Below are 41,702 nucleotides of genomic sequence, written 5' to 3'. Positions count from 1 at the left end.
CGAAGTCACCATGCGATAACTACCCTCAGTAAATGGGTTTTGAAAGTTAGTGTAGGTCTTTCGGAGGTAGGCGAAGCCCTTTCCTGTGCCGTTTTTCCAACTTTCTTTTCCGTTGTATTCGCTATATTTTGACTTTGGTTGAAAGCTGTTGCCGTCATTATCCACGATGGCTTCAAAGCTGTTCCAATCCCTTTCGCGCGGTATCAGCACGTTGGCTCCTGCTTGTTCGAGCATCGGAACCAAGAAAGGTAGCACATAACTCTGCGTATATAGGTCTTCAACGGTTTGTAAGAGGCGGCATCTTTGCCACTCCCAACGGTCTAATTTGGCTTCGTAATATCGTCCATGACTTTGCCACATCGCAATATGGCGGTTTGACAGCCCATATTTTGGATGGTTGGGCGATGTTAATTCTTGCACTAACGGCGTTTGGCAAGTAGGTGCAAAGACCGCAGAATTACTTTGAGCATGTATGCCAATGGTAAATAGCATACAACTTACATGAGCAGTAAGCGTCGCAATTGCTTTCATATAGATGTACGATTGTTTGGGTTTATTTTGTCGTTATTTTCGTCGAATCAACAAGCATAGTCCTAAGAAGGTAAACAATGCGTTGAAGATAAGTATCTCGTAGCTAAACTGATAGCCATTGAACCATTGCATGGAATGTTTGTCTAATATCAAACACAGCACAGGCGCAGCGATAGCCACCCATGGCACATAGCGGTCGTGTACTTGTTGTTTCATGATGATGCCAAAGGCGAACATTCCTAAGAGGGGGCCGTAGGTGTAGCTGGCCAGGGTGTAGACGGCATCTACCACACTGGTGCTGTTCAAGATGTTGATGGCGATGATGACCACACCCATCAGGATAGCCATTCCAAGGTGTACACGCTGCCGTAGGCTTTTCACACGCTTCTCACTCAGCGAGTGCCCACCTAAGATGTCGATTGTGAATGAGGTGGTGAGTGCTGTCAAGGCTGCTCCGGCAGCATTGTAGGCCGATGACGCCAGACCAACGATGAATAAGATGCCGACAATCATGGGGAGGTAAGGTCCTGTGGCGATAGCTGGGAACAATTTGTCACCTGTTTCTGACATCCCATGCTGTGCAGCAAAGAGGTACAGCAGCACACCAAGCATCAAAAAAGCGGAAACCACGACAAACTGAAGAATGATGCTGAAAATCATGTTCTTTTGTGATTCCCTGCTGTTGCGGCAACTCAAGTTGCGTTGCATCATATCTTGGTCAAGTCCGTTGGTGGCGATCATCGTAAAGATGCCCGCCAAAAATTGTTTGAAGAAAAACTGCTTATCGTTGGGATCATCAAAAAACAACATCTTGCTCATGCTGCTTTGTCCAATCGCGTGGAAGGTTCCGGTAAGCGAAAGCCCCATGTCTCGGGCGATGAAGTAAATACAGAGCGCCACCGAAATGATTAAACAACAGGTTTTGATGACATCTGCCCAGATCACCGATTTCACCCCTCCACGATGCGTGTACAGCCATACGAAGCCCACAGAGATAAAAACATTGACAATGAACGGAATACCCAGCGGGTCGAAAGCCAGCATTTGTAAAATAAAACACACCAGGAACAGACGCACCGCCGCTCCCAACATCTTACTGATGAAGAAGAACCAAGCTCCCGTATGGTAAGCCTTCAAGCCGAATCGATTGCTCAGATATTCGTACACCGAGGTAAGCTTCATGCGATAAAACAGTGGGGTTAAGACAAAGGCGATGATGAGTTGGCCGACAATGAATCCCATGACTAATTGCAAATAGCCAAACCCACTTTTGTTCACCATGCCAGGAACCGACACGTAGGTCACACCCGAAATGCTGGCACCAATCATGGCAAAGGCAACAACATACCATTTAGATTGTCGACTGCCCGAGAAGAAATCGGAGTTGGCTGTCGTTGATTTTCTAAACGACACGGCGAGTTGTAGGATGAAATAGATACCTACGGTGATGAGAATGATGATAGCGTTCATGTGGAAAGGATGGTTTTAGTTCATTCGCTTATTCTTGGTAAAGTAGATAGGGCCGCCGTTGTTGCTTGAATTGTTCAACGTCTTTCTGCCACTTAGCTTTGATTGTATCAGCGTCACAGCCACTCATAATCATCTCTCTGATGTAGCCTACGCCTGCCAGTTTTTCAAAGAAGGGCGTGAAGAACTTGCTGCTTATGTTTAGATTGCGGTATGCGTTGATAACATACGACAGGTCTATTCCTCGCCGCTGTATGAGTGCGGTGTCTGCCTTGCTCAAGTCAACGCCATGACACGTCTTCCCTAATTGCGGCGGATTCTTGGCGCCAGCCACGCTTTGCGGTGTGAAACTGTAGCCGTACCCTGTCATGTCAGGATGCCCGTACTGCTGAAAAGGCTTTGATGTGCCTCGTCCCAGACTCACATTCGTTCCCTCGAAGAAACATGTACTTGGGTAGAGATACACCGACTGCATGTTGGGAAGGTTGGGCGAAGGTGGGATGGGTAGCTCATATCGTGTCTGGTGCGTGTAGTTCTTGCAAGGGATGACGGTGAGCTTGCATTGGCGGTGATTGCTCAGCCACCCTTCTCCGTTGATCATTCGCGCCAATTCGCCCAAGGTCATTCCGTGAACGATGGGGATGGGTAGGGCACCCACGCCCGATTTGTACTTCATGTCCAGGATGGGGCCGTCTACATAAAAGCCATTCGGATTGGGACGATCTAAAACCAGTACCGGTGTCTTTACTTCCGCACAGGCATCCATGAGTTTGAGCATGGATATATAATAGGTGTAGAACCGCAGTCCTACGTCTTGTATGTCCACCACCAAGATGTCGGCATTTTTGAGAACTTGCAGGCTCGCTTTCCCCTTCTTTCCGTTGTACAACGAGTAGATTGGTACGCCTGTTTGCGCGTCCACGGAGTTGGTGACATGCTCACCGGCATCGGCTGTTCCCCTGAATCCGTGCTCGGGCGATATCACGCCAATGACCTTCATTCGGTAGTTGACCATGATATCCAGCAAGTGTTGATTGCCCACCATGCCGGTGTGGTTAGAGAACAAAACGATTTTCTTACCCTTTAGTAGCGGAAAGTAAAGATGTGTTTGCTCGGCTCCGGTAACGACGTGTGATGTTGAGCACCAACAGGTGGTGCTGAAAGAGCCTAAAAGCAGCAGTAGGGCAATCAGTTTTTTCATGTACTATGTTGATTTTTAGTTATGAGCAAAGATAGGTTATTTTTTTAGAATTAGAAATATAAAATCAGGAATATTCACTATAATTTGTATGATTTAACGCTTGGTATTGTTTGGGAATCGTTCCGAAACGGTTTGAGTGATTTTTCTAACAACAAATGGAAAGATTGAAAAACTCATGAAGTGAACATTTCACAGCATTACTCTTACTCCCTGGTAGTCTTTTATTTGTGACTGAATAACTGCATCACAATGGGTATTGTTCGGCGAAGAACGAAAAGTCTTGGCATCGTTTTCATGAAGGAGAGCGATGGTGAGGGCAAATTGAAAAAATCTTTGTAACTTTGCGGTTTCATGTAGCAAAACTAAGTAAAAGCACAATGAATTTGATAGCAGTGAGCGGTTCTGATCAAACAGAATGGGCTTTTGTTGAGCAAGACGAATTGGTTGACTTGCAAAAAACCGAAGGCCTGAATCCGTATTTTCAAACCCGCAGAGAGATGAGCAGGAGCATTCGGTTGGGTTTGGGTGAAGCCTACTTCAAGCGAAAGTTAGGTCACGTCTATTTTTATGGGGCCGGCTGTAATGGCGAGGATAGGAAGAGAATGGTGGGTCAGTCCTTGGTTGCACAGTTTAAGACACCGGTCACCGTGGAGAGCGACTTGCTGGGTGCCACCCGTTCCATGTGCATGGACACGGCGGGCATTGTGTGTATTCTGGGTACAGGCTCCAACTCGTGTTTCTATGATGGTGCTCACATCGTTAAAAATGTGCGTGCCGGCGGTTATATCTTGGGAGATGAAGGCAGCGCGTCGTCTATTGGACGCGCTTTTCTTTCGGATGTATTGAAAGAGTTGGCGCCTTCTGAACTGATCGCATCTTTTTATTTTCAGCATCAAACGACAGCCCATGAAGTGATGCGCACTGTTTATGATAAGCCGCTTCCACATTATTATTTATCCTCGATAGCAACTTTTTTGACCGATTATCAGCACACGGAATATGTGCGAGATTTGGTGACTGATAATTTTAAACTTTTCTTAACGCGCAATTTGTTCCAGTATGCGTATCATCAATATCCCGTGTATTTTACGGGAAAAACAGCTGTTACCTTTGCGCCCTTATTGCGAGCAGTTTGTCGTGAGGCGGGTTTCGAACCTGAAATGATTAACGATCATGTGGTTGAGGGACTGATGAAATATCACGCCACGCATCTGTTGACTGACCAGGGAACTTGATGCATCATGTGGCTTGGGCTATCCATTTGGTTACGAAGAAAAATCACACCTAACGTTCTCGTGTCGACATTTTTCTTGACAAACACCTCTTTATATTTCGCATATTTGTCAGCAGCGCTCCGTATCTTTCAAATAATGAAAATATAGAGCAAAAACGTTCTCTTCTGATAGACAGGTGATTACGGGATTTATGCGTTTCTACTGTACCTCATGTTCGCTTGATTTCACGTTTACAGCATGCCTTTTGCCGCCTTACCAGCTTGCTATAAGACTCTAAACCCATTTGCTTTGCCAGGCAAAAGCATGTTGATAGCCACCTTTACTCCATGCTATTGCTCAAATGGCCCTTTTACATTGCATTCGTAAGATATGATTGTCGCATGTTTACCTATTGTTTTTTTCTATTTCATCGATTTGCGAGTAGACTTTTTTTGTCATTTATTTGGACAAAATGCAACCTGTTCACGAAGAATTAGGTGCATAAACTTGTCCTCTAAACACCGTTTTAAACATTATTTATGAATTGAAAACATAAATTAATCTAAATAAAGTTTGTATTTTTGATGAGATATCACTACATTTGCCGCAGAAGTAATTATGGTGATGGAATGAATCAGACGCACCCCAAAAATTCTTCTAAGCGTTAACCTCTTACTGTGAATAATATTCAAAGTAGAATATATATATTTATTAACTTAAATTTTGGGTCTATGAAAACAAAAAATTATCTATGTGCGATACTTACGGTCGCCGGTAGTGCTTTTGCGTCCCAACCGATGTTGGCATCAGCAAGTGATTTGAACTTGCCTGGTGTGATGATGCAACAGCAAGCCGTTCGTGGTATTGTAACCGATGCCCATGGTGAACCGATTGTAGGTGCCACGATTGTTGTGGTTGGTAAAACCACAGGTGCCATTACGGACACAGACGGTCGTTTTACACTTTCTGTAGATGCTGGTACTCAACTTAAAATTTCTTACGTTGGGTACAAAACGGTAACTCTTCGCGCAAAAGACAACATGCGGGTAGCGCTTGAGGAAGATGCCGGACAGCTTTCCGAAGTAGTTGTTGTCGGTTATGGTACGCAGAAGAAAGCCAACCTGACAGGTGCGGTGGCTAATGTTGATGTAAAAGAAGCCATTGCCAGCAGGCCAATTACAGATGTAGGCAAAGCTTTACAGGGAGCTACGCCGGGATTGACCATTACCAATCGAATAGGAGGCGTAGGAACGGAATCTACCATTAAACTACGTGGTTCGATAGGTTCTTTAAATGCATCAAGCGGTACATCTCCTTTAATTTTGGTTGACAACGTTGAAGTACCCAGCTTGAATCTGGTCAATCCAGATGACATCGAAACCATATCTGTACTTAAGGATGCCTCATCGGCTTCTATTTATGGAACACGAGCAGCGTGGGGTGTTATCTTGATTACGACAAAACAAGGTGCTGCCAATGACAAAGTAAGAGTGTCTTATTCTAATAATTTTGCATGGAACACACCGACCGTCATGCCCAAATTGGCTTCCGCCTCTGATAATGCTGACTATATCTGGAGAATCATGCAGTCGGAAAAATTGACGCAGAAGTCCAATATTGGCTATACCATAGACCAATATGCTATCAAGAAAATCAAAGAATGGGAGCAGAAATACGGCGGTATGTCGCAAGATGCATTGGGAGAGATGCAGGAAGGCCGCGACTTTGAGATTGTTAATGGCAAAACGTATTTTTACCGTTCTTTCGACCCTGTGAAGGAATTCACCCACAAGTGGACACCACAACAAAATCACAGCTTGTCAATAACTGGAGGGAACAAGAACACGCAATATAATATCAGTTTGAGCCGTTTAGGTCAAAAAGGCGTTATGAAGTTCAACACTGACGAGTACGACAGATACACATTGCACAGTAATATTACTACGGCAATCACTAAATGGTGGAAAGTACGCTCTAACATATTGCTGACGCGTTCTAAAAAAGAGGAGCCTTACCGCTTTACATCCGGACAGTATGATGCTTGGTTCTATTTGTTGCGTTGGCCTCGTTGGTATCCTTACGCTGACTACAAAGGAAAGCCTTTCCGCTCGGCGGTAACAGATATCAAAAATGGTAATCGGGAAAGCGTCACCTCAACATACGTCCGTGCCAACCTGGGGACGGAGTTGAATCCAATGAAAAACCTGTCCGTCAATTTTGATTATACATTTTCGTATGCTAATGATGCGCAGAAGCGTAATGGAGGAAAAGTTTTTGCTTACGACATGTTTGCGACCTCTCCTTTCAACAGCTTTAAACAAATTTACCCCAGCTCTCATGATGCCGTAACACAAAACAGCATGTATACCACACAACATATTTTCAAAGGATATGTAACTTACCAGTTCGACTTGTTAGATAAGCATAATTTTAAGTTGATGGGTGGTTTTGATGCGGAAAAGCGTGAAAGTATAGGACATCACTCTAAACGGCAGGGATTGATAAGTCAAGACCTTCCTGAAATAGCACTTGCGTCGGGTGATCAGTATTCATTTGCAAAAGGATCAAGCTACCATGGTCATTTCGCAGCAGCAGGTTTCTTTGGGCGTATTAATTATGATTACATGCAAAGATATCTGTTCGAGCTGAATGCTCGTTATGATGGTTCGTCTCGTTTCCCCGTTGGAAAGAAGTTCGCTTTCTTCCCCTCTGCATCTGCAGGATGGCGTATGTCAGAAGAAAAATTCATGCATTGGGCATCGCCTGTGTTGTCTAATCTGAAATTGCGTGGATCGTGGGGTACCATAGGAAATCAAGATGTGGCACCTTATTCGTTTATGTCTGTAATGGAGATGAACTATTCGGGTTGGGTAGTCGGAGGTAAAAATATGGCTTCGCTGAGTACTCCTTCCGTTATATCTCCTACGTTAACATGGGAACGAGTTACAACGTTAGATTTCGGTGTTGATGCTGCATTTTTCGACAATGATTTGAAATTTACGTTTGATTGGTATCGTCGTGTAACATCTGACATGCACACCGCGGGAGAAGCCTTACCTGCTACGTTTGGAGCGAAAGTTCCAAAGGTTAATTACGGAGAACTTACGGGCACAGGTTTTGAATTGGGCGCTAATTATCAGCATTTATTCAAAAATGGCTTAGGTATTTCTTTGGGGGCAGCATTGTCTCATGTAACGGAAGAGATTACTAAATTTAACGCTCAAGACCGCAACATCTATGGCAATTACCAAGGTAAGAGGTTAGGCGAAATATGGGGCTATACATCCGATAGGTTGTTCCAAAAAGATGACTTTGACGAGAACGGTAAACTCAAAAAAGGTATCGCGTCGCAAGCCCTGTTTGAAAGTGGAAACTTCAAATTTGAACCTGGAGATGTAAAATACAAAGATTTAAATGATGACGGTAAAATAACATACGGCAAAAACACCGTTGAAGACCATGGAGATTTATCAGTTATTGGCAATGAGCTTCCAAATTTTGAATACAGTTTCAACTTAGGAGCATCATATAAAGGATTTGATGTCAGTCTTTTCTTCCAAGGTGTAGGAAAACGCGACTATTGGCCAACCGGTGCTGTGGGTATTGCAGCAGGTGGCTCTGGATATATGGATGCTGCCTTTGACCATCAAATGGATTATTGGACGCCCGAACATACTGATGCGTTCTATCCACGCCCCGTTAACATGGCATGGACATCAAATGGTAAAAGCTATTTGCGGCAGACTCGATTCTTAGAAGATATGTCTTATCTACGCTGTAAAAACATTACGGTGGGATATACGTTACCGGCAAAATGGGTACAAAAGGCCTATTTCCAAAGCTTTAGAATATATTTCAGTGGCGAAAACTTGTTTGAGTTTGATAACATGAAATTGCCGTTAGACCCTGAGTCAACAAATTATAAAGCTGGCTATGGTAACAGTAGCTGGTCGTTTGGTAGAAGCTATCCGTATACAAGGACATTGTCTTTTGGTGTACAAGCTGTATTCTAACTCTTAAAAAGCAAATAATATGAAAAAACAAATATTTGGATTGGGACTATTCCTGATATCCATTACATTCACATCATGTAATGATTTTCTGACCTTGGATCCACTGGATACCGTGAGCTATTCTCCAGATTTTTGGGATAAAGAGTCGAACATTCGGTTGTCGACATTAGATTTTTATACCACTTACTTCCCTGGGTATAGGTCGGGATGGTCGCGTGCTGATTGGTTTGCCGATACCAATGTAGCCGACTGGACAGACGACATAGCACAATTGAAAGCAACATTCTTTACAAAGGTCGCACCGGTATCAACAAGAGGTTCTGGTTGGGACTTTGATAACGTTCGTGCGTTAAACCTGCAAATACATAGCATTGAAAAGTCGGCCTTGAACGATGAAGCTAAGAAGCACTGGTTGGGCGTAAGTAGATTGTTGCGAGGTATGGAGTATGCGTCGTTAGTTGAAAAATTTGGAGACGTTCCTTATTATGCAGATACGATAGCGCAAAAAAATTATAATACACTTTACAAAGCACGGGATCCGCGAACGGTGGTAATGGATAAAGTGTTAGATGATTTCAATTTTGCTGTTGAAAATATTCGCGTATCCGATGGCAAGCCCGGATTGTCTATCAACAAAGATGTAGCAAGAGCTTTTGCGTCGCGCTTTATGTTGTTTGAGGGCACATGGCAAAAATATCGGGAAAAGAATAATGAAGCTGCAAAAAAATACTTGATGGCAGCGAAGAATTTTGCAGAGTCCATCATGAACGAGGGCAAATATAAATTGTGTAATAATTATAAAGATTTGACCACGTCTATCGATCTAGCCGGTAATCCGGAAGTCATTATGTACCGTGCTTATGTTGAGTCGATTGTAACACACAGTTTGATGGCATTCCAAAACACAGAACACGAGGAAAAGGCACCTTCAAAATCCTTGATCGACTCCTATCTAACCAAAAACGGTCTTCCTATAAGTCAAAGTGGTAACAATATGTTTAAGGGCGATAAATGGTTCTATGACGAAATCGCTGATCGTGACCCTCGCCTGTATGCCAATATTGATACGACGGGAATTTTTTTGACGGGTGTTGTAGATGTTTGGGCTGTTTCTGGATATTTTGGCAACCGCTTTGTAAACGAATCGCTAAAATACTTGCCTGGAGGTACAAGCAGCACTTGCATTACGGATGCTCCTGTTATGAAATACAATGAGGTGTTAATGAATTATATTGAGGCGGCTGCCGAGTTGTCTACTTTGGGCGCATACAATTTGACGCAAAAAGATTTTGATAAAACGATAAATGTTTTAAGAGATCGGCCGAGCACCTCTATGCCTCATGTAACTTTAGATGGTGGGCAATTGAAGGTAAACGGTGTTGTCATCAACGATCCTAAACGCGACGAAGATGTTTCGCAATTGTTGTGGGAGATACGTCGTGAGCGGAGAGTTGAGCTGGTTTTCGAAGGAATCAGGTTCAATGACTTGCGCCGTTGGAGTAAACTTAATTATGCTGACATGAGTCTGAATCCCGATTTGAATAGAGGGGCATGGGTAGATAAAGATAGATATGTACAATGGTATAATGCCAAATATCCGAATAAGAAACCGTTGACTGTTGAGAATTTGAAAGGCGTACATCTTGACGGAGGCGGAAACAGCGGGTACATTTTGCCAATCAAAGATAAGGGCAAAATGCGTACTTATTCAGAGAAAGACTACTTGTATCCTTTGCCCAAGGATCAAATCACATTGTATGAGTCTCGCGGATTTAAGCTTCCACAGAATCCTGGTTGGTAGACATGAATCCTGACTGAGAGATTTTAATCTTATTGCATAAGTCTTTAGTATAGCCACTTACCATTCTGTTCAAGTAAATATGAACCATCGGAATGGTGAGTGGTTTTTAATTTTATATCATCTATAAGGGAACCTGACAACTTACAATTGTTTGTAATTAGTTTTCATCAACTCAATGACAAACAATGGTATATATGCTACTCTCTCAGTAGTGCTTAACTCGAACTGGGATATTATTATCCAATTTCACCAAAGCTTTCGAATGTAAAACGGAAAAGAAAAAAGAGCTGTAATCAATGATTAACAGCTCTTTATCTAAATGTCGGGATTACTGGACTCGAACCAGCGACCTCGCGCCCCCCAGACGTGTGCGCTACCAACTGCGCCAAATCCCGATCATTTTCTAAAAGTGCTGCAAAGATAGTGACTTCATGGCATATCTGCAAATTTATGTTTCCTTTTTTTTGTTTTAAAATGTTTAATTTACATGGATTCATGTAGATATCGTATAAAAGCGTTTGCCTTTACTCATTTTTTTTAGTAACTTTGCATGAATCAATAGAGATTATTTTCATGCAACGATATACATATATTTTTCTGTTATTTTGCTTTACGTTTTTTTCTTGTAGTCAGGATGATGGGCTGGAGCGGAAAACGCAGAATGTGGTAGTGGATGAGGATGATGACGATACGCAGACGACAATTGATGATGAATATGTCTATCGACTGCCTATCATCTTCCACGTTTTGTACCAGAATGCTGAAGATGCCACACAATATGTCCCGGCTTCACGTTTGCAAGCCATTGTGAGGAATGTCAATGAGTTGTTTCAGGGTGGTGTCTATGGGAAGAGTGAGCGCATACGCGTGCATTTCTTTCTGGCACAATATGATGAATCAGGCAAGAAACTGGTAACCCCTGGAGTGGAATATGTGAAATATACCGGCGCTTATCCCATCAATCCCAAAGAGTTTATGAATGACAATTCGGGAAAGAATGTCAAATATATCTGGGATCCCAATGAATACATCAATGTGATGCTGTATCATTTCACGAAAGACAAAGATGGACAGACTTTGGGCGTTAGTCACTTACCGTATGTTTCAAAGAGCGATTCTACCATCTCTGGTCTTGAATCTGTTCGTCAAAAACATTTGACCAAGCGCAACTTGAACTATGCTTATTGCTCTTCCATCAACAGCACCTACATCAATTCAGAGTCTACTCGTTATACGCTGAGTGACAAAGGACGAAGGAGATATCAATATGTTTCCACCGATGTCAATGTGACCTTGGCGCACGAATTGGGTCATTACTTGGGACTATATCACACGTTTTCAGAGAACAAGGCTCATGGAGGTTATGAAGCCGTTGATGATTGTCACGACTCTGACCATTGCAAGGATACGCCTTCCTATAATAAGGTAGCGTATGATAGCTGGTTGAATGACTATTTGAAGAATGCTCCCAGCAAGAACATCGACATTAAAGAACTGGTGAAAAGGGAAAATTGTGAAGGACAACAGTTTGAATCAACTAACATCATGGACTATGCCATAGGATATGGTTTTTGCTTGTCACCTGACCAAAAACATCGTATTCGTCAGGTATTGTATTATAGTCCGTTGATTCCAGGCCCAAAGAAAAACAGGTCAACCAGCCGAGCTGCCAAGGAGGAGAGTGACGAGGTGTTAGACCTGCCCATACAAACAATTAACTAAAGGTAAAGATGACACAATATGAAATCACGGCACCCAGCCGTTTTAACCATACCATCAAGTTGCCTGCATCTAAAAGTGTGAGCAACAGAGCATTGATCATCAATGCTCTTTCGGGTGGAAAGATTAGTCCAGGGAATCTCTCTGATTGCGATGACACGCAAGTTGTCATTGACGCACTCAAGGACATGCCGCGGGTGATAGATGCCAAGGCGGCAGGTACAGCCATGCGATTCCTGACGGCTTACTTAGCTGTCCGTGGAGGAGAACATGTCATCACGGGAACTGAACGGATGAAACATCGTCCCATCGGGCCGTTGGTAAATGCTTTACGCTATTTTGGTGCGGATATTGAATATACCGAACAAGAAGGCTTTCCGCCACTTCGCATTCAAGGAAAACCTTTAAAAGGCGGTTATCTGGAGATGCCAGGCGATGTCAGTTCGCAATACATTTCGGCCTTGTTGATGATTGGACCCGTGTTGAAGGATGGACTCGAACTGAAACTGACGGGAACTTTGGCGTCGCGTTCCTATATCGACCTGACGCTATGGGTTATGCAACAGTTCGGCGCAGAGGCTGAATGGAGCGACATTGACACGCTTGCTGTCAAGCCAACTCCCTATCAACCGCACGAATATTACATAGAAAGTGATTGGAGTGCTGCTTCGTATTGGTATGAAATTTTGGCCTTATCCAGTCATCGCGACAACACGTTCATGTTGAAAGGACTTACCGATGGATCGAAACAAGGCGATTCTGTGGCGCGATATCTTTTCTCCCTGCTCAGTGTCAAGACTGCTGTAGAAGATGGTGAAGACCCGTGTACGGGGGGCATTCGTATCACGCGACATGTCAGGACGCTGCCGAAATTGGAATACGATTTTATTAATTCGCCTGACTTGGCACAGACATTCGCAGTATGCTGTGCGGTACTCGATATTCCATTTCTGTTTACGGGCTTGTCTTCTTTGCTGATCAAGGAAACAAATCGCATCGAAGCTTTGAAGACTGAGCTGCGCAAGTTGGGATATGTCATTAAGGATCAGAATGGGAGTGAGCTCTTCTGGGATGGTGAAAAATGCGAACCTACTTTTGAACCCATCGATACATACGAAGACCATCGCATGGCCATGGCCTTCACGCCAGCAGCGATTAAGTTCCCTGGTCTGCGTATCAATCATCCGGAAGTTGTATCAAAGTCTTACCCGCATTTTTGGGATGACATGCGTCATGCAGGTTTTCAGATAAAGGAAATCAATACGGTTCATCATATTTAGCCATTATGACAGTTATACTTATCCTATTGGGTTTAATCCTGTTGGCCGCTCTTTTTGGTATCTTTGCTACTAAACGTGGTGAGGACAAAGAACCAGTTCACATGCCAACCAGTTCATGTGCCACCTGCAATGGCGTTGACGAGATGTGTGAGCAAGTGTGTATGATGGAGGCTGCAACGAAGGATATCGAATACTTTGATGACGAAGAACTGGACCGCTTTAAAGGAAAACCGTCCGATCAGTTCACGGATGAGGAGGCCAATGAATTCGCCGAAGTGCTGTACTCCATGAAGCAAGAGGAAGTGAAGGATTGGAACAGAAGTCTTATATTGCGGGGCATCCATCTTCCTAACCAACTGAAAGACGAGGTCATCATGCTTATTTCCAATCATTAGCCATGAACATTCTGCATTATACTTTTTTTCAAAACGCCCTGTTAGGCTCACTTTTGGCCAGTATCGTGTGTGGTTTCATCGGTACTTACATTGTGACGCGCCGACTGGTGTTCATCAGTGGCGGCATTACGCATGCTTCGTTCGGCGGAATTGGCTTGGGGGTGTTCTTAGGTTTCAATCCCATCCTGTCGGCCATGCTGTTCGCCATCTTCAGTGCATGCGGCATTCAGTGGATGTCACATCGTAGTGATGCGCGTGAAGATTCTGCCATTGCTCTGTTCTGGACCTTCGGTATGAGCGTGGGTATCATCTGTTGTTTTTTAACACCGGGATTCATGCCCGACCTTCCCTCATTTCTTTTTGGTAACATTTTAACCATTTCCTATGGCGACCTGTTGTTGCTCGCCGTGCTTTCTTTGTTGTTGCTCGCTATATTCACACTGCTCTTTCGTCCTATCTTGAGCGTGGCTTTCGATGCATGTTTTGCCCGTTCACAAAAGCTCCCCGTATCAGCCATCGAATACATGATGATGATATTGATTGCCATGACCATCGTATCCACCCTCCGTATGGTTGGAGTTGTCTTGGCCATCAGTCTGTTGACCATTCCACAGATGACAGCCAATCTGTTTACATACAGCTATAAACGCATCATCGCATACAGCATTTTGGTGGGGTGGGTGGATTGTTTGTTGGGTTTGACATTCGGTTATTTGCTGAACATCCCGTCTGGAGCAGCCATCATTTTCGTCAGTATCCTTATTTATGCCTTGTTAAAGGCAATAAAAGTACTTATATTCAAGTTTAACCAACGTGAGGTCTCACCATCTTAAAAATATCACTTTGGCTGTGCCGTTGATAGCTTTATTGTTGTCATTGGCAGGTTGCTCTACGCAGAAAAACACTGCCAAGAGTAGATGGTGGCATTCGTTTACCGCTCGGTATAACATCTATTACAATGGTTCGGTAGCCTATATTGATGGCTCATTGGAGAAAGAGAATGGACATCGAGACAACTTTACCGAAATGCTTCCTCTCTATCCTGTTGGAAATAAAAAGAGCGGCGAGCTTGGTAAGGCTAACTTTGACCGCGCCATCGAGAAATCTCAGAAGGCAATCAAGTTGCATAGCATCAAGCGTAGGCCTGAGTGGAATCCAGGAAAGCGAAAGACAGCGAAAGATCGTGAGTGGCTGAGCCGGAAAGAATACAATCCTTTTTTATGGAAAGCGTGGATGCTCATGGGGCGTTCGCAATTTCATTCGGGTGCTTTTGATGAGGCTGCGTCAACCTTTTCATACATGAGTCGCCTGTATCAGTCGCAGCCTTCCATCTATGGTCGTGTACGAGCCTGGCTTGCTAAAAGCTATATTGAGCAAGATTGGTTGTACGATGCCGAAGACGTCATTCGCAACATGCAGCGCGATTCCATTCACTGGCAGGCACAAAAAGAATGGGATTATACCTATGCCGACTATTATCTACACACGAAGGAGTACGATAAAGCCATTCCTTACCTCCGCAAAGTCATCAAACACGAGATGCGTCGCAAGCAGAAAGCCCGCCAGTGGTTTCTGTTAGGGCAGCTCTATGAGGCTGTTGGAAACAAGGAACAGGCTTACAAGTCATACCAGCGAGTACTTAGACAGCATCCCCCTTACGAGGTTGAGTTCAACGCTCGTGTTGCCATGACCGAGGTGATGGCGGGTACACAAGCCAAGAAAATGATTGCCAAACTGCGTCGAATGGCAGTCAATGAAAATAATAAGGACTATCTGGATCAGGTTTATTATGCCATTGGTAATATTTATTTGGCCAAGAAAGATACCCTCCAAGCTATCGATGCGTATGAGAAGGGGAACAAAGGTGCTACCCGCAGCGGTATTGAAAAAGGTGTGTTACTGCTGAAACTCGGTGACCTTTATTGGGAACGTGAGAAATATAACGATGCCCAACGGTGTTATGGCGAAGCGATAGGATTGTTGGATAAAGAGCGTGAAGATTATGAAGAGCTGTCTTATCGCTCAAAAGTTCTTGATGAACTGGTGCCTTACACCGATGCTGTTGCGTTGCAAGATTCCCTGCAAGCACTGGCCAAACTGCCTAAACCAAAACTTTATGCAGCCATTGACCGTGTCATTGATGCGTTGAAAAAGAAAGAAAAAGAAGAGGCTGATCGCCTGGCTGAGCAGAATGGTCAAAACATGATGGCTGGAGGGGATGATAGTTATTTTGATAATCAAAGAACCACTCCTTACCGACCACCCACGCCAACCCCTCAAAAACAAGGTGACGGCCAATGGTATTTTTATAATCAAATGGCTGTTAACCAAGGCAAGACTGCTTTTGAAAGATTGTGGGGAAAGCGGGAAAACGTTGACAATTGGCAACGAACTAATAAAACGGTGGTGTCGTTTGGCGATACAAACCAGATGACAGAAGCGCAACTCGATTCCTTACAACAAGCGGAAGCGGTGACAGATTCACTCAGTCAGGTTTCCGATAGTGCCCAGAACGACCCTCACAAGCGTGCGTATTATTTGGCGCAGATACCGTTTACTGCCGAGCAAGTGGCGGCCAGCAATCTACAAATCATGGATGGATTATTTCATTCGGGTGTCATCTTTAAGGATAAACTGGACAATTTGAAGTTGAGTGAGAAGGCTCTGCGGCGGCTGGTTGACAGCTATCCTTCCTACGAACATATCGATGAAGCCTATTATCACCTGTTCCTGTTGTACTCAAGACTGGGGCAGTCGGGTGTTGCCGCTCGCTACATACAGCTGCTCAAGGCACAACATCCGAAAAGTGAGTGGACCGTTCTTCTCACCGACCCTCATTTCCGTGAGAACGCGCAGTTTGGTGTTCAGCTTGAGGATTCCCTCTATGCGGCCACCTACAATGCATTTAAGGCCGATCGCTACGATGAAGTGCGCAGCAATACGCATCTTTCATCAACCCGCTTTCCATTGGGTGCCAACCGTGACAAATTCCTTTTCATCGGCGGTTTAAGTAAGTTGAACAATGGTGATGCTGACGGCTGTTTGGCCGATATGCGGAAGCTGGTGGAACAATTCCCCGAGAGTAGTCTCAGCAACATGGCTGGCATGATTATCAATGGTGTACAGGCTGGCAGACGATTGCACGGTGGTAAGTTTGACATGGGCGAGGTGTGGTCGCGCCGTTCGGCTGTGTTGAGTGATAGTGACTCTATTGCAGCCCGTCAGTTCAGTAACGAGCGAAACACGGAGTTCACGTTCATGCTCGTCTATCATCCTGATTCTGTTCAAGAGAATCAATTGCTCTACCAAGTGGCCAAGTACAATTTTACCCGTTATGTGGTACGCAATTTTGATGTTACCATTGATGAAGATTCCGGTTTGCACTTGATGAAGATAGCCGGCTTCCGTAATTTTGACGAGGCTTTGCAGTATGCTCGTGCGTTCCATCGCCAAACCAACCTCACTTCTCTCGTGGGTAAGGCGCGTTCGTTTGTCATCAGCGATGCCAATCTTCAATTGTTGGGCACCACATTCAGCTATGATGATTATGACCGATATTATAGCAAGCACTTTGCACCATTGAAGATTAGTACGTTCCAATTGCTCACAGAACCACTTGAAGTACCTACCGAACCGCAGCGCAAGCCATCGGTAGAAGAGATAGACCACCTGCTGGATGATGGCACCTTTATAGATAATGGTCTCGAAATCGAGCCGATAGATCGTGGAACCATCGTTGTTCCGCAAGAGGATGAAACGAAGCAAAACGAACAGGGTGGCACGGTGATTCCTACTGAAACACCCTTGCCAAAGGCGCAAGACAAGACTGTTCCTCAGCGCGAAACCATTCTTCAGCTGCCTGCCGACCAGTCTAAAAAGCAGCAAACCACTCCTCGTGAGCAACCCTTAAAGGTGCCTAACGCCAAGACACCAGCCGTGAAGCCGAAAACGCAAGTGCAACCAAAGACGGTTCCCAATAAGCCACAGCCGCAACGTCCAGGTGAAACGATTATTTATTTTGAGAACAATTCTAAGGAAAAGTTTCAAAAGAACAATCAGAAAACACCCGCCAAACCGGCTTCTAAGGATGAAAAGGCAAAGAAAAAAGCTGAACCAAAGGTCATCGACTTAGGTGATGAATATTATGATTTAGAAGGATTTTAATGATGAACAATGGACTATTGTTATGGGTAGATGATGAGATAGAACTGCTACGCGCACACATCATCTTCCTCGAAAAAAAAGGATATCAGGTGGTGACGGTGAGCAATGGGTCGGACGCCATCGACCAATGTCGCCAGCACACCTTTGACTTGGTGCTTTTGGATGAAATGATGCCGGGTCTCACCGGATTGGAAACCTTGCAGCGCATCAAGGAGATTAGTCCGGCAACACCTGTCGTGATGGTAACCAAGAGTGAGGAAGAAAACATTATGGATCAGGCCATTGGTTCAAAAATAGCCGACTATCTCATCAAACCCGTGAACCCCAACCAGATTTTGCTGACGCTTAAAAAGAACATCCACCGCAAAGAAATTGTAACGGAGGTGACACAGTCGGGCTATCAACAGAGTTTTCAAGACATCTCCATGCAGATTATGAATTGCCAATCACTGGGCGATTGGATGGATATCTACAAGCGATTGGTTCATTGGGAACTGGAACTGAGTTCGACAGACAGCAGCATGACAGAGATGTTGCAAATGCAGAAAGAAGAGGCCGACCTCGGATTTGCCAAATACATCAAGCAACATTATCTCGAATGGGTAGCTCCTTCTCAGACCAATAGGCCCATGATGAGTCCCGATTTGTTTAAGAACAAGATTTTTCCACTGCTCGATGCTGGCGAGAAAGTGTTTCTCATTGTCATCGACAACTTTCGTTATGACCAGTGGCGGGTCATCTCCAAGGAGATTGGCGACCTGTTCGACATGCAGGAAGACATATATGTGAGCATTTTGCCTACGGCCACACAGTATGCCCGAAACGCCATCTTCAGTGGACTGATGCCCAACAAAATAGCCGAAATGTTTCCTCATCTGTGGGTTGATGAAGACGAGGAGGAGGGCAAAAACCTCAATGAAGAGCCGCTCATACAGACACAAATCGAGCGCTACCGTCGTCATCACAGCTTCTCATATAATAAGGTGAACGATTCGAGTGGGGCAGAAAAGTTTTTCGACAAGCTGCATGAACTTAAGAAGAACGACTTAAATGTGTTGGTGGTCAACTTTATAGACATGCTTTCACATGCCCGAACCGAGTCCAAGATGGTGCGCGAGTTAGCCAACAACGAGTCGGCTTATCGCAGTATCACCAAGAGCTGGTTCCGACATTCCATGATGACAGAGTTGATGAAATTGCTCGCACAGAGCGACTATAAAGTGGTGTTGACCACCGACCACGGCAGTATTCGTGCCTCAAAGCCCATCAAGATTATCGGCGACCGCAACACCAACACCAACCTGAGATACAAGCTCGGCAAGAACTTGAGTTACAGTGCCAAGGAAGTCTTTACCATTAAAAACCCTCGAAGTGCACAGTTGCCCTCGCCCAACATTAGTACCAGCTACGTTTTTGCCACGGGCGACACCTTCTTTGCCTATCCCAACAATTACAATTATTACGTATCCTACTACAAGGACACCTTCCAACATGGGGGCATCAGCATGGAGGAAATGCTCATTCCGCTGATTACACTCACGTCCAGAAAACGATAAAATGATCAAACAATATAGGTAATAGACATAAATAAGAAAAAAATGGAAATTAAAATCAAGTCATTAGATTGCATAAAAGAGGCTGCCCAGCAGTTCATAGACAACATGGGTAAGGGCAATGTGTTTGCTTTCTACGGAAAAATGGGAGCTGGTAAAACCACTTTCATCAAGGCCATTTGTGAATGTTTGGACGTGGAGGATGTCATTACCTCACCCACCTTCGCCATCGTTAATGAGTATTATTCCAATAAGTTGCAAGACTCCATCTATCATTTCGACTTCTATCGCATTAAAAAGCTCGAAGAGGTGTACGACATGGGCTATGAGGATTATTTTTACAGTCATCGCCTCTGCTTCCTCGAGTGGCCGGAGTTGGTAGAAGAGTTGCTACCAAAAGATGCCGTCAAGGTAACCATTGCAGAGCAGGAAGACGGCTCACGGCTGGTCACATTTTAGGAGAATAAGGCGTAAACCTTAACGGGAACTTGTTGTGAGGAATAGCTTTGGGATTACCCCCATCGGCTAAAACTTGCAGCAAGTTCCCGTTTTTATTTGCGTTTTATAGCGGGCTACCAGCCGATGGTGAACCCTCAACCACCGACATGATGCACCCTTCACATCTGTGGACGCATCCGTGAAGCGGGCTTGATGACGCACATTTCATGCTCACAGTCGTGTGCTATTTCACGAAGAGCGTACCCCGGTATTGCATGTTGATGAAGTCTTCGCCATACAAGAGGTACAGGTAAGTGATGACAAGCTGTGTCTGTTTGCCAGTGGCAGTTATGCAGAACTTCTCTTTGCCATTGACTTTTCGTTCAATCTCCGCCAAACTCATTTGGTAATGGTCCGTAAATGTTTTACCATTCAGTTGATATTTCATGGTCACAAGTAGTTTGTCGCCCTCAACTTTAGCGTCTTTTTGCGGAGGATATTGCTTGATGTTCTGAAAATAACGGTAACCCGGCGGAATGGGTAATAGGATGTTTTCTTCGCGTTTGTTGCTGATGAGCGTTTCGGGTATGGATGTTGAAGAGGTACCTGCCATTGACTGCCCGTACATCTCTTCTACTTGATAGTCGGCGACGAGATACCTGGGGTTGATGATATCCTCAATGGCCTGGCTACCGTATGTGCTGTTCAGGTAGTTCAGCTTACCCGCAAGGCTTTTCGCCTGTTGGTATCCTACCTGTTTCAATAAAGTTGTGTATGTTTTACTGCTTATCGGAAACTTGGTCATGTTGTGCTTGGCCAACAATTCGCGTACCTGTTTTTGCAAATGGTTATTGGTATAACTTGATACGTTTACTGGAAATACCGACACCAGCAACAGGATGGCGACAAAACTCCATGCCACCCACATCACCTTACGCGACCGACAGACGATGAGACCTATGCAGACAGCGTAGCACCAAAGGTTGAACAACAGCAGGTACAGACGCTGTATGGTTACGCCATAGTCGGAGAAACGGCGGCCAATGCCTATTGACATCAGCACCAGCAACGGCAAAACGATGATGGGAAGGTAGCGAACTGCCAAACGGTCTACCTGCTTTACTTGGTTTTGCTGGTGGATAGGGTAGAGTAAGAACAGAATGATGACAGTGAGCAACATGAGCACCGAAACCAATGTAGACACCCATCCGTTGGGCAATTCCCAGATAACGAGTATCTTTCCGGCATAGAGATAAAGCGTGATGACGTAGGCTAAGTGCAGCGGAATGAGCAGGTAATGGATGATGCCGTTGCCAAACTTATGTTGCAGCCAGTTGTATTGACTGTATTTTTGTTCGTCTTTCGGCAACTGGAACATGAATAACAGTGGAGCCACCAGCGTGAAACACACGTTAGCCGTGTCGGCATAGAAGGTTGCCTCTATGTCCATGTTAAACAGATCCTTGAACGATTGTAACAGCAACAAGATGCCCAAGAAGAGAACAAGGGATGTGAGGGCAGCAATGATGCCGCTTCCCATAAGCCTGATGAGGAAATTAATGGCTGGACGGTCGTTCGTTTGTTTCGCGAAAGGCAGTGTGAACCAGCCCACGAGCATCGCGCCTACGCATGTGCCGGCGGCGATGCTTTGCCCCATGGACAATTCGTATTCGGTGGCCCAATAGATGCACAGGGCCAGCCAAAGGGCATGTATAGCACCTTGCCATCCCCATGCTTTGAGCCGTTGACGCATGTCTTCCGTCCACAGGTGGAGTGTCAAAGACAGAATGGTGGCCGTGAGTGGATAGAACATGAGGAAGAATTCAAATCCTTTCATCTCTCCGCCATTGCTCAAATCGTGATTGAGGTATATCAGCGATAGGCATGAGGCGATGGTAAAAAACAGGGTCAGCGGAAATCTCCGCACAATGCTTTGCAAACCTTCTTTCCAGTGTTTGAATGCGTCTTTAGATATGAAATGTACCATTGCTCGTCTTGGGTTTGATTAATATCGCAAATCTACAATAAAATATAAGTTACGCCAAGTTTCTTTTGATAAAAATGATTATTTTTGTCATCCTAACGTTTTTTCATGCTTCCTCTTCATCGCAGTCCTTGTGGTGTTGATGAGGTGGAAAGGCACAATCAAAAGCTTATGCAGTTCAGAACTATAGTCAAGGTAGACCAACCCTCGTTTCAAATCCCGCCATTCGAGCGCATGCTCTTTGTCGGTTCATGCTTTGCTGACAGCATGGGGCGGCGGTTTGTCGAAGATAAGTTTCGCGTCACCGTCAATCCTTACGGCGTAATGTACAATCCGGCCAGCATTCTGCATACGGTAGAGCGCACCGATGTGAGCCCCAACGTGGCCGTGTTTACCCTGGGTACCAACCATGTGTACATCTTGAAAGAAACGGGCGAGATTGTAGACAACTGCCAAAAGCGTCCGCAACGCTTGTTTCGTGAAGCAGAATTGAGCGTGGAGGAGTGTGCGGCCTATCTGTCTCGAGCGGTAGAATGCTTGGTGAAGCGCAATGATAAGGTGCGCGTCATCCTCACCGTCAGTCCCATTCGTTATGCCAAGTACGGCTTTCATGGCAGTCAGCTGTCCAAGGCCACGCTGCTTTTGGCCACCCACCAGCTGGAAGAGCGTTATCCTGGCGTGGTGACTTATTTCCCCGCTTACGAGATTGTGAACGACGAGTTGCGCGATTATCGGTTTTATAAAGAAGACATGTTGCATCCCTCCGACCAAGCCGTGGCATACATCTGGGAACGTTTTTCGGATGCCTTTTTCAGTCATGAGGCCAAACTTTTCTTGGTCGATTGGCAACCCGTGAAGGCCGCCTTGGCGCATCGTCCGTTCCATCCGGATGGCGATGCTTACCAGTCGTTCATCCGTCAGACGCAAGAGCGCATCAAGGAGTTGGAAAACAAATGGGGGGTAAACTTGACGAATCAAGCATCACACCGCTGATCACAACCAGTTGTCTAACTGATAATTGTTTTCCGCATCCTTTATTGTCTTGCCATTGGTACTGAATTTGATGATGACTAAGATTGCAACAAGAAGGGCTGGATTCCATGTGTGGAATCCAGCCCTAACTTTTTATGCTCAAATAAGTTTTAGCGGACAGTAATAGAAAATCTGTCCTAATTATAGGAGCGCGAGAAAAACTCAATTATTCTCCCTTTTCCATGTCTGCTTTCAACTTGGCAAGAACATCCAAGTCACCAAGACTTGTTCCAGCTGTCACATTGTTGATTTGTGGAATTTCATTTGGTTTCTTGGAGGTAGTGTGCTTGTGTGCAGGCTTCACGTCCTCTTGCACATCTTCGAATGTACGACTGTGTGAAAGGATGATGCGCTTGGTATCTTTTACAAACTCAATCACCTTGAACTCGAGTTCTTCACCCTGTTGTGCCTGTGTGCCATCTTCCTTAACAAGATGCTTAGGTGTGGCAAAGCCTTCACCACCTTCATTCAGTGTGATAACAGCACCCTTGTCCATCAATTCGGTAATCTTACCGGTATGTACCGATCCTGGTGTGTAGATGGTTTCGTATGTATCCCAAGGATTCTCTTCCAATTGCTTGTGGCCGAGAGAAAGACGACGGTTCTCTTTGTCAATTTCGAGAACCACTACATCGATGGCTGCACCTACTGTTGTGAACTCTGAAGGATGCTTTACCTTCTTGGTCCAAGAGAGGTCGCTGATATGAATCAAGCCGTCAACACCTTCTTCAAGCTCAACAAAGATACCAAAGTTAGTGAAGTTGCGAACTTTTGCTGTGTGCTTGCTGCCAACAGGATATTTCACCTCGATGTTCTCCCATGGATCAGCTTTCAGCTGCTTGATACCCAAGCTCATCTTGCGGTCTTCACGATCCAAGGTCAGGATGACAGCCTCAACTTCGTCACCAACATGCATGAAGTCCTGAGCTGAGCGCAAGTGCTGGCTCCAAGACATTTCGCTGACGTGAATCAGTCCTTCTACGCCAGGAGCAATCTCTACGAATGCACCATAATCGGCCATGACAACAACTTTACCCTTCACCTTGTCGCCAACCTTCAAGTTTGGATCCAAAGCATCCCATGGATGTGGAGTCAACTGCTTCAAACCAAGGGCGATACGCTTCTTCTCATCATCGAAGTCGAGGATAACCACATTGATTTTCTCGTCCAATGAAACCACTTCGTGTGGATCGCTTACGCGGCCCCATGAAAGGTCTGTGATATGTACCAATCCGTCAACACCGCCAAGGTCGACGAATACACCGTAAGAGGTGATATTCTTAACAGTACCCTCGAGGATTTGTCCCTTTTCAAGTTTGCTGATAATTTCTTTCTTCTGTGCTTCCAACTCAGCCTCGATGAGCGCCTTGTGTGAAACAACAACGTTGCGGAATTCCTGGTTAATCTTAACCACTTTGAATTCCATGGTCTTGCCTACGAACACATCGTAGTCGCGTATAGGATGAACGTCGATCTGGCTTCCTGGCAAGAAAGCTTCGATGCCAAACACGTCAACAATCATACCGCCCTTAGTGCGGCTCTTGATATAACCCTGAATAATCTCATCGTTGTCGAGGGCTGAATTGATGCGATCCCAACTCTTGGTAAGGCGAGCTTTTTTGTGAGAAAGAACCAATTGGCCTTTCTTGTCTTCCTGGTTTTCTACATAAACCTCAACCTTGTCACCTACTTTAAGATCTGGGTTGTAGCGGAATTCTGAAGCGGGAATAATACCATCGCTCTTGTAGCCAATGTTAACAATGACCTCTTTTTTGTCAAGGGCGATAACGGTTCCCTCTGTAACTTGGTGCTCACTAACCTTGTTCAAAGTTTCATCGTAAGCCTTTGCCAAGTCTTCTTTGTTGGCGTTTACGTTTGTACCATTTTCAAACTCATCCCAATTGAAGTCTTCTAATGGTTGAACGTTCTTTAAATCTGACATAAATAATTAATGTTTAAAATTTAATAAAGTTAGACTTTATGTGAATAAATAAATCGGTTGCAAAATTACAATAATATAATGACAACCAAAGGGTGTCGTTTGTAAAACATATCGATTATTACATTATTTTAACTAATCCGTAGCGATTATCGCATCCCATATATGCTTTTAAGCCCTGCTATCTCATCCTGTGATTCCATCTCTTGAGTATATATATCCGTATTTGATTTGTACGGCGAACTTGATACATGAAACTATCATTAATGGCAACTTATTGAAATTTTTGACGATGTCGGACAATGATAAACATCTTTGTCAAAAAACCTTTTGTTTGTTAAAATGATTCGTAATATTTTACAAATAAAATCGTGAAATAGACAAGAAAAAACTGATTTTTTAGGGTTTCAAAGTATCAAACTCATCATCGCTTGTCTTATTCACATGGAATAGATCGGCTATTCGTATGCATTTACCGCCTAAAGTACATGATTTCAGCTTGCAAACTCATTGCTTTTGCCATCCAACCGTCATGCTTTTTGAAATGTATTTATGATTTGATTTTTCAAGAAAGGGCTAATCATTCTTCGATTTCGGACAAACTTCGAACGAGATTTACGATGAAATGGCTTGATGTTTCGATGGGGGAGAAATTGATGTATCTCATACTGCGCCTGAGATTACGCCGGAGTACTTTGTTGTTGTTTTGCACAAATCCTGCTTTGCCTTCTCTGAAATGCCATTCTTTTGTCGTGTCGATTTCTGTATGGGTCAGAGTTCTTAAAATCAGAGGATAGGCATCGCGTTCTACATTCTCTACGAAAGGTATTTCGTCTTGCTCAAAATTGAAAACAACAATCAGTATGCTTCCCTGCAGTTGTGCCATGCGCTGTAGGTGAAGTTTGGCGAGCCAGGTTTCAAGTTTGACAAAATCAACCTTGTCACCTTTTGTTCTTAAGTAGCTACCCAGTTCGATGATGCCTCTGACGGAGATGCCTTTGGCTAATATGTGATTGACATTAAAGATAATGATGTCAAGCAGTTGAAGCGTTTCCATTGAAGTATCAATTGCATGTCGCTCATCGTGTTTGATTTTTTTTAAACGCTTGTTTAACGTGGGATTGCTGAGATGTGGGTTGGTAACCCATTCCTGCTCATCCTTATCAGTCATTTCCTGCAAACCAAGTATGAGCTTTTGCGGAATGTGGATGTTGGTGTCATATTGATGGTTCTTGATGCCTTTCAATGCGATGGTCACCACGTTTTGAGATGCAGCCATCTGAAACAGGCGATTCCATTTGAAGGTTGTCATAGGCTCTAACGTAACATACTCATTGAGTGCTCCAGAGCGCAGCAACCGAAAGAAATTACGTTTGATGATATCCATATTTGATGACGTGTGAATGAAACCTGATTGATGTCGCCCCGGGGCGCGTCCACAGTAGCTGTAGGTCAATGTGGCCGTTGCTGATGGGCATGAGACGATTTCCTTTTTTTACAATTGCGTGCGACGATAAAAATCCATGTTTTCTTTCGTCAACAACTCTATCGGCATGTAGTTTACGGGGTCAACCTTCTTTTTCAGTACGATGGCTTTGAATAACGTGTCAATGCAACAGTAGCCTTGCTGGTAGGCATGCTGAGCAACAAGGAACGACACGCTGCCCTGTCTGAGGCATTCGGCGTTTTTACCCACCATGTCATATCCCATGATTTGGGTGCTTCTTCTGTTGGTTCTTAACAGAAAGTCGCCCATGATGTGCGCTTTGGAGCCAAAGGTAATGCAATGATGTATTTGAGGATGCTCATTGAAAAAGTTTTCTAACCTCAAGTCATAATCTTTTTTGGTGGCCTTTATGGGCAAGCCCAACTCGATGATTTCAATCTCAGGAAAGTGTTCTGACATGTAATGTCTGAATCCCACCTCACGATTTTCCTGTTGTTTGCTGGTCACCTTTCCGTCCTTGATGCGCTTCATCAGCACGATTTGTTTCTCTTGATGGGCTACCATCATCAGAATCCTTGCCGAGAAGTAGCCGCTTTTGAATGAGTCTTGTCCGAAGAAGGAGAGTGGATTCAGTTCGGGCATGTACGAATCAAGCAGGATGAAGGGGATGTTCAAATCGTGCAATTGATTCGTGAACGCTCTTGTCAAGTTGAGTGTTGCTGGAACGATGACCACCCCGTCGGGCTTCTCTTGCAAACAGGTGGCTGCCACCTTTTTAAACGACTCTTCTTTGAGTCGCTCATAATAGAGTGTTTTTGTTTCGAGATTGAAGTCGCGTCTGGTTTCTACGGCTTTCTTTGCACCTTCTTCAATTTCCTCCCAGTAAGTTTCAGATTCATGTTGTGGGATGACGAGATAGAAGGTGTATGACTTGTTGTACGCCAAGGCACTGGCATACACGTTGGGTTGATAATTCATCTCCGAGAGTGCTTTCTCCACCTTCTCACGCGCTGATGGAGAAACGTTGGGGCGTCCGTGCAAGACTCTGTCTACTGTTCCAACCGAAACGCCCGCCCGCTGGGCGATATCCTTGATTCTTATTTTTTCTGTCATATCACATTTAAAATATGTGCAATCATCGTGCAAGCCTCAAGAAAATAAGTTAACTTGCTTTGTTGAGGGCGCTGTCTATGTGATGCAAAATTACAAAGAATAGTTGTATTGTGCGAAAGCACAGTTGCATATTTTAAGCATAGTCAACATTTTCCTTCGTTTTTCTTTATTTTCAAACAGTAAATGGTTATCTTTGTGTGACAGATTATTTGCCAGCCTAAGCATGTGTCATCAAGAAACAACCAAACGCATCTATTCGGTATTGCTCACACTTGTCATTCTCGTGTGTGCGATAGCTTGCTCAGACCCTCACGGTGACGACGTGGAGGCTCTGAACGAAAGGGCGTACCAGTTTCGCTACCGCAATTTGGACAGTACGTCGCTTTATGCCAATCGGGCGATGCAACTGGCGGGCAAATATGGTGATGGTTATGCCGAAGCCCTCAACCATCTGGCGTTCGTCCACATAGCAAGGATGGAATATGCCAAGGCAGATTCGCTGCTGTCTGAAGTACGTAAATCGACCAACAATCAAATTGAATTGTTAGTAGCTGACGTTCAGTTGATGCGGCTTTGCCAACGTTGCTCCAAAAACAAGGATTTTTATGTCTATCGAGAGAGTGCCATGAGGCGTCTGCATCGAATCGAGGAGGAGTACAACAGTCTGGATGAACACCAAAAACGCCGAATGATTTATGCCGAAAGCGAATTTTATCTCACCACCTCTACCTATTTTTATTATGTGGGTTTGGAAGATTTGTCAATCGATGCCATCAACCAAATTGATGCCAACGGCGAGATAGCACGAGATACTTCCCAACTGTTGAATTACCTGTATAACGTTGGTGCGGGCGGCATCATCCTCGGTGGCACGCGTGAGGAAATCAACCAGGCCGAGTTTGAGTATCTTACACGATGCTATGTGCTGGCTAAACAGCATTATTATCCCTATTGGGAGGCCAACTCGATGCAGGCCATGAGCGAGCATTTGCAGCGAAAGAAGTTCCGCGACAAGTTGATACACGACAACTTGTCCTCCATGCAACTCATCAATCCGTACGACATGCCTGATTCGTTGTTGGCCGGAAATTTGGCGCAACGCTCGTTGAAAACATTCATTCAATATGGCGACGTTTATCAAATTGCCGGATCGTACCGAACGCTTGCGGAGTGTTATTGGGAGTTGAAAGATTACAAGTCGGCCTTGATTTGTCTGCACAACGCATTGGAAACCAATCATGCCATCAATCAAGCTCCCGACCTTGTGGCATCTATCCGAGAGCAATTGTCACTGGCTTACTCGGCCATAGACGACAAGCAAAACAGCGATTACAACCGAAATTTATACCTCGACATACAGGAAGGAACCAGACAGGACAGGCAGTTGGAGGCCCGCGCAGAACAGTTGAATTTGTCATCCAAGCAGTTGAATCGGATGATTCTGGCCATCATCATCACCATCGTTGTCGTATGCTTGTTGTTGTTTATCTTCTACTACATGAGAAAGAGAAACGACCGACAGGCTTCAACGTTGACAAAACTCATGGAACCCCTTGAAAAATGGAAGCACGACAATGAAGAGGCACTCGAGGAAAACCAAGAGAAGTATGAAGAGATTGAGGAGGAGAAGCATGTGCAGCAACTGCATGTTTCCAAGAATAAGAAGCGTAACCTCGAACAACGAACCAAAGTGTCGCTTGTCAACAGCATCATTCCTTTGATAGATCGGATGTTGCACGAAATACATCAACTCACCAAAAAGAACGAGGCGAAGTCCATCAGGGACGACCGGTATACCTATATCGCTGAGTTAGCCGAGCAGATTAATGATTATAACAGCATTTTGACCCATTGGATACAGTTGCGGCAGGGTGTGTTGAGCCTGAGGATTGAAAGTTTTCCGTTGCAAGATGTCTTTAATTTGTTGTCACGCAGCCGGATGAGTTTCTCCATCAAAGGCATTGATTTGCAGGTAATGCCCACCCAAGCTGTGGTCAAGGCCGACAAGACGCTCACCGTCTTCATGCTTAACACCTTGGCTGACAATGCGAAGAAGTTCACGCCCTCTGGCGGACAGGTACGGATAGACAGTGAGGAGGGTGACGACTATGTGGAGATTAGGGTAGAAGATACGGGCGTTGGCATGTCTGAACAACAAATTGAGCATCTGTTCGTAAACAAGCCCATTGTTGACCACACGCTCGAAAGCGTTGATGGCAACCCTCCGCAGCACCGCATCAGCAACGGATTCGGATTGATGAATTGCAAGGGAATCATCGACAGATACCGTAAAACCAGTAAGATATTCAATGTATGTTCTATTCGTGCCGAGAGCGTAGAAGGCAAGGGTAGCACGTTCGCCTTTAGGCTGCCGAAGGGAGTGGCGCGTACCATTACGGTACTTTGCATGGTGGGTTCGTGTTTCATCAACGTGAATGCGGGCGAGTGGGGAAATGCGCCGCACACGCCCCATTCGATTGGTCAAGCGGAGGTGGTGCAGGGTGAGTTCATCCCGCAAGCCACAGCTTTTGCCGATAGTGCTTACTTCAGCAACATCCATGGAGCCTATCAGAAAACCCTGTTGTTTGCAGATAGTTGCCTGTATTATCTCAACCGCCATTACCGAACATGCAGACCGCATGGCATAGATACGATGACCATCATGTCAAACAGTACCGCATTGCCGGCAGAAATCAAATGGTTATACGACAGCATTCCAACCAATTACAATGTCATCCTTGGCATCAGGAACGAAAGTGCCGTGGCCGCATTGGCCCTGCACAAGTGGGCCTTGTACGCTTATAACAACAAGGTATATACGCAGTTGTTCCGCGAACGCAGTGCAGACAGTACGTTAGGCACGTACGTTCAAATGATGCAACGTTCAGAAGTCAATAAGAATGTGGCCCTCGTCATCCTTTCATTGATATTCATGCTGATATTCCCCGCCTATTATTTTTTGTATGATCGACATCGGGTGTATTATCGGTTCAGCGTTGATCGGATCCAGGAAATCAACCAGACGTTGTTGAGCGAGGCCCCCGCTCAGGAGAAATTACAGAAGATACAGACGCTTTGGACGTTCAACCGCAGAATGTTGAATACCCGATTTACCAAACTTAACGCTATCGTCGAACAAATCATGGATGCGTTGCGAGATCGCATTCATGTGGAGGAAGTGCAGACAACCAGTATGGAACTGGCTCAAGACGAACTGAGAAGAACGAGTTACGAAAACGACCAGTTGCACATCAGCAACAGCGTGTTGGACAATTGCCTTTCAACCTTAAAGCACGAAACGATGTATTATCCCGCTAAAATAGGTGTTTTGGCAGATGGAAAAGACGAAAACCTTCCGGTGTTGAGCGAGCTTTCTTCTTATTACAAAGACCTGTACATGCTGCTGAGTGCGCAGGCCATGCGACAGATAGACAATCATGTCAAGGTGGATGACGACATGCTGCGATATTTGTTTGACATCTTGAAAGAGCAAAATGGCGGCGAACTGGTGCTGACTGCTGAAGACAAAGACCCCGTATATTGCCTTATTCATGTGAAGATGAACAATCTTCATCTCTCCGATGAACAAGTAGCCGCTCTATTTACACCCAACACCGTTGACATGCAGTTCATGCTGTGCAGGCAGATTGTTCGTGAGGTAGGGGAGGCTACCAACGCGCGTGGCTGCGGCATTCAGGCTGTGAAAGATGAGTCAGGACGAATAAACATAAATATCACCTTAACAAAAACGATATGGAAGAATTTAAAATTATCATAGTAGAGGATGTTCCTTTGGAACTGAAGGGTACCGAGGGCATCTTTAAAAACGAGATTCCTGAAGCCGAAATCATTGGCACGGCTGAAAACGAACAAGAGTATTGGCGCTTGATAAAGCAGCAAGTACCTGATTTGGTTTTGTTGGACTTGGGGCTTGGCGGCTCCACGACCGTTGGTGTTGAGATATGCAGGCAAACGAAACAAAGCTATCCGCAGGTGAAGGTGTTGATATTTACCGGCGAGATACTGAACGAAAAATTATGGGTCGACGTGCTGGATGCGGGTTGCGATGGAATCATCTTGAAGAGTGGCGAACTGCTCACGCGGGGCGATGTTGGCAGTGTGATGGCTGGCAAACGCATGGTGTTCAATCAGCCGATATTGAAAAAAATAGTGGAGCGTTTCAAGTTAAGCATCCATAACCAACTGATGCGGCAAGAGGCACTTGTGAATTATGAGATTGATGAATATGATGAGCGTTTCCTCCGTCATCTGGCCTTGGGTTATACCAAGGAGCAGATTACGAACTTGCGAGGGATGCCCTTTGGCGTAAAAAGTTTGGAAAAGCGACAGAACGAGTTGATACAAAAGTTCTTTCCCAATGGCAATAACGGGATTGGAATCAATGCCACCCGACTGGTAGTCAGGGCTATTGAGTTGAGAGTGCTTGACATTGATAATTTGCAAGCCGATGAAGAATAAGGCCTTTGCCATCGTTACGTTCTGCTTAGGAATCGTACAAATTCTGCTCATTCTGGTGTCGTGGTTCATCACAGCCACGATGCCCATGTCGCCTGTGCGTTCGTTGTTGAGCAGTGAGGGCATCAGATGGTTTTTCGGTCAGTTCACTTACAACCTCGCCTCTCCCTTACTCGTTTGGCTCCTTCTTGCTGGAATGGCATTGGGCGCATTGAGCCAAAGCGGATTGTCTAAGGCTTTTACACCTTCTTCCAGAAAGGAATATCGACAGCGTTTCGCACTAAAGTTGATTTTGCTCGAACTGGTGACCTTCGCAGGGATTATTGGTTTGTTGACACTCATGCCCCAAGCCATCCTGCTGAGCGTGACCGGTCATTTGCTTCCAAGCAGTTTTTCGCAAAGTGTCTTTCCAATAGTATGTTTCATGGGTTGTGTGGCATCCGTCACCTTTGGACTTTTAAGTGGTACTTTTCGTTCGCTGACCGATATTTTTAATGCTTTGTCAGTCGGGATAAGCTGGCTCTCTCCCTGGCTGGTGGTCTATGTAATGGCTGCCCAACTATATTATTCTTTCTTGTTCGTCTTCTGATATTTCGATCGTCAGTGTGCCATCTTTGAGAGCTGTGGGGCAGGAGTGGCGAGCCATACCATTAGGACAGTTCGGACAATTCGAGCCATCTCATGCTTTTTTCATCCAGCTCTTCTTTTAAGGAGGGTAGCAGCATGCTCTTGGTTGTGAGGTCTTCAACGGTCAACTTTCCGCTGCATATCTCTTCTTCCAAATCCTTAATCTGTTGCTCCAGCTTTGTAATGTCCTCATCCAAAGCTTCAAACTCACGTTTTTCTTTATAAGAGAGCTTTTTCTTTTCGTTGTTTCTGTAGTCCTTTGTGGCAGGCTTCTCCTTCTTTTCTTCTGGTTTCTGCTCGATGGGTTTCAGGCTGTTCCACTCTCTGAATTGTGTGTAATTGCCGGGGAAGTCTTGAATTTCGCCCTCGCCCTTGAACACTAAGATGTGGTCAACTACCTTGTCCATGAAATACCTGTCGTGACTGATGACGATTACGCACCCGGGAAAGTCTTGCAAATAGTTTTCCAGCACCTGCAATGTTTGAATGTCCAAATCGTTCGTAGGCTCATCAAGCACCAGGAAATTGGGATTTTTCATCAAGACCGTGCAAAGGTATAACTTGCGCAATTCACCGCCACTGAGTTTGTAAACAAAGTTATGTTGCTGCTCGGGCGTGAACAAGAAGTGTTGCAGCAGCTGCGAGGCCGTCATGCTCTTACCGCCACCCAGATTGATGTTCTCGGCAACGTCACTGACCACGTCAATCACTTTTTGCTGTTCGTCAAACTGTAATCCTTCTTGCGAGAAGTAGCCAAAGCGAACGGTTTCACCGATGTCGAACTTCCCGCTGTCGGGTTCAACGAGTCCCATTAACAGCTTGATGAACGTTGATTTCCCGGTTCCGTTGTTGCCGATGATGCCTAATTTCTCAAATCTGGCAAAGTTGTAATAAAAGTCTTTCAGTATCACTTTGTCGCCCCAAGCCTTCGATACATATTGGCATTCGAATATTTTGGAACCGATATACACGTTGCTCGATTTCAGTCTGATTTGTCTTTCCTCAACCTTTTGTTTGGCTACCTGTTGCAGTTCGTAGAAAGCCTCTTCACGATAACGCGCCTTGTGTCCGCGAGCCTGTGGCATGCGCCGCATCCATTCCAGTTCGGTGCGATACAAGTTGTTGGCGCGCGCCACCTCCGCCCGTTTGTTTTCGATGCGTTCTTGGCGCTTTTCCAGATAATAACTGTAATTACCGCGGTATGCGTAGATGCTTCGGTCGTCTAATTCAAGAATCGAATTGCACACGCGGTCCAAGAAAAAGCGGTCGTGCGTCACCATCAGCAGTGTCTTGTTGCCCCGCGACAGATAGCTTTCTAACCACTCCACCATTTCCAAGTCCAAATGGTTGGTCGGCTCATCGAGGATGAACAGGTCGGGTTCGGTAATCAGAACGTTCGCCAAGGCCACCCGCTTTTGCTGTCCACCACTCAGTTGTCCCATGGGTTGGTCAAGATCATCAATGTGCAGCATCGTTAGTATTTGCTTGGCCTTTAACACTTTCTGTGGATCGCCTTGATGATTAAAGCAAGCGTCTAACACCGATTCGTTATCATCAAACCGAGTCTTCTGTTCAAGATAGCCAATCTTGAGATCTTTCTTCATGATAATCTCGCCACCGTCCTTGCCTTCCTTACCGGTGAGAACCGACAGCAGGGTAGACTTGCCAGTGCCATTCTGGGCGATGAGACCGATGCGCTGACCTTCGGCAACGGAGAAGGAGATGTTGTTGAATAAAATAAGGTCGCCGAAAGATTTCGTTAGATTCTGAACGTCTAAATAAGGTATTGGTCCAGCCATGTTTACAGAAGTGATTGGTTTATTTCATCAATATAAGCCAACAACTCTTCGCGGCCCGTACGTTTTTCCGAACTCGTAATAAAGTAAGGTGGCAGTTCTTCCCATGCATCTCTTAATTGTTCCATCCACTGAGCTGCATTGGCTTTCGCCTTCACCGTGCCCAGTTTGTCGGCTTTGGTGAACACAATGGTAAAGGGAACCTCGTTTTCTCCTAACCAATCGATGAACGCACGGTCTATCTTTTGTTGCTCGTGACGTACGTCAATCAACACGAACAGATTGATCAATTGCTCTCGTTGCAGAATGTAGGTGTTAATCATTTTCTCAATATCCGCCTGCACTTTTTTGGATCTCTTGGCAAATCCGTACCCCGGCAGGTCAACCAAGTACCACTCATCGTTAATCAAGAAGTGATTGATGAGAAGGGTCTTGCCCGGTGTGGATGATGTTTTGGACAGTCCCTTATGGTTGCAAAGCATGTTGATAAGACTGGATTTTCCTACATTCGAGCGTCCGATGAATGCATATTCTATCCGATTGTCTTTGGGACACTTGTCTATGGTTGGCGATGATATGAGGAATTCGGCCTTCTTTATTTCCATATTCTTACGTTCTTTCTGCAAAGATAATCATTATTAGGCAAATATGCGGCGGCCATCAGATAAATTTGCCGGAGGTGCCATGGCTCTTACATTTGATACCTTTTTATTTTGTTAATAAACCTTTTATTTGTTAAATTGGTTCATTTTCTTTGACAAAACAAAATCGGAAAATAGACAAAATTGAGAGATTTTTTAGGCGTTCAAAGCCTTAAAGTTATCATTTGATAGCCAATTCACATGGAACAAACCAGCTATTAGCATGCTTTTACCGTCTAATTTACATGCCTTAGCCACCCAATCTGCATCATATAGAAGGGCTTTTATGTGCAAAAAATGGATTTTTTGCTTCAAACACTTTGCTTTTTGATTTGAGTTTAGATTTAAAAATGATATAAAGCTATAGTAATCAAACAGATGAAAATATATTTTCATTATTGGCATATTTGCAATATGCGAGTAAGATGGTTGAAAAAATGTTCAGCATTTGTGTTAAAAAAAACGTTGCGACAGAAGACGTTTCACAGAAGAATATTCCGTTTGATCATAAAAACGAAATGTAACTTTGTTAAATGACAGAACCTTGCGAGGATGCGGATCTTTCATTTTAGAAAGATTGTTTGTTGTAAAAACCAAACTATTTTTGTTTCAACAACAATTACCCCTGAACGTGAAAATGGATGTTTTTTTTAGTATGTCTTTACTAGGTATTACCGAATAGTCACAAAAAATAATGTGTGATATAAAGCGACCAAACGTAAAGCGCAACGCTCTACGTTTGTCATCGCGTGGCGTTGCGCTTGCTCTTTTTACCGCTTGGCTGCTTGCCTGATGTCAGCTATTAGAGTTGTTGGGCTATTATTTGGGGAAATCTTTACAAGTTATTTTAAGCTCGTTATCTTCAAAGCCATCTGCTACTAAAGTTATATAGATAGCATCATCAGTTTTTGAACCTAACTTACGTGGTTGTGGTATATATTTACCTTTACCTGTTAATTTATCTGTTACCTTCGGATAATTATCAGGATAGAAAGTTAAGCTAAAAGAGCCTATTGTTTTATCTCCATTAGGTTGTTGTGTAATTTCCCACGTTACGCTATTTTCTGGCATATCATAGTACTTTTTTGTTTTACCGTTATATGTTAGATACTGTACACTTTTTATCTTAAAAGTATTAGGAGCTGTTATTGCATAATTAAAATGTTTATTTGTTTTATCGGTATTAACTGCGTATCGATAGCAATCTATAAACACATTATATGTATTTTGTTTTTCCCCATCTTTTTCGCAAAAATATTCACGATTAGGTTTTATATATTTGCTAGAGCCATCGTGGGATTTTGGCTTTACTAATTCTATCTTTATATTAGAATCTTTTTCATTTGTCTTGTTTTTCAGGCTACTCACTAAATATTTTTCCACCTCACCTGCTTGATATGGTTTGCCATTTTTTCTTTTAAGAGGAATGATTATATGTTTAATTTTTACCCTTGTATCATTTTCGGGTGTTACTTTTTCACCTTTTACATCTCCTCTTACGCTCTTATATTCTTTTTCATCTTTCTTTAGTATCACCTCTGCTTTAGCGTCATCGCCTACCTGTTGTGGTATCATGAAGATGGTAAGGTTGTCGTACTTGTTGCCTGTTTTTACCCCGGTAAACTGGGTTCTGTTTACCTGTGTGGTGGTGATGTGGTTTGTTATAATATACACATCTTTTTTCTCGCTAAGGTCTTCCCATGTGAAACGCTCTGCATCAGTGTTCTTCGACAAGTCTACATTGCACGTACCTTTGGTATATAGATTTGTTAGGCGAATGCCCTCAATGGTGTAACCAGTAGGTACGCGGTCGCCAATGGCAAAGTTGATAGCTGTAAGGGCATGGTGCATGTTTATGGTCTTTCCGCTGCTTATTTCTTTTTCGGCAGGGTTCTGGCTGGTTATTTCAAACTCATCCGTCTGCCCTATCATCAAGTCTTTCTGCTGTGCCATGTCTTTTTGCAGGGAGTAGGTAAAGGTATAGGTGTTTGCGCCTGTTTTCTTAAACTGATTAGCATCGTTTAGTTGAGGGTATACGGCGGCGAGCTGCACCTTCGGCATTTTTGTCTTGTACGTTGCCACCTCGCCTTTTACACGCACTACGCCGTCTTTCTTCGCGCTGCCGTTGTTGATGAAGTTGGGGGTCGTTGGAGAAGCTTCACCATCTTTATGCCCATAGCCATATACGCCAAAGGTAGCGTCGTCGGGCATTTGCGCTTTATCGTCGTACATGGTGCCCCGTGTCAAGGCACTGGTGGCGAAGTTTAGTTTTACCACGTTAAGCGCTGCTGGGTTGTTGTCGGTCTGAACTTTGCCCTCTTCAAGGTCTTGAGAGCAGGAAGTCGCCATGGCTGCCAAACACAATATCGAGGCAGCACCAATAGCCTTATAATAATGTTTTTTCATTGTGTTATTTGTTTTTGTTATAGCATTTGGTAATAAAAGACAGGATGGCTTTTAGAGCTAATCTTTTAGCCATTCCGGTAAGTCTTTTTCTTTAATTTCTTCTGACGTTCCTTCTGCGTCTGTTTCCTCTGGTTTGTCCCACTGTCCTACACTGAAAGATGTTTTGGTATCAAACCCAGAATCGCATATAATCTGCATGGAGTTATCCAGTTTTAGTATCTTAATAACTGGCTTTTCGTACGTTTTTTTCATTATCGTTCCTTTCCTTTTCCCTAAGAATTATATAAATTAAAATACTCGAATACCTTATTGACTATACTCCGATATTTAGTATGCAACCTCAGCAGCAAAACCAAATTATCATGTTAATTATCTGCCACAATCTTACTGCTCTGTAATCCCCATCCCTCCAAAAGGTGGTTTCCTCTATCAAGCTTTATCACCTCGCAGCAAGGAGGAATGTATGGTTTCTTCTTCCTGACAATTTCTTTCACCATGAGTTCCTTACTTTCATCGGTTTTGGAGTTTGTTAAACATTCGTTAGTTATCGACTTAAACTTATCATCAATTCTTCCCATACTATATCTTTAGTTTGAATTTTCGGTTATATTATCCTTTTTTTTACTTAATCTCTGTCAGTGCTACGCTATTATAGCGTCGTTTTCATTGCTTTGTCGCAGTATTTTCTGCTTGGACTGTTACTATTCATGGATACTATGCGTAAGTCGCATGGCACTCATGGCAATGGCGATACTCCTCTCATGCCTTTTCTTACGATGAAAGAAGACGAACAGAGAGTAGTGTACGATAGATTAATAAAAAGTGTTAAAAATACGGGGGGGTAACAAAAGATGTTAATAAATATATGGCATACAACATTCTTTCGCGCTCTTTTCTAAAGGAGAAAGAAGTCGTTAGCAGGTAACCAATACTATGTGTCACATATTTATACATACATCATCAAAAAAAAATAGTTATACCTCCATTTAGCTGCTCTTTGATATGTTTAATATAAGAACTTTATTGTTCTATTTTAGATATTGAGTGCAAAATTAAGTTTTTTCTTCAAAACTCCAAACAGTTTCAAAAAAAAATAATGCAAAAAAATGTTACCATACTCAAAGCGTAGACTTCGTAAGTAATACCAAATTGTCGCAAAAAATAAGTAACTTTGCAAATTATTTAAAAAATTAAGATTGTTGTTTCTCAATATAGCAGTTTAACCCCTATTTTTTGAACAGTATGAATCGGTGGCATTACCTCATTGTTTTGTTAGCAGTCTGTATAATGGTGACGGGCTGTAACGACAAAGATACAAATTGTACCTTCAACGAATCGGAATATTATTCTAACGAGCAACTTGCATCTATCTCTTCGGATAACGATTCGTTGTTTTGGATTGGTACAGAATATGGCAAGGTGTGCCAGCTCACAGATAGTGGTTGGAAATCGTTTCATGTGGCAGCAGATAGAATTTATTTTGTTCGGCATACCGATAAGAATTATTGGATTGGGGTTCGCAATGGTGGTATACAGCGTTATAGCTTCGATGGTACGACATTTAGACTACAGCAAACTTATCCTATCGCCGTAAAACAAAATAGCTATTCGGCATACGATGCGCTATCGATAAATGGGGAAATATGGGTTTGCACATCGCAGGGACTCTTTGTCTTGGACAAGGACACTGCTACCCATTTAAGGCTTATCTATCCCTCAAAAACCACCTCACCACACATGGAGGGACAAGCTTGCGTGGTTAGAAAAATAGTACAAATAAATAGTAACAACCTCGTGGCAGCAACAGATAATGGGTTGCTGCATATCCATTTGCCTTCACATAAGATAACCAAGACGCACGAAGGCGAGAAAATAGACGACATTGCCGTTGTCCAAGGAAAACTCTATGTGCTATCAGGCAATCAGTTTGACGTATTTAAGGATGGTAATCAACAAACATATCCGCTACATTTTACCGCCTCTTCGTTTTACGTTTCCGAAGGGATGTTTTGCTTTTTTTCTGTGAACGAGGCACATCTTTCCATGAATCTAAAAACATTTAAGAGCATACCTCTACGCCGTAAAATTCCTATCAACAGTAGTAATGTGGCAAGCATGGACAAGGAAAGAAGTGCGATGCTGCTGGTTACGGACAATGCGCTTTGGCGAATACCCATTCATCTATATTTGTTCAGCAGCAATATTCCCATCGTGGCAGCAAGTCTTGACAACGACTGTATATGGTATGTAAATGCGCAAAACGAGATTTTTGTTCAGAAGAGAGACGAACAGGTGGCTGAAAAGGTGTACGATTTTATCAGCGAAGAGCCTATTATAGATATGGTGGTAAAAGATAATGTACTTTATTATGTCACCAGTCAGCGAAAAGTAAAACGCATTCTGCTAACCAAACAGCTTTGGCGCAATTACCTTAATTTTCAACTTGCCGACAGATACAGCTCAAAAGATAAAATTACAGCAATGGCAGTAGAAGCCTATGATGATAAGATATCGCTTCTCGTGGGCATTCAAGACGGTCTCCTACGTTTTAACAAAGCCACTTTTCGCCCCGATACGATTGCAGGTTTCAACGACAAGTATATTTCCTCGTTTTACCAGCCCAATGGCAGTCACATGATGTACATGGCAACTTTAAACCATGGCATCATAGTAGGGAAAAACGGAATGTACGAGCCCATGACTAAAATACCAGTGGTAAATGGTATGCGCGAGGTGGTAATGAGCGATAAGTTTCCACCTTCTATGATTGTTTTGGCTGGCAACAAGCTGTTTTTAGAAGGCTCTACGGACAGTTTAGACGCTTCGGGCATTAGCAAGATACTAATGGCTAACGACACAACGGTATATGCGTTGAAAGATTTTGGGGTGCAACGCTACACATTGCAAAATGGCCGTTTGGTTAAAAGTGGGGAGTTTTTCCGTGACATCTGTTTCCACCCCAAAGCCTCGTTTATAGATCATGACCATGTGTACTTAGGTTGCAACTTAGGTATTTTACATTTTAAAGCGTTACACGAAAACCAAACAAAATGGATCGAGATAGAGCGTGGCATTATCTCTCGCCGTGCCTTATTTATATCGTTTACTGTCCTGGTACTCATATTACTGCTGATATGGGCAGGATTAAAAGTGAATCGCCACCTCAATATCAGACAGATTCTTGCTCGAAAAGCCGATTTGAACACACGCATTACCGACCTGTTTTCTATTTATGAGTTGTTACCCAATTACAATGATGAGGAGATAAAACAGCTGAAAAGCGATTTGGAAAATATTAGTCCGTATGGAAAAGAGTCGTGGAAAAATACCAATGCCCAACTGGCTGCTATCTCTAAACTGATCATGCAAAAGAATAGAAATATGGTGTTGCCACTGATGAAATTTGTTGATACACAGCGTCAAGAGATTCTTGAATTGGACTTGTATCATAGCAAACAGTTGGCACAAGACACTAACGACGCCTTTGAATCAGGTTCGATAGAGCGTATTCGTTCACAAGCCATTATCAATAATCAGTGGCTGGTGACGATTAAGGACATGATTAGTCAACTTGATACGTATACAGGGCAGATAGCGGGAACCCTACTCTTGCCCGGAATTAACGAAACCCTACCAGACATGATTGCCACTTATCGTAAGGAAATGGCGATCATGCCACTCACCGAATTGGAAGGATTGTGGCATGACATAGAAAGTGCGTATCAGAAAACATTTACTGACGAAGCCCTTGAAGTGTTAACCACTATCGTTAACCGACAGCTACATTGGCTGCGCATGATAGAAGACAAAGACAGTGTGGTGAAAACATTAACCGAGCAACTGCAAAGAGAATTGCAACAAATGGAAAACAAAGACCGCTTAACCCTGTTGCGCAGAATGGATCATTTAGATGCTCGTGTGCGACAGTTGCATTGCCTGTGCGAACTGAAAGAAAACATGCAAGAATATGAGATAAAAAGACAGCAGGTGATAAAGGAGAACGAGGAACGGGTCAACAAACTGTTTGACCGAAAATTAGAAATAAAAATTGCTGACAGCACCACTTCCCAAACTAAACGAATAGCACAGTTGATAGAAATATTGTATAACCAAATGAGTAAAACCGATGCAAGGCTACTCGACGAAATTTTACAGTTTGTGAGTTACGATAATCAGCAGGCACGCGTGTTAGCCATTCTCATGGCTCATGCCAAGGTGAAACGATTGCTCATATCAGGTATGCTTCAGGTGGTAGGAAATCTAAATCCAGTAGTTAGCAGGCTTGTTAATAGCAAAATTAAAACTCATGAAAAGGAAATTTTACAGTATGCCGAGCGACATCCATCAAGTTTGGCAAGCTATATTTTAGCATTGGCATAACAAATTAATCTTTTCTGCACTTTTATATAAGTCACTATATAACAATCCTTTGCAAAATGTTGCATTCGGTCGATTATGCAAAATC

The 41,702-nt window shown here is 43.9% G+C and carries 26 protein-coding genes, 1 tRNA gene and 1 pseudogene; 15 read left to right on the top strand and 13 right to left on the bottom strand.

Annotation, left to right across the window (positions count from 1 at the left end; all coding sequences use genetic code 11):
* The 3 genes and pseudogenes from HMPREF1254_RS10735 to HMPREF1254_RS10725 form a co-directional block, all read right to left on the bottom strand.
* Window positions 1-492 (bottom strand): annotated as a pseudogene (locus tag HMPREF1254_RS10735) (xanthan lyase); the annotation flags it as partial.
* Window positions 493-564: 72 nt separating this feature from the next.
* Window positions 565-2,001, bottom strand: a complete 1,437-nt coding sequence (locus tag HMPREF1254_RS10730) for a sodium:solute symporter (protein ID WP_023058687.1) — start codon at window positions 1,999-2,001, stop codon at window positions 565-567.
* 28 nt (window positions 2,002-2,029) lie between these two features.
* Complete coding sequence (locus HMPREF1254_RS10725; protein WP_023058690.1) at window positions 2,030-3,199, bottom strand: exo-beta-N-acetylmuramidase NamZ family protein; 1,170 nt, start codon at window positions 3,197-3,199, stop codon at window positions 2,030-2,032.
* 377 nt (window positions 3,200-3,576) lie between these two features.
* Between HMPREF1254_RS10725 and HMPREF1254_RS10720 the strand changes: the two genes are divergently transcribed.
* The 3 genes from HMPREF1254_RS10720 to HMPREF1254_RS10710 all read left to right on the top strand — a co-directional run bounded on the left by HMPREF1254_RS10720 (window position 3,577) and on the right by HMPREF1254_RS10710 (window position 10,227).
* Complete coding sequence (locus HMPREF1254_RS10720; protein WP_023058678.1) at window positions 3,577-4,434, top strand: ATPase; 858 nt, start codon at window positions 3,577-3,579, stop codon at window positions 4,432-4,434.
* A gap of 710 nt (window positions 4,435-5,144) precedes the next feature.
* Window positions 5,145-8,426, top strand: coding sequence for a SusC/RagA family TonB-linked outer membrane protein (locus tag HMPREF1254_RS10715; RefSeq protein ID WP_036891238.1), 3,282 nt, complete (start codon window positions 5,145-5,147; stop codon window positions 8,424-8,426).
* A gap of 19 nt (window positions 8,427-8,445) precedes the next feature.
* Entirely contained in the window at window positions 8,446-10,227 is a 1,782-nt protein-coding gene (locus HMPREF1254_RS10710) for a RagB/SusD family nutrient uptake outer membrane protein (protein WP_023058677.1), read from the top strand.
* Between the two features lie 322 nt (window positions 10,228-10,549).
* Here HMPREF1254_RS10710 and HMPREF1254_RS10705 read toward each other — a convergent pair.
* Window positions 10,550-10,622 (bottom strand) — tRNA-Pro (locus HMPREF1254_RS10705).
* 178 nt (window positions 10,623-10,800) lie between these two features.
* Here HMPREF1254_RS10705 and HMPREF1254_RS10700 point away from each other — a divergent pair.
* The 7 genes from HMPREF1254_RS10700 to tsaE are packed head-to-tail and all read left to right on the top strand — an operon-like array spanning window position 10,801 to window position 19,797.
* Window positions 10,801-11,949, top strand: a complete 1,149-nt coding sequence (locus HMPREF1254_RS10700; protein WP_023058683.1) for a zinc-dependent metalloproteinase lipoprotein — start codon at window positions 10,801-10,803, stop codon at window positions 11,947-11,949.
* Between the two features lie 8 nt (window positions 11,950-11,957).
* Window positions 11,958-13,226, top strand: coding sequence for a 3-phosphoshikimate 1-carboxyvinyltransferase (locus tag HMPREF1254_RS10695; protein ID WP_023058695.1), 1,269 nt, complete (start codon window positions 11,958-11,960; stop codon window positions 13,224-13,226).
* Window positions 13,227-13,231: 5 nt separating this feature from the next.
* Window positions 13,232-13,621 carry a hypothetical protein gene (locus tag HMPREF1254_RS10690; protein WP_023058675.1) on the top strand — a complete coding sequence of 130 codons (390 nt, stop codon included), beginning with the start codon at window positions 13,232-13,234 and terminating at the stop codon, window positions 13,619-13,621.
* A 2-nt stretch (window positions 13,622-13,623) separates the two neighbouring features.
* Entirely contained in the window at window positions 13,624-14,454 is an 831-nt protein-coding gene (locus HMPREF1254_RS10685; RefSeq protein WP_023058672.1) for a metal ABC transporter permease, read from the top strand.
* Window positions 14,435-17,785, top strand: a complete 3,351-nt coding sequence (gene porW, locus HMPREF1254_RS10680) for a type IX secretion system periplasmic lipoprotein PorW/SprE (RefSeq protein ID WP_036891237.1) — start codon at window positions 14,435-14,437, stop codon at window positions 17,783-17,785. The genes HMPREF1254_RS10685 and porW overlap by 20 nt, the downstream gene beginning before the upstream one ends.
* A 2-nt stretch (window positions 17,786-17,787) precedes the next feature.
* Complete coding sequence (locus HMPREF1254_RS10675; protein ID WP_036879102.1) at window positions 17,788-19,341, top strand: T9SS response regulator signal transducer PorX; 1,554 nt, start codon at window positions 17,788-17,790, stop codon at window positions 19,339-19,341.
* A gap of 42 nt (window positions 19,342-19,383) precedes the next feature.
* Complete coding sequence (tsaE, locus tag HMPREF1254_RS10670) at window positions 19,384-19,797, top strand: tRNA (adenosine(37)-N6)-threonylcarbamoyltransferase complex ATPase subunit type 1 TsaE (RefSeq protein ID WP_004350530.1); 414 nt, start codon at window positions 19,384-19,386, stop codon at window positions 19,795-19,797.
* 223 nt (window positions 19,798-20,020) lie between these two features.
* On the opposite strand, the gene HMPREF1254_RS10665 is transcribed toward tsaE, so the two are convergent.
* Complete coding sequence (locus tag HMPREF1254_RS10665; protein WP_023058679.1) at window positions 20,021-21,763, bottom strand: DUF4153 domain-containing protein; 1,743 nt, start codon at window positions 21,761-21,763, stop codon at window positions 20,021-20,023.
* Window positions 21,764-21,931: 168 nt separating this feature from the next.
* Here HMPREF1254_RS10665 and HMPREF1254_RS10660 point away from each other — a divergent pair, with 168 nt between their 5' ends.
* Window positions 21,932-22,753 carry a GSCFA domain-containing protein gene (locus HMPREF1254_RS10660; RefSeq protein ID WP_023058674.1) on the top strand — a complete coding sequence of 274 codons (822 nt, stop codon included), beginning with the start codon at window positions 21,932-21,934 and terminating at the stop codon, window positions 22,751-22,753.
* 205 nt (window positions 22,754-22,958) lie between these two features.
* Here the strand turns inward: HMPREF1254_RS10660 and rpsA are convergent, their stop codons facing one another.
* From rpsA to HMPREF1254_RS10645, 3 genes are all read right to left on the bottom strand, one after another.
* Window positions 22,959-24,734 carry a 30S ribosomal protein S1 gene (gene rpsA, locus HMPREF1254_RS10655; RefSeq protein ID WP_023058685.1) on the bottom strand — a complete coding sequence of 592 codons (1,776 nt, stop codon included), beginning with the start codon at window positions 24,732-24,734 and terminating at the stop codon, window positions 22,959-22,961.
* A gap of 577 nt (window positions 24,735-25,311) precedes the next feature.
* A complete protein-coding gene (locus HMPREF1254_RS10650) occupies window positions 25,312-26,118 on the bottom strand; it encodes a hypothetical protein (protein ID WP_023058689.1) in 807 nt (268 codons plus the stop codon).
* A 108-nt stretch (window positions 26,119-26,226) separates the two neighbouring features.
* Entirely contained in the window at window positions 26,227-27,291 is a 1,065-nt protein-coding gene (locus HMPREF1254_RS10645; RefSeq protein WP_023058686.1) for a LacI family DNA-binding transcriptional regulator, read from the bottom strand.
* 223 nt (window positions 27,292-27,514) lie between these two features.
* Here HMPREF1254_RS10645 and HMPREF1254_RS10640 point away from each other — a divergent pair, with 223 nt between their 5' ends.
* Genes HMPREF1254_RS10640 through HMPREF1254_RS10630 form a run of 3 tightly spaced genes read left to right on the top strand, consistent with a single transcriptional unit; the run spans window position 27,515 to window position 32,356 of the window.
* Window positions 27,515-31,069, top strand: a complete 3,555-nt coding sequence (locus HMPREF1254_RS10640) for a sensor histidine kinase (protein ID WP_023058688.1) — start codon at window positions 27,515-27,517, stop codon at window positions 31,067-31,069.
* Window positions 31,045-31,770 (top strand): DUF5932 domain-containing protein, encoded by a 726-nt coding sequence (locus HMPREF1254_RS10635; protein ID WP_004349043.1) that lies wholly within the window; start codon window positions 31,045-31,047, stop codon window positions 31,768-31,770. Before HMPREF1254_RS10640 ends, HMPREF1254_RS10635 begins: the two co-directional genes overlap by 25 nt.
* Window positions 31,760-32,356 (top strand): AbgT family transporter, encoded by a 597-nt coding sequence (locus HMPREF1254_RS10630; RefSeq protein ID WP_023058681.1) that lies wholly within the window; start codon window positions 31,760-31,762, stop codon window positions 32,354-32,356. Before HMPREF1254_RS10635 ends, HMPREF1254_RS10630 begins: the two co-directional genes overlap by 11 nt.
* Window positions 32,357-32,417: 61 nt before the next feature.
* Here the strand turns inward: HMPREF1254_RS10630 and HMPREF1254_RS10625 are convergent, their stop codons facing one another.
* The 5 genes from HMPREF1254_RS10625 to HMPREF1254_RS12395 all read right to left on the bottom strand — a co-directional run bounded on the left by HMPREF1254_RS10625 (window position 32,418) and on the right by HMPREF1254_RS12395 (window position 37,815).
* A complete protein-coding gene (locus HMPREF1254_RS10625) occupies window positions 32,418-34,193 on the bottom strand; it encodes an ABC-F family ATP-binding cassette domain-containing protein (protein ID WP_023058698.1) in 1,776 nt (591 codons plus the stop codon).
* Between the two features lie 2 nt (window positions 34,194-34,195).
* On the bottom strand, window positions 34,196-34,795 hold the full coding sequence (yihA, locus tag HMPREF1254_RS10620; RefSeq protein WP_036879125.1) for a ribosome biogenesis GTP-binding protein YihA/YsxC: 600 nt from the start codon (window positions 34,793-34,795) through the stop codon (window positions 34,196-34,198).
* 855 nt (window positions 34,796-35,650) lie between these two features.
* Window positions 35,651-37,237 (bottom strand): fimbrillin family protein, encoded by a 1,587-nt coding sequence (locus tag HMPREF1254_RS10610; RefSeq protein WP_023058692.1) that lies wholly within the window; start codon window positions 37,235-37,237, stop codon window positions 35,651-35,653.
* Window positions 37,238-37,294: 57 nt separating this feature from the next.
* Window positions 37,295-37,489: a hypothetical protein gene (locus HMPREF1254_RS10605; RefSeq protein WP_023058684.1), complete on the bottom strand. Its 195-nt coding sequence runs from the start codon at window positions 37,487-37,489 to the stop codon at window positions 37,295-37,297.
* A 113-nt stretch (window positions 37,490-37,602) separates the two neighbouring features.
* Entirely contained in the window at window positions 37,603-37,815 is a 213-nt protein-coding gene (locus HMPREF1254_RS12395) for a hypothetical protein (RefSeq protein ID WP_023058691.1), read from the bottom strand.
* 664 nt (window positions 37,816-38,479) lie between these two features.
* Between HMPREF1254_RS12395 and HMPREF1254_RS10595 the strand changes: the two genes are divergently transcribed.
* Window positions 38,480-41,617 carry a hypothetical protein gene (locus tag HMPREF1254_RS10595; RefSeq protein ID WP_155945467.1) on the top strand — a complete coding sequence of 1,046 codons (3,138 nt, stop codon included), beginning with the start codon at window positions 38,480-38,482 and terminating at the stop codon, window positions 41,615-41,617.
* Window positions 41,618-41,702 lie beyond the last annotated feature (85 nt).

The organism is Prevotella sp. BV3P1 (assembly GCF_000479005.1).
Classification (GTDB): Bacteria; Bacteroidota; Bacteroidia; order Bacteroidales; family Bacteroidaceae; genus Prevotella.
Note: the sequence above shows the minus strand (reverse complement) of the source record. Positions and strands in the feature narration are given on the sequence as shown.

What these genes read in the sequence shown, in the direction of transcription:
- HMPREF1254_RS10730 (WP_023058687.1), bottom strand. Translation starts at nt 2,001, where the DNA reads ATGAACGCTATCATCATTCTCATCACCGTAGGTATCTATTTCATCCTA.
- HMPREF1254_RS10725 (WP_023058690.1), bottom strand. Translation starts at nt 3,199, where the DNA reads ATGAAAAAACTGATTGCCCTACTGCTGCTTTTAGGCTCTTTCAGCACC.
- HMPREF1254_RS10720 (WP_023058678.1), top strand. Translation starts at nt 3,577, where the DNA reads ATGAATTTGATAGCAGTGAGCGGTTCTGATCAAACAGAATGGGCTTTT.
- HMPREF1254_RS10715 (WP_036891238.1), top strand. Translation starts at nt 5,145, where the DNA reads ATGAAAACAAAAAATTATCTATGTGCGATACTTACGGTCGCCGGTAGT.
- HMPREF1254_RS10710 (WP_023058677.1), top strand. Translation starts at nt 8,446, where the DNA reads ATGAAAAAACAAATATTTGGATTGGGACTATTCCTGATATCCATTACA.
- HMPREF1254_RS10700 (WP_023058683.1), top strand. Translation starts at nt 10,801, where the DNA reads ATGCAACGATATACATATATTTTTCTGTTATTTTGCTTTACGTTTTTT.
- HMPREF1254_RS10695 (WP_023058695.1), top strand. Translation starts at nt 11,958, where the DNA reads ATGACACAATATGAAATCACGGCACCCAGCCGTTTTAACCATACCATC.
- HMPREF1254_RS10690 (WP_023058675.1), top strand. Translation starts at nt 13,232, where the DNA reads ATGACAGTTATACTTATCCTATTGGGTTTAATCCTGTTGGCCGCTCTT.
- HMPREF1254_RS10685 (WP_023058672.1), top strand. Translation starts at nt 13,624, where the DNA reads ATGAACATTCTGCATTATACTTTTTTTCAAAACGCCCTGTTAGGCTCA.
- HMPREF1254_RS10675 (WP_036879102.1), top strand. Translation starts at nt 17,788, where the DNA reads ATGAACAATGGACTATTGTTATGGGTAGATGATGAGATAGAACTGCTA.
- tsaE (WP_004350530.1), top strand. Translation starts at nt 19,384, where the DNA reads ATGGAAATTAAAATCAAGTCATTAGATTGCATAAAAGAGGCTGCCCAG.
- HMPREF1254_RS10665 (WP_023058679.1), bottom strand. Translation starts at nt 21,763, where the DNA reads ATGGTACATTTCATATCTAAAGACGCATTCAAACACTGGAAAGAAGGT.
- HMPREF1254_RS10660 (WP_023058674.1), top strand. Translation starts at nt 21,932, where the DNA reads ATGCAGTTCAGAACTATAGTCAAGGTAGACCAACCCTCGTTTCAAATC.
- rpsA (WP_023058685.1), bottom strand. Translation starts at nt 24,734, where the DNA reads ATGTCAGATTTAAAGAACGTTCAACCATTAGAAGACTTCAATTGGGAT.
- HMPREF1254_RS10650 (WP_023058689.1), bottom strand. Translation starts at nt 26,118, where the DNA reads ATGGATATCATCAAACGTAATTTCTTTCGGTTGCTGCGCTCTGGAGCA.
- HMPREF1254_RS10645 (WP_023058686.1), bottom strand. Translation starts at nt 27,291, where the DNA reads ATGACAGAAAAAATAAGAATCAAGGATATCGCCCAGCGGGCGGGCGTT.
- HMPREF1254_RS10640 (WP_023058688.1), top strand. Translation starts at nt 27,515, where the DNA reads ATGTGTCATCAAGAAACAACCAAACGCATCTATTCGGTATTGCTCACA.
- HMPREF1254_RS10635 (WP_004349043.1), top strand. Translation starts at nt 31,045, where the DNA reads ATGGAAGAATTTAAAATTATCATAGTAGAGGATGTTCCTTTGGAACTG.
- HMPREF1254_RS10630 (WP_023058681.1), top strand. Translation starts at nt 31,760, where the DNA reads ATGAAGAATAAGGCCTTTGCCATCGTTACGTTCTGCTTAGGAATCGTA.
- HMPREF1254_RS10625 (WP_023058698.1), bottom strand. Translation starts at nt 34,193, where the DNA reads ATGGCTGGACCAATACCTTATTTAGACGTTCAGAATCTAACGAAATCT.
- yihA (WP_036879125.1), bottom strand. Translation starts at nt 34,795, where the DNA reads ATGGAAATAAAGAAGGCCGAATTCCTCATATCATCGCCAACCATAGAC.
- HMPREF1254_RS10610 (WP_023058692.1), bottom strand. Translation starts at nt 37,237, where the DNA reads ATGAAAAAACATTATTATAAGGCTATTGGTGCTGCCTCGATATTGTGT.
- HMPREF1254_RS10605 (WP_023058684.1), bottom strand. Translation starts at nt 37,489, where the DNA reads ATGAAAAAAACGTACGAAAAGCCAGTTATTAAGATACTAAAACTGGAT.
- HMPREF1254_RS12395 (WP_023058691.1), bottom strand. Translation starts at nt 37,815, where the DNA reads ATGGGAAGAATTGATGATAAGTTTAAGTCGATAACTAACGAATGTTTA.
- HMPREF1254_RS10595 (WP_155945467.1), top strand. Translation starts at nt 38,480, where the DNA reads ATGAATCGGTGGCATTACCTCATTGTTTTGTTAGCAGTCTGTATAATG.